54 protein-coding genes and 1 pseudogene (2 of these 55 cut by a window edge) are annotated in these 55,041 nt (G+C 72.6%); 39 read left to right on the forward strand and 16 right to left on the reverse strand.

Annotated features, from left to right (window positions below):
• Positions 1-3,292 carry the 5' portion of a S8 family serine peptidase gene (locus ACFWEE_RS05565; protein WP_386886610.1) on the reverse strand. It extends 494 nt beyond the left edge of the window, so the window shows 3,292 of its 3,786 coding nt (coding positions 1-3,292); its start codon is at positions 3,290-3,292; its stop codon lies beyond the left edge, outside the window.
• Between the two features lie 504 nt (positions 3,293-3,796).
• On the opposite strand from ACFWEE_RS05565, the gene ACFWEE_RS05570 reads away from it, so the two are divergent.
• From ACFWEE_RS05570 to ACFWEE_RS05580, 3 genes are all read left to right on the forward strand, one after another.
• A complete protein-coding gene (locus tag ACFWEE_RS05570; RefSeq protein WP_386886612.1) occupies positions 3,797-4,678 on the forward strand; it encodes an SDR family oxidoreductase in 882 nt (293 codons plus the stop codon).
• Between the two features lie 179 nt (positions 4,679-4,857).
• Entirely contained in the window at positions 4,858-5,040 is a 183-nt protein-coding gene (locus ACFWEE_RS05575) for a DUF6480 family protein (RefSeq protein WP_386886613.1), read from the forward strand.
• Positions 5,041-5,161: 121 nt separating this feature from the next.
• A complete protein-coding gene (locus tag ACFWEE_RS05580) occupies positions 5,162-5,635 on the forward strand; it encodes a hypothetical protein (protein ID WP_386886615.1) in 474 nt (157 codons plus the stop codon).
• A 106-nt stretch (positions 5,636-5,741) separates the two neighbouring features.
• Here the strand turns inward: ACFWEE_RS05580 and ACFWEE_RS05585 are convergent, their stop codons facing one another.
• Positions 5,742-7,421, reverse strand: a complete 1,680-nt coding sequence (locus ACFWEE_RS05585) for an MFS transporter (protein WP_386886616.1) — start codon at positions 7,419-7,421, stop codon at positions 5,742-5,744.
• Positions 7,422-7,642: 221 nt separating this feature from the next.
• On the opposite strand from ACFWEE_RS05585, the gene ACFWEE_RS05590 reads away from it, so the two are divergent.
• The 8 genes from ACFWEE_RS05590 (at position 7,643) to ACFWEE_RS05625 (ending at position 16,491) form a co-directional block, all read left to right on the forward strand.
• Positions 7,643-8,395, forward strand: a complete 753-nt coding sequence (locus ACFWEE_RS05590) for a cupin domain-containing protein (protein WP_386886617.1) — start codon at positions 7,643-7,645, stop codon at positions 8,393-8,395.
• On the forward strand, positions 8,392-9,468 hold the full coding sequence (locus ACFWEE_RS05595; RefSeq protein ID WP_386886619.1) for a hypothetical protein: 1,077 nt from the start codon (positions 8,392-8,394) through the stop codon (positions 9,466-9,468). Before ACFWEE_RS05590 ends, ACFWEE_RS05595 begins: the two co-directional genes overlap by 4 nt.
• A gap of 107 nt (positions 9,469-9,575) precedes the next feature.
• Complete coding sequence (locus ACFWEE_RS05600) at positions 9,576-10,658, forward strand: hypothetical protein (RefSeq protein WP_386886621.1); 1,083 nt, start codon at positions 9,576-9,578, stop codon at positions 10,656-10,658.
• The gene (locus ACFWEE_RS05605; protein ID WP_386886623.1) at positions 10,655-11,581 is read left to right on the forward strand and encodes a hypothetical protein; all 927 of its coding nucleotides are present in this window, start codon (positions 10,655-10,657) and stop codon (positions 11,579-11,581) included. The genes ACFWEE_RS05600 and ACFWEE_RS05605 overlap by 4 nt, the downstream gene beginning before the upstream one ends.
• Before the next feature lie 12 nt (positions 11,582-11,593).
• On the forward strand, positions 11,594-12,139 hold the full coding sequence (locus ACFWEE_RS05610) for a hypothetical protein (protein ID WP_386886625.1): 546 nt from the start codon (positions 11,594-11,596) through the stop codon (positions 12,137-12,139).
• 94 nt (positions 12,140-12,233) lie between these two features.
• Positions 12,234-14,009, forward strand: a complete 1,776-nt coding sequence (locus ACFWEE_RS05615) for an asparagine synthetase B family protein (RefSeq protein ID WP_386886626.1) — start codon at positions 12,234-12,236, stop codon at positions 14,007-14,009.
• A gap of 62 nt (positions 14,010-14,071) precedes the next feature.
• A complete protein-coding gene (locus ACFWEE_RS05620; RefSeq protein ID WP_386886628.1) occupies positions 14,072-15,421 on the forward strand; it encodes an aldehyde dehydrogenase family protein in 1,350 nt (449 codons plus the stop codon).
• 95 nt (positions 15,422-15,516) lie between these two features.
• Entirely contained in the window at positions 15,517-16,491 is a 975-nt protein-coding gene (locus ACFWEE_RS05625) for an acetylxylan esterase (protein ID WP_386886630.1), read from the forward strand.
• Positions 16,492-16,523: 32 nt separating this feature from the next.
• On the opposite strand, the gene arcA is transcribed toward ACFWEE_RS05625, so the two are convergent.
• Both arcA and ACFWEE_RS05635 read right to left on the reverse strand, forming a co-directional pair.
• Positions 16,524-17,783, reverse strand: a complete 1,260-nt coding sequence (gene arcA, locus ACFWEE_RS05630) for an arginine deiminase (RefSeq protein WP_386886631.1) — start codon at positions 17,781-17,783, stop codon at positions 16,524-16,526.
• 47 nt (positions 17,784-17,830) lie between these two features.
• Complete coding sequence (locus tag ACFWEE_RS05635) at positions 17,831-19,288, reverse strand: basic amino acid/polyamine antiporter (RefSeq protein ID WP_386886633.1); 1,458 nt, start codon at positions 19,286-19,288, stop codon at positions 17,831-17,833.
• Positions 19,289-19,588: 300 nt separating this feature from the next.
• On the opposite strand from ACFWEE_RS05635, the gene ACFWEE_RS05640 reads away from it, so the two are divergent.
• From ACFWEE_RS05640 to ACFWEE_RS05695, 12 genes are all read left to right on the forward strand, one after another.
• Positions 19,589-19,909, forward strand: a complete 321-nt coding sequence (locus ACFWEE_RS05640; protein WP_386886635.1) for a gas vesicle protein — start codon at positions 19,589-19,591, stop codon at positions 19,907-19,909.
• A 30-nt stretch (positions 19,910-19,939) separates the two neighbouring features.
• Positions 19,940-20,410: a gas vesicle structural protein GvpA gene (locus ACFWEE_RS05645; RefSeq protein ID WP_386886637.1), complete on the forward strand. Its 471-nt coding sequence runs from the start codon at positions 19,940-19,942 to the stop codon at positions 20,408-20,410.
• A gap of 3 nt (positions 20,411-20,413) precedes the next feature.
• Positions 20,414-21,175 carry a GvpL/GvpF family gas vesicle protein gene (locus ACFWEE_RS05650; protein WP_386886639.1) on the forward strand — a complete coding sequence of 254 codons (762 nt, stop codon included), beginning with the start codon at positions 20,414-20,416 and terminating at the stop codon, positions 21,173-21,175.
• Positions 21,166-21,423, forward strand: a complete 258-nt coding sequence (locus tag ACFWEE_RS05655; protein ID WP_386886640.1) for a gas vesicle protein GvpG — start codon at positions 21,166-21,168, stop codon at positions 21,421-21,423. The genes ACFWEE_RS05650 and ACFWEE_RS05655 overlap by 10 nt, the downstream gene beginning before the upstream one ends.
• 3 nt (positions 21,424-21,426) lie before the next feature.
• Positions 21,427-22,335: a histone protein gene (locus ACFWEE_RS05660; RefSeq protein WP_386886642.1), complete on the forward strand. Its 909-nt coding sequence runs from the start codon at positions 21,427-21,429 to the stop codon at positions 22,333-22,335.
• A 6-nt stretch (positions 22,336-22,341) separates the two neighbouring features.
• Complete coding sequence (locus tag ACFWEE_RS05665) at positions 22,342-23,514, forward strand: SRPBCC family protein (protein WP_386886644.1); 1,173 nt, start codon at positions 22,342-22,344, stop codon at positions 23,512-23,514.
• Complete coding sequence (locus ACFWEE_RS05670) at positions 23,511-23,873, forward strand: gas vesicle protein (RefSeq protein ID WP_386886646.1); 363 nt, start codon at positions 23,511-23,513, stop codon at positions 23,871-23,873. The genes ACFWEE_RS05665 and ACFWEE_RS05670 overlap by 4 nt, the downstream gene beginning before the upstream one ends.
• The gene (locus tag ACFWEE_RS05675; protein WP_386886648.1) at positions 23,870-24,703 is read left to right on the forward strand and encodes a GvpL/GvpF family gas vesicle protein; all 834 of its coding nucleotides are present in this window, start codon (positions 23,870-23,872) and stop codon (positions 24,701-24,703) included. The genes ACFWEE_RS05670 and ACFWEE_RS05675 overlap by 4 nt, the downstream gene beginning before the upstream one ends.
• On the forward strand, positions 24,700-24,927 hold the full coding sequence (locus ACFWEE_RS05680) for a gas vesicle protein (protein WP_386886650.1): 228 nt from the start codon (positions 24,700-24,702) through the stop codon (positions 24,925-24,927). Before ACFWEE_RS05675 ends, ACFWEE_RS05680 begins: the two co-directional genes overlap by 4 nt.
• Positions 24,924-25,202, forward strand: coding sequence for a gas vesicle protein K (locus ACFWEE_RS05685; protein ID WP_327179771.1), 279 nt, complete (start codon positions 24,924-24,926; stop codon positions 25,200-25,202). The genes ACFWEE_RS05680 and ACFWEE_RS05685 overlap by 4 nt, the downstream gene beginning before the upstream one ends.
• Positions 25,203-25,204: 2 nt before the next feature.
• Positions 25,205-26,191: an iron-containing redox enzyme family protein gene (locus ACFWEE_RS05690; RefSeq protein ID WP_386886652.1), complete on the forward strand. Its 987-nt coding sequence runs from the start codon at positions 25,205-25,207 to the stop codon at positions 26,189-26,191.
• Between the two features lie 181 nt (positions 26,192-26,372).
• Entirely contained in the window at positions 26,373-27,077 is a 705-nt protein-coding gene (locus ACFWEE_RS05695) for a HemK2/MTQ2 family protein methyltransferase (RefSeq protein WP_386886654.1), read from the forward strand.
• Positions 27,078-27,173: 96 nt separating this feature from the next.
• On the opposite strand, the gene ACFWEE_RS05700 is transcribed toward ACFWEE_RS05695, so the two are convergent.
• The gene (locus ACFWEE_RS05700; protein ID WP_386886656.1) at positions 27,174-27,947 is read right to left on the reverse strand and encodes an SDR family oxidoreductase; all 774 of its coding nucleotides are present in this window, start codon (positions 27,945-27,947) and stop codon (positions 27,174-27,176) included.
• 85 nt (positions 27,948-28,032) lie between these two features.
• Between ACFWEE_RS05700 and ACFWEE_RS05705 the strand changes: the two genes are divergently transcribed.
• Positions 28,033-28,650 (forward strand): TetR/AcrR family transcriptional regulator, encoded by a 618-nt coding sequence (locus ACFWEE_RS05705; RefSeq protein ID WP_386886657.1) that lies wholly within the window; start codon positions 28,033-28,035, stop codon positions 28,648-28,650.
• Positions 28,651-28,676: 26 nt separating this feature from the next.
• Here ACFWEE_RS05705 and ACFWEE_RS05710 read toward each other — a convergent pair whose 3' ends face one another.
• Both ACFWEE_RS05710 and ACFWEE_RS05715 read right to left on the reverse strand, forming a co-directional pair.
• Positions 28,677-28,916, reverse strand: coding sequence for a CDGSH iron-sulfur domain-containing protein (locus tag ACFWEE_RS05710; RefSeq protein ID WP_386886658.1), 240 nt, complete (start codon positions 28,914-28,916; stop codon positions 28,677-28,679).
• Between the two features lie 116 nt (positions 28,917-29,032).
• The gene (locus tag ACFWEE_RS05715; RefSeq protein WP_386886660.1) at positions 29,033-29,986 is read right to left on the reverse strand and encodes an adenosine kinase; all 954 of its coding nucleotides are present in this window, start codon (positions 29,984-29,986) and stop codon (positions 29,033-29,035) included.
• 285 nt (positions 29,987-30,271) lie between these two features.
• On the opposite strand from ACFWEE_RS05715, the gene ACFWEE_RS05720 reads away from it, so the two are divergent.
• The 5 genes and pseudogenes from ACFWEE_RS05720 to ACFWEE_RS05740 all read left to right on the forward strand — a co-directional run.
• Entirely contained in the window at positions 30,272-31,633 is a 1,362-nt protein-coding gene (locus ACFWEE_RS05720) for an FAD-dependent oxidoreductase (RefSeq protein WP_386886661.1), read from the forward strand.
• A 160-nt stretch (positions 31,634-31,793) separates the two neighbouring features.
• Positions 31,794-32,426, forward strand: coding sequence for a class I SAM-dependent methyltransferase (locus ACFWEE_RS05725; protein WP_386886662.1), 633 nt, complete (start codon positions 31,794-31,796; stop codon positions 32,424-32,426).
• A gap of 78 nt (positions 32,427-32,504) precedes the next feature.
• Entirely contained in the window at positions 32,505-34,157 is a 1,653-nt protein-coding gene (locus tag ACFWEE_RS05730; RefSeq protein WP_386886664.1) for an MFS transporter, read from the forward strand.
• Between the two features lie 88 nt (positions 34,158-34,245).
• Entirely contained in the window at positions 34,246-34,749 is a 504-nt protein-coding gene (locus tag ACFWEE_RS05735; RefSeq protein ID WP_386886666.1) for a DinB family protein, read from the forward strand.
• Positions 34,750-34,772: 23 nt separating this feature from the next.
• Positions 34,773-35,453: pseudogene (locus tag ACFWEE_RS05740) on the forward strand (ABC transporter transmembrane domain-containing protein); the annotation flags it as partial.
• A 103-nt stretch (positions 35,454-35,556) separates the two neighbouring features.
• Here ACFWEE_RS05740 and ACFWEE_RS05745 read toward each other — a convergent pair.
• The 7 genes from ACFWEE_RS05745 to ACFWEE_RS05775 all read right to left on the reverse strand — a co-directional run bounded on the left by ACFWEE_RS05745 (position 35,557) and on the right by ACFWEE_RS05775 (position 41,279).
• Positions 35,557-36,303: a hypothetical protein gene (locus tag ACFWEE_RS05745; protein ID WP_386886668.1), complete on the reverse strand. Its 747-nt coding sequence runs from the start codon at positions 36,301-36,303 to the stop codon at positions 35,557-35,559.
• 172 nt (positions 36,304-36,475) lie between these two features.
• Positions 36,476-36,670 (reverse strand): hypothetical protein, encoded by a 195-nt coding sequence (locus ACFWEE_RS05750; RefSeq protein WP_327179759.1) that lies wholly within the window; start codon positions 36,668-36,670, stop codon positions 36,476-36,478.
• Between the two features lie 178 nt (positions 36,671-36,848).
• Positions 36,849-37,982, reverse strand: coding sequence for an acyl-CoA dehydrogenase family protein (locus ACFWEE_RS05755; RefSeq protein ID WP_386886670.1), 1,134 nt, complete (start codon positions 37,980-37,982; stop codon positions 36,849-36,851).
• Positions 37,979-39,169 (reverse strand): acyl-CoA dehydrogenase family protein, encoded by a 1,191-nt coding sequence (locus ACFWEE_RS05760; protein ID WP_386886672.1) that lies wholly within the window; start codon positions 39,167-39,169, stop codon positions 37,979-37,981. The genes ACFWEE_RS05755 and ACFWEE_RS05760 overlap by 4 nt, the downstream gene beginning before the upstream one ends.
• Complete coding sequence (locus ACFWEE_RS05765) at positions 39,166-40,134, reverse strand: NADPH:quinone oxidoreductase family protein (protein ID WP_386886674.1); 969 nt, start codon at positions 40,132-40,134, stop codon at positions 39,166-39,168. Before ACFWEE_RS05765 ends, ACFWEE_RS05760 begins: the two co-directional genes overlap by 4 nt.
• Positions 40,135-40,268: 134 nt before the next feature.
• The gene (locus tag ACFWEE_RS05770) at positions 40,269-40,868 is read right to left on the reverse strand and encodes a helix-turn-helix domain-containing protein (protein WP_386886676.1); all 600 of its coding nucleotides are present in this window, start codon (positions 40,866-40,868) and stop codon (positions 40,269-40,271) included.
• Between the two features lie 132 nt (positions 40,869-41,000).
• Positions 41,001-41,279 carry a metal-sensitive transcriptional regulator gene (locus tag ACFWEE_RS05775; RefSeq protein ID WP_386886678.1) on the reverse strand — a complete coding sequence of 93 codons (279 nt, stop codon included), beginning with the start codon at positions 41,277-41,279 and terminating at the stop codon, positions 41,001-41,003.
• A 92-nt stretch (positions 41,280-41,371) separates the two neighbouring features.
• On the opposite strand from ACFWEE_RS05775, the gene ACFWEE_RS05780 reads away from it, so the two are divergent.
• On the forward strand, positions 41,372-41,944 hold the full coding sequence (locus ACFWEE_RS05780; protein ID WP_386886785.1) for a rhodanese-like domain-containing protein: 573 nt from the start codon (positions 41,372-41,374) through the stop codon (positions 41,942-41,944).
• Positions 41,945-42,016: 72 nt separating this feature from the next.
• Here ACFWEE_RS05780 and ACFWEE_RS05785 read toward each other — a convergent pair whose 3' ends face one another.
• Entirely contained in the window at positions 42,017-43,312 is a 1,296-nt protein-coding gene (locus ACFWEE_RS05785; protein WP_386886679.1) for an alpha/beta fold hydrolase, read from the reverse strand.
• A gap of 461 nt (positions 43,313-43,773) precedes the next feature.
• Here ACFWEE_RS05785 and ACFWEE_RS05790 point away from each other — a divergent pair, with 461 nt between their 5' ends.
• From ACFWEE_RS05790 to ACFWEE_RS05810, 5 genes are all read left to right on the forward strand, one after another.
• Positions 43,774-44,703: a PmoA family protein gene (locus tag ACFWEE_RS05790; protein ID WP_386886681.1), complete on the forward strand. Its 930-nt coding sequence runs from the start codon at positions 43,774-43,776 to the stop codon at positions 44,701-44,703.
• A 156-nt stretch (positions 44,704-44,859) separates the two neighbouring features.
• Positions 44,860-46,098 (forward strand): aromatic acid exporter family protein, encoded by a 1,239-nt coding sequence (locus ACFWEE_RS05795; protein WP_386886683.1) that lies wholly within the window; start codon positions 44,860-44,862, stop codon positions 46,096-46,098.
• 259 nt (positions 46,099-46,357) lie between these two features.
• Positions 46,358-47,671 carry a pectate lyase gene (locus tag ACFWEE_RS05800; RefSeq protein ID WP_386886685.1) on the forward strand — a complete coding sequence of 438 codons (1,314 nt, stop codon included), beginning with the start codon at positions 46,358-46,360 and terminating at the stop codon, positions 47,669-47,671.
• A gap of 286 nt (positions 47,672-47,957) precedes the next feature.
• Positions 47,958-48,833: a Rossmann-like domain-containing protein gene (locus ACFWEE_RS05805; protein ID WP_386886687.1), complete on the forward strand. Its 876-nt coding sequence runs from the start codon at positions 47,958-47,960 to the stop codon at positions 48,831-48,833.
• Positions 48,830-50,038, forward strand: coding sequence for a PLP-dependent cysteine synthase family protein (locus tag ACFWEE_RS05810; RefSeq protein ID WP_386886689.1), 1,209 nt, complete (start codon positions 48,830-48,832; stop codon positions 50,036-50,038). Before ACFWEE_RS05805 ends, ACFWEE_RS05810 begins: the two co-directional genes overlap by 4 nt.
• Positions 50,039-50,064: 26 nt before the next feature.
• Here the strand turns inward: ACFWEE_RS05810 and ACFWEE_RS05815 are convergent, their stop codons facing one another.
• Positions 50,065-51,024 (reverse strand): LysR family transcriptional regulator, encoded by a 960-nt coding sequence (locus ACFWEE_RS05815; RefSeq protein WP_386886691.1) that lies wholly within the window; start codon positions 51,022-51,024, stop codon positions 50,065-50,067.
• Between the two features lie 264 nt (positions 51,025-51,288).
• Between ACFWEE_RS05815 and ACFWEE_RS05820 the strand changes: the two genes are divergently transcribed.
• The 4 genes from ACFWEE_RS05820 to ACFWEE_RS05835 form a co-directional block, all read left to right on the forward strand.
• Positions 51,289-51,396 (forward strand): putative leader peptide, encoded by a 108-nt coding sequence (locus tag ACFWEE_RS05820; RefSeq protein ID WP_353963496.1) that lies wholly within the window; start codon positions 51,289-51,291, stop codon positions 51,394-51,396.
• A 453-nt stretch (positions 51,397-51,849) separates the two neighbouring features.
• Complete coding sequence (gene ssuE / locus ACFWEE_RS05825) at positions 51,850-52,413, forward strand: NADPH-dependent FMN reductase (RefSeq protein WP_386886694.1); 564 nt, start codon at positions 51,850-51,852, stop codon at positions 52,411-52,413.
• A 148-nt stretch (positions 52,414-52,561) separates the two neighbouring features.
• Positions 52,562-53,791, forward strand: coding sequence for an SfnB family sulfur acquisition oxidoreductase (locus ACFWEE_RS05830; protein WP_386886696.1), 1,230 nt, complete (start codon positions 52,562-52,564; stop codon positions 53,789-53,791).
• 125 nt (positions 53,792-53,916) lie between these two features.
• Positions 53,917-55,041, forward strand: partial view of an LLM class flavin-dependent oxidoreductase gene (locus ACFWEE_RS05835; protein ID WP_386886698.1) — the 5' portion only. 27 nt of this gene lie beyond the right edge of the window; 1,125 of the gene's 1,152 nt are visible here — the first part of the coding sequence; the start codon lies at positions 53,917-53,919; its stop codon lies beyond the right edge, outside the window.

Here is a 55,041-nt window from a genome sequence, read left to right on the forward strand (position 1 = left end):
CGTCGCGGTAGAGCTCCGTGGTCTGGGTGTTGGGTCCGTAGCCGGCGGTCCCCGCGTGGTTCTCGCCCGAGTCGCCCCAGCCGGGCACATAGGCGGCGATCTCGGAGCCGGTACGGGTGGGCAGGTCGATGCTGGTGTTGACCCGGGGGCGCTGGAACGGGCCGAACCAGGTCACCTCGGTGGTGCGTCCGGCCGGGTAGCGGAGCGGGTCCGACGCCTGGAGGGACTGCGGGCCGAGCTTGGGGTCGTACTCGTACACCTCCTCGTACCAGCGGAACGAGCTGTCGGTGGTGAGGTAGTCGGTGCGGTGGGCCCCCGCGGTCGAGCGTGCGGTCACCCCGCTGCGCATCGAGGCGTAGGGCTGGAGGTCGAAGCGGTACTCGTCCACGCCGTGCGCGGGGTCGTTGCGGAAGTCGACCTCGACCTTGGCGAGTTCGCGCTCCTTCGGCGCGTAGGTGACGTCGGCCGGAATCCGGTCCTTCCAGGACTTCACCAGGTCGTAGAGGTAGTCCGTGTCGGGGTGGGAGGCGACGCGCAGGGGCACGCTGCCGGTGGCGCTCGCGCCGATCCGGGCGACGAGTGCGTTGCCGCCGGTGGCGGAGAGGCCCGCGACGGTCAGCCTGGTGCGCTTGATCGCGTCGTACATCCGGCCGTTGCCGTTCTTGACGATGAGGAGGAGCTTGACGCCGGCGTTCTCGGCCTGGGCGATCTGTTCGTCGGCGTCGTCCTCGTCGTCGCTCTGCCGGACGACGACGGCCTTGTCCAGGGTCTTTCCGGTACCGAGGGCGGTGTAGTCGTCGGCGAGTCCGTCACCGGCGAACACCGCGTCGACGGTGCCGACGCCCGCGGGCAGGGAACCCGAACCGGCCTGCACCCAGAGGTCGTCGAAGTCCTGGCTGCCCGACCTCACGCTCAGGACGGGCTGCTTCTCGCGCCAGCGGACGGTGACGAGGGTGCGGCCGTCCGAGACCTTGGGCGCCTGCTGGAGCCAGACGCTGTCGTAGCGGGTGCCGACGGTCAGGCTGGAAAGGACGCCCTCGCCGGTGTCGAACGTACGGACGTAGTCGACGCGCCCCTGGTTGTCGGAGGCGGCCGGCTTGGGAGTGACGGCGCGGGCCTCGTGCAGGGCGGTTCCGCCGAGAACCAGGTCGGTGTCCTGGTGGACCTCGACGGACGGCGCGTTCAGCAGCCCGAGTCCCTCGGACGAGGCGCCGTGGACGCCCTTGACGGTCGCCAGCGACCACACGGCGTACGTACCGGGGGCGACGATGGTGTCGATGACACCGTCGTCCGTCACGGCGTAGCTGTAGGCGTAGTCGCCGCCGCCCTGCCGGAGCAGCTCGACCATGGTGGTTCCCACGACCGGGGAGCCCTGCTGGTCGAGGAGCTTCATCCTCAGGTGGTAGGGCTTCTCCTGGGTGCTGACGCCGACGAGGGTGCGGGTCGCCGCGGTGCCGTCCACGGAGCCGATGACGCGGCTGGTGAAGCGGTGTGCGGCGGGGGCCTCGTCCAGGTGCGTCGTCAGGGTCGCCGACGCGCTGCCGTGCGCCGGTACGGTGAGCCGGTCGGCCGACAGGGTGAAGAGGCCCTCGGGGGCGCCGGACGCCTCCATCGCGAGGTCGACGACGACGGCGGATTCGGCGGTGTTGGTCCACTCGACGGTCTTGGCCACCGTCTCGCCGGGTGCGCCGCCCAGCGAGTGGATGCCCGCGTCCACCGCGGCGGTGGCGAAGAGGGTGGCGTTCGTGGCGGCCACCGCGTCGACCCGGCCGTTGCCCCCGTCGTCGACGCCGATCGCGGGCGTCGCCCTGGAGGTGCTGACCAGGGCGTCCTTCAACTGCGTACCCGTCCAGTCGGGATGCTCCGCTGCCAGCAGGGCGGCGACGCCCGCGACGTGCGGGGTGGCCATCGAGGTGCCGCTCTTCGTCATGTAGTACCCCTCGCCGTCCCAGGAGTGCCGGGAGCGTGCGGCGAGGACGTCGACACCGGGTGCCGTGATCTCGGGTTTGATCCCGTCGTCGGCGAAGCGCGGCCCGCGGCTGGAGAAGTCCGCGATGGCGTCGGCCGAGTCGACCGCGCCGACCGTCAGGGCGGCGTCCGCGGTGCCGGGGGAGCCGATGGTGTGCGCGGCCGGGCCGGTGTTCCCGGCGGCGATGGTGAACAGGGCGCCGGTCTCGGCGCTGAGTTCACCGACCGCCAGGCTGAGCAGGTCGGTGCCGTCGCTCGGCGCGTCGGATCCGAGGCTCATGGAGATGACCTTGGCCTTCACCTCGCGTGCGGCCCATTCCATGCCGGCGAGGATCCAGGAGTCTTGGCCGCTTCCGCTGGTGTCGAGGACCTTGCCGACATGCAGCCGGGCGCCGGGGGCGACGCCCTTCTCCTTGCCTCCGGAGGCCGCGCCACTGCCGGCGATGGTCGAGGCGACGTGCGTGCCGTGTCCGTGGTGGTCGTCGATGTCCTCGCCCGGCACGAAGCTCTCCGAGGAGGCGATGTTCTGGAGGTCGGGGTGCTCGACGTCGTATCCGCTGTCCAGGACGGCGACGTCCACGCCTTCACCGGTGTTGCCGCCCGCCCAGACGTCGGGAGCCCCGATCTGCGCGGCGGTGTCGGCCATCAGCGACTCGGCCTTGCCGTCGAGCCACACCTTGGCGACGCCGCCCGCGAAGCCGCCGGGCGCCGTCTTGCCTGCGTCACGGGCGAACGGGGTGGTGGACGCCGTTCCGGTGAGCGACGTCCAGAAGGCGGCGGCGTCGTCGTGGTCCTCGGTGAGTGCGACTCCGTCGACGCTGCTGAGCAGACGCGCGTCGCCCGGCCCGGCCACGGACCGGAGCAGGCTGGTGCCGGTGCCCGCCGCGCTGCGCGCCGCGGCGGCCGAGGTGTAGGTGACGATGAGCGGCACGTGCGCCATGTGCGCGTCGTCGTAGCCGTCCGAGATCAACCGGGTGACGTTGAAGAGCCGTTGGTCGATCAGCCCGGAGGCCAGGTAGGGACGTACGGCTGCCGGGTAGACGAAGGTGTCGTCGCCGACGCTGGTGATGCTCGCCTCGGCATCCGCACCGTCCGGCCCCACGACCGATATCGACGCGGGAAGGCTTCCCCTGGTGGTCACGGTGACCTTGTCGCCCGTCACCAGGGTGACGGCGGAAGACCTTCCGGGACCGGCCGCGGGGGCGCTCGGGACGGGGCTGGAACCGGTGGACGCGGCACTGGACGCCGACGGGATCGCCACGGCGGCCAGCAGGACTGCTCCGATGACCGGCAGGACGTGTCTGCCGGTGGGTCTGGTGGTCAAAGGGTTTCCTCGACTCGTAAGGATGTACGGCCGAGCGGGAACCTATACGGACGGCCGAGCTGCCGACCAGAGCGCCGCTGACGCGCCGAACTCCCGTTTAACCAGGCGGAAATAAAGTCACCGCTGAGCGGTCACCGGGACAACAAGCGCTTTCTGATTTGTCGCCGTGATCCACAACTGGCCCGGGTGCCGGAGGAGTGGACCCGCCACAGATTTACGTGCGCTTTACAAGCGTTCAAGTACGGCTGCCGACGCCGCTCCGCCTGCCGCCGGACGAGCCGCCACCGGCCCCCGCCACGACTCGAGCGCCCTGCGTGATCAGCCACCCCGCGTACGTGGTGTGGTCACCCGGCCGCGTACCGGCACCGGCCGGCCCCCTGCACGGCCGGCCCTCAGCGCGAGCCCGATCCGGTCCGGCGTGTTTGGGTGGAACGGGCGGCGGACCGCCGCCGGACCGCATACGCCATGGGCACGGTCCTCGCCCGCACAGCCGAGGAGGGCACCATGCGCGACAGGAATCCGCTGGAAGGGCGGCTCGCGGTCGTCACCGGGGCGGCGCGCGGCGTGGGTGCCGGGGTCGCGAGGGAACTGGCGCACCGGGGCGTACGTGTCGCGCTCCTCGGGCGGGAGGGGCAGACGCTGGAGCGGGTCGCGGAGGGCCTGGAGACGGAGGCGCACTGCTTCGAGGTGGACGTCACGGACGACGCGGCCATGGAGCGCGTGGCGGGCGAGATCTCCGCGCGCCTCGGCCCTCCGTCGATCGTGGTGGCCAACGCCGGAGTGGCCGAGGGCGGCCCCTTCGGTACGTCGGATCCCGTGACCTGGCGCCGGGTCGTCGAAGTCAATCTCGTCGGCAGCGCCGTCACCGCGCGCGCGTTCCTGCCCGGGCTGCTCGCGACGCACGGCTACTTCCTCCAGGTGGCCTCGACGGCCTCGTTCGGCGCGGCCCCGATGATGAGCGCCTACTGCGCGTCGAAGGCGGGTGCCGAGTCGCTCGCGCAGTCCCTGCGGGCGGAGCTCGCCCACCGCCGGGTGGGCGTCGGTATCGCCTATCTCAGCTGGGTGAGTACCGACATGATCCGCGACGCGGACCGGTACGACGTGCTGCGGGAGCTGCGCGGGCACATGCCTCCCCCGGCCCGCCGGATTCACCCGGTGGAGCAGGTCGCCGGGTGGCTGGTGCGCGGTATCGAGCGCCGCTCCGCCACGGTGTACGCGCCGCCGTGGCTGCGGCTGGCGCAGCCCGTACGCCCGTTCCTGCCGCCTCTGGTCACCTGGGTGTCCCGGCGGCAGCTGCCGCGCCTGGAGGAACGGGCCAGGTTCGAGGCCACCGGACTGCTGGGCACGGGCGGGCAGGCCGCCCGCTCGGCCGACGGGCGGGAGTGACCGGGACGCCCGGCACGCACCCCCCGCACACCCCGCACCCCACGCACAGCCCGCACGAACCGCACCCCACGCACAGCCCGCGCACACCGCACACCCCGCACGAGCCGCCCCGCACGCTCGGCCCGCGGCCGGCGGTGCCACGGCGTGCGCCGGGGCCCGGGTGGAGAGACGGTTGATGCATGACTACCGCACTGAATCCCCCGGGAGAGACACCGCCGGCCGAAGGCTGCATCGGTGAGGCGCACCAGGAGCGGGCGGACGGAGGCATGTGGGAACACCCGGCCGTCTGGGCGGCCGTCGTCCTGGTGGGCGCGGCGATCTTCGCCGCCTTCTTCCTCGCGCGCATCTTCGGCTTCGGCTGAGCCTTTCCCCGCAGCGCACCCCGACCCGTTCCGCGTACGCCCCGCGCGGCCTCCCCCGGCTCGCGCGGGCCGCACGCGACACCCTGGCGTGGATCACCCCGTCTCCCTACCGTGTTCGAGCATGGAATGGATGACGCTGGTGGCCACGCTTCTCGGTGCGGTGATCGCCATGGGCTCGACGCTGCTGATCGAGAACCGCAAGGACCGACGTGAGGCGGCCGGGGAGTGGCGGCGCGGCAGGCGCGAACTGTACGGGGCCTATCTCGGGACGCTCTCCCAGGTACGCGGCGAGCTGCAACTCCTGATACTCGACCGGACACCGGCCGATGCCGACCGCCAGGTCCGGGCCCGGCAGAGTTTCGCCAAGTGCTACGAACTCCGCTATCAGCTGGAGGTCTTCGCGCCGCGCGCCGTGGTCGAGCCCGCCCTCCGCTACTTCCGGAGCGTGCGCAGGCTGCGGGACGAGGCGGGTGCCGGGGTGGTGGACGGGGACGACCGCTGCGAGCGCGCCTTCGTCGACGTCATGGACGCGCTCGCCGAGGTACGCGACGCCATGCGGCTGGACATGGGGACGGACGCCCTCGCCGCGCGCTGAACTTCCCCGCCTCCGCGCCCTCATGGCCCTGTGAGCCCCTGTGCTGCCCTCCGACCCTGGTCGGCGGGAGGGCGGCACAGGGGCTCGCGGGCCCGGGGAGCGCCGTTCAGCTTGCCGGTGGTCCGGGCCCGTCGTCCGGCGCGCGGTCCCGGACCGCCGAACCGTCCCCGAGCGCCGAACCGTCCGGGCCCGCGGCCGTTCCCGTACTCGTACCGGTCCCCGCCGCGACGTCCGGGTCGTCGTCCGTCGCGGGGGCCGCGCCGCCCTGGAGCCGTTCGCGGTCGGAGGCGCGGACCTGGATCACGAAGAGGGAGATAAGCGCGGCGAGCACGGCGAGCACGGCCGCGACGACGAAGGCGGCGGACACGCCGGACGACAGCACCTCGTTGCCCCAGGGCGGCGGGAGTTCGCCGGTCCTGCGGAACTCCAGTTGCTGTGCGGGGGTCGCCTCCCGCATGAACTTCGGGATCTGGTCGGTGGCCTCGTTGCGGCTCGCGGTGCCGAAGACCGTGACCAGGATGGAGAGTCCGAGCGAACCGCCGACCTGCTGGGTGGCGTTCAGGATGCCGGAGGCCGCTCCCGCTTCCTTGGGGCGGACGCCGGAGACCGCCATGAGGGTCAGCGAGACGAACTGGAGTCCCATGCCGAAGCCGAAGACGAGCACCGGGCCGAGCAGGCTGCCCAGATAGGTGCTGTCGGCATCGGTCAGGGTCAGCCAGCCGAGTCCCGCCGCCGCCAGCACCGCACCCGTCACCATGAACGGCTTCGGCCCCCACCTGGGGAGCAGTTGGGAGGCGAACCCGGCACCGACCGCGATGATGGCGCTCACCGGGAGGAAGGCGAGGCCCGCCCGCAACGGGCTGAAGCCCAGGACGTTCTGCACGAACAGGGTGAGGAAGAAGAACATCCCGAACATCGCGGCGGACAGGGACAGCATGATGCCGTAGGTGCCCGCGCGGTTGCGGTCGCGGAACATCCAGAGCGGGGTGATCGGCTGTTTCGACCGCTGCTCGATGGCGATGAACGCGGCGAGGAGCACCACCGCCGCCGCGAAGGCTCCGAGGGTGACCGTGTCGCTCCAGCCGTCCTCCGAAGCCCGGATGAAGCCGTAGACGAGCATCACCATGCCGAGCGTGGAAGTGAGGGCGCCGAGGACGTCGAAGTGTCCCGGGTGGCGTACGGACTCGGGGATGTAGCGGGGGGTGGCCAGCGCGATCAGCAGGCCGATCGGAACGTTGACGAAGAAGATCCACCGCCAGTCGAGCCACTCCACCAGCAGGCCACCGGCGAGCAGGCCGATCGCGCTGCCGCCCGCGGAGACGGCGGCGAAGACGCCGAACGCCCTGTTCCTCTCGGGTCCTTCACGGAAGGTCGTGGTGATCAGCGACAGCGCCGTGGGGGACGCGATGGCGCCACCGACGCCCTGGAGCGCCCGGGCGGCGAGCAGTTGCCAGGACTCCTGTGACAGACCGCCGAGGAGGGAGGCGAACACGAAGAGCAGGACGCCGAAGATGAAGACCCTGCGGCGTCCGAGGATGTCTCCCAGCCGTCCGCCGAGCAGGAGCAGGCCACCGAACGTCAGGGTGTAGGCGTTGATCACCCACGAGAGGTTCTCGGTGCTGAAGCCCAGAGCGGTCTGGATGTGCGGGAGCGCGATGTTGACGATGGTGATGTCGAGCACGACCATCAGCTGGCACGAGGTGATGACCAGGAGTGCCATGCCCTTGCCGCGGCCCTCGTTGCGGGGCGCGGCCCGATGTGCGACATGCGCGGGAGAGTCCGTCATATCAGTACTCACGTCTGCCGACGGCGGCGTCGACGGCCCGGGCGGGCCGGACGCGTTACCCGTTCGACGGTAGGCCCCGGGCAAGGGTGCCGCCATTCGGGCGCGCGGCGGCCGTCCGCCACGCCGTCCGTACGCCCGCACACCCCCGCGTTCACCGTGACTTCACCGGAGAGACATGTCCGCACCTCCCGCTCGGGGCCCGTCCCGCCCTACGATTCCCCGTGACGCGCGCGCCGCGCGTCACGGGGGCAGGGGGAGGCGCGATGGGCGCGGGCGGGGAGATACCGGACCGGGTACGCGGGGCGCTGCCCCGCGGTGTCCGCCTCTACCATGTGCGGCCGGACGGCTCCGTCCTCGTCGCCGACCGTGAGGACTGCCGCCCGCTGGGTCCCGGCGGCGGGATGATCCCCTTCATCGACGACGGCCAGTTCGCCCACTACCTGGTGGGGGACGCGGCGACGTCCCCGGAGCGGCCGTCCAACGCGACGGTGAAGCTGGGGATGGTCGGTCCCCGCAGCGCGTTCACCCCGCACGCCCACGGAGGCGAGCACTACGTGCTGTCGCTCGGTCACGCGTCGTGCGGTCTGTACGACACCGAGCGCGGCAGGACCGTCGACGTACCACTCGTGCCGGGGATGCTCATCCGCATCCCCGAGATGATGCCCCACTCCTTCGCCAACCGGGGCAGGCGGCCCCTGACCATCGTCACGGCGAACACCGGGTACGGCATCGACCACGAGGACTACGCGATCACCGCCCCGGAGGCGGAGCGCAGGGCCCTCGGCGGGAGCCCGTCGCACCCCCGCGAGGGGGCGCTCGCCGCGGCGGCCACCACCGACTTCCGGGCTCTGGCCTCGGCCCTGCGTTCCGTGGAGGAGCGTCAGAACGTCCACGGCATCGCCCCGGCCACGGTCCGGGAGCGGCTGGCGGGCCGGCTGCGCCGGGTGGCCGCCGCGCTGGAGGCCACCCGGTGATCTGTCCCCACTGCGAGCACAACCTGCTCCGCAAGGAACGCCCCGGCAACAGGTGCGCGTACTGCAAGCGCCTCTACGCGCTGGACCCGAAGACCAACACGCTGGGGCTCAGCGACCTGCGGGTGCGGCGGGTGATGTCCGAGCTGTCGGCCGGCGGTCACGTCGCGGTCTCCCCCGGCCAGCTGTGGTACGCCCTGTCGCGCCGTTCGCTGCGGACCAGCAGGCTCGGCGCGGCATGGAACCCGCTGCTGGCGTTCGGAGGCGCCGCCCTGCTGCTCGCCGGTGTCCTGGTCCCCTTCGTACCGGCCTTCCTCACCGGAGCGGTCTTCCTGCTGGTGTCGCTGACGGTGGTCGTCGCCCGCAAGGCCGGGGTGGGCCGGGGCGTCCCGCCGGTGGACCGCGACGCGTTCCGCTCGGCGGTCCTCGTCCCGTGGCTCAGGGTGTACGGCGAGCTGCCGCCCGGCCTGGTGGACGAGCCCGTGCGGGAACGGGACCCGTACGGTGCCCCGCCCTCTCCGCACGGGCCCGCTCCGGACGTCCGGGCGGCGGGGGTCCTGCTCTGCCCCGATCCGTCGGTCCTCGCGTTCCTCACGGCGGAGGGCGTGGCCGGCCACTACGGCCTGGTCCTCGTCCGGACCCTCGACGAGGCCGTGGGCCTGGCACCGCGGGGGCCGGTGATCGTGCTGCACGACGCGGACGCGCACGGGGTGCTCCTCGTCCGGCGTGCCCGCGACGCGTTTCCGTCCACCAGGGTGGTCGACGCCGGCCTCCCCGTGGGCAAGGTCCACGGCCTGGCCCAAGCGGTACCGGTACGCGACCGGAGGCGCGGCCCGGACGCGGCGGCACGGCGCGAACTCGCCGCTCTCGGCGAGTTCGGCGAGGCGGAGCTGAAGTGGCTGGGGCGGGGCTGGGGGTTCCCCCTCGTCGGGCTGCCCCCGGCCCGGTTGCTGGAGGTCGTCGCCCGGTGCGCCGCCCGGACCACCCGGCGCCCCGATCCCGCGCGCGCCGGGGCGGCCGGTCTGGGCTTCTTGACCTGGCCCTCCCCCGGTACCGGACGGGAGCCCGGCCAGTGATCTGTCCGGGTTGCGAGGCGCGGATCACCCGCAGGGAACGCGTCGGCGGCAGATGCGCGCGCTGCGGGCGGCGCTACGCCCTGGACCCGTGGTCGGACGGTGCGGGGATGCACGACGTCCGCATCAGGCGCCAGGTCGAGCGGGCGACCGGCAACGGCCGGCTGAGGATCACCCTGGCCCAGCTCTGGTACGCGTCCCGGTCGTCCAACCCCTTCTCGGAGGCGTCCCGGCCGCGCGGTGTCCGGGCGTGGGTGCGGTGGGGGGTCGCGCTGCCGCTCTCGGCCGCGCTGGTGGCGGTCGCGGTCGTGGCGCACGGCGGAGTCCGGACGGCCGCCGCGTGGCTCGTCCCGGTGGTGCTGGTCCTGGCGGTCGCGCTGCGCCACCGTCCGGGACGGGGCGCGTTCGCGCTGGTCCAGCCGCCGGAGAGCACGTTCCGGGCGCTGATGCACGGTGCCTGGACGACGACGTACGGCGGGCTGCCCGGCGGGGTGGTGGACGAGCGGCGCGCGGCGGGCACGGCTGCCGCGCGGCGCGCGGCCAAGGCCCGGTCGGGACCGCCCGAAGTGGTGCTCCTCTGCACCGATCCGGTCGTCGCGCGCTTCCTCCGGGAGAACGGGCTCCCGAACCGGCCGCACACCCTCCTGGTGACGGAGGCCGCCGACCGCGTCGGCGGCACGGACGGGCCCCGACGGGTGCGCGAGGCGCTGGAGCTGCTGGCCGGTCACCCGGCCGACGGTCTGCCGGTCGTGGTGGTGCACGACGCGGACGCCGAGGGCGCCCTGCTCGCCCCGGCGCTCCGTGCGGCCCATCCCGGCCGGACCGTCGTGGACGCGGGTCTCCGGCCGGGGGCCGTCGCCCGCAACCCGCGTGCCGTCCGCCGTTTCTCCGGCGCTTCGGGGTGCGACGCCGAACTGCTGCGCACCGTGGCCGGTCTGCCCGGACACGAGGCCGCCCGGCTGGCCGAGGGCTGGTGGTGGCCGGTCGCCGCGGTGCCGCCCCCGGTCCTCGCCGAGGCCGTCACCAGGGCGGTCGAGCACGCCGTGACGGCGCCAGCCCCGCGGCCGGACCGCCCCGGGAGCCCGCTCTCCCAGGGCTTCCTCACCTGGCCCGACCCCACCGGGCAGCCGCAGCCCCGCGGCGCCTCCCGCACCACCGGGCAGCACGACCCGCGCGACAGGAGCACCTCATGACGCCCCGACGCCCTCCCCTCATCAGGGCGCACGCCCTCCCGGACCCGTCCGGCGGTCCCCGTCCCCGCCCGCTCGTCCGCGCGCTGGACGCCGCCCTGCACGCCGCGATCGGCACCGCCGCCGCACGGGCTGCCGAACCGGGCGGACTCCGGTTCACCGAGAGGCAGTTGTACTTCGAGACCTGCCGGGTCCTCGATCCGGCGCTGACCGTGCTGAGCCGGGTTCCGCGCACCGCGCGGCCGTACCTGCGACTGCCGTCGTTCACCCGCGCGCTGGACGCCCGGGGCCGGGACACGGTGCCGGGCCTGCTGCCCTCCCCGCCCGGGGTGGCGCCCGCCCCGGCACGGACGAGCGAACCCGACCTCCACGACTACGGGCTGCCCCGCCTCCTGGTCTGCCAGGACCGCGCGATCGCCCGGATGCTGCTCGCCAACCACGTCCACCTGGAGGCCGCCTGCCCGGTCCTCACGGTGGCCGACGCACTGCCCTTCGACCCGCGGCTTACCACCGCGCTGGAGCGCGCGGGCGGGGCCACGGTGTACGTGCTCCACGACGCGAGCCCCCGGGGGATCGCGCTGCGCGGCCGGGTCCGGGCCGCCCTCGGCCCCGTCCCCGGCGTGCGGGTCTCCTCTCTCGGGCTCGTGCCGCGGCATGCGCAGGCCATGCGCTTGCCGGCCGGGCGCGGTCCGGTCCGGCGGGAGGAACTGGCCGCGCTGCCCGGCACTCTCAGGCCGCAGGAGACGGAGTGGCTGGCGCAGGGCCGTTTCGCCGAGGTCGCCGCCGTGCCCCCCGGCCGGCTGGTCCGCGGGGTGCTGCGTCTCACCCGCGGACCCCGGGTGCCGCGGACCTCGGTGTGGACGGAGCTGCGGGACCTGCGTACCACGGGCTTCTTGAGCTGGCCCGATCCGACCGGAAGAGCCTGAGGACAGCAGACCATGATGAGGCCCAGAGAGATCGGCTACAGCGACGAGCTGCTGGCGGACGGCAGTGTGCACCGCTCCTACCAGGACGGCCGGCAGGAGTGGCGGCGGCGCGATCCGTCGGTGGCGGGGCTGGTGCGCTGGTACGACAACACGGGGGCGTCGGGCACCGACGAACTCCTCGGGGACCGCATCGTCAAACGCGTGTCCAACGGCACCGTCACGTACGGCCGCGACCTCGGGTACGGCCGGACCGTGTGGGGGCGCGGCGACTCCCTCACGGTCAACCGCACGTCCTTCGGCGGCCGGATGGGCCTGCTGCTTGCGGGCATCGGGGTGACGGCTCTGGTCGTCACCGAGGCGCAGTTGCCGCCGCTGAGCCTGAGCCCGGAGGAAGAGGAGGAGCTGCGCCGGCAGGCGGCGCGGGACTCCGGAGGGGACGGCGGCGACGGGGCGGGTTCCGGCGACTCGGACGGACCGGCCGACCCGGCGGACGACGACTGGGACGGCGACTGGGGCGGCGGGGACGACGGCGGCTGGAGCGACGACGACTTCGGCTGAGGCGCCCCGGTGGTGTTCGGCGGATCGGGGCCGGACACCGGCAGAGGGCGCATGAAGAGGACCCGGCGAGGAACAGAGCGGAAAGGAGCCGTCGATGGCGCGCTTCTGTGTGAGTCTTGCCCCCACGACGGACGGGGCCCGCGCCCATGTCCGGGCGATGGGCGCGATCCCCGGCGTCGGGCCGGAGATCACCGTCCCGTGTGCGGACGCGGCACTGCTGCGCGGCGAACCCGGCCCGGCCGAGGGCCCGTTCACCGCGTGCGGTCTCACCGCGACCGGTGAGGTCACCCTGCACAACGTGCCGGTGCTGCGGGACGCGCTGGAGCGGCACGGGACCCCCGCCCCCGCGCGCTGTCCGGACGCCGAACTGCTGCTGCGCTGCTGGGCGTCGCTCGGTGCCGAGGGGGTGGCGCTCGCCGAGGGCATGTTCGTGCTGGCGGTGCTCGACGGCACCGACCTCGTGCTGCTCCGCGACCACGTGGGCGCCCGTACGGTGTTCTACGCGCGGGCGGACGGGGCGTGGGCGGCCTCGTCCTCGCTGCGGGCGCTGCGCCGGTGGCCGGCGCTGGGCACCTCCCTGAACCTGGCCGCCGTCCGCTCGTTCCTGACCTTCGCGTACCTGCCGGGTGAGGAGACGCTGCTGACGGGTGTACGGGAGGTGCTGCCGGGCCGGGTGGTGCGGTTGTCGCCGGACGGTTCGGTGCGCGAGGCCGTCCACTGGGAGCCGGCCGAGCGGCTCGACGCGGACGCGCCCGACGAGCCGCAGGACCATGTCCTCGGGCTGCGGGCCCTGCTGGAGGACGCGGTGGCCTGCCGGCTGCCCGAGGCGGAGCCGGTGGCGGTGCTGCTGTCCGGGGGCATCGACAGTTCGCTGGTCACGGCGCTCGCGGCGAAGCTGCACAGCCGTCCGGTCCGCACGTACTCCATCAGCTTCGGCGACGAACTCCCCAACGAGCTGGGCTACTCGGGCCTCGTCGCCGCGCACTGCGGGACCCGGCACCGCGTCCTGAACGTCTCCGGCACGACGGTCGCGGCGCGGCTCGCGGAGGCCGCGGCCCTGCTGGACAGTCCGGTGGGCGACCCGCTGACGGTGCCCAATCTGCTCCTCGCGGAGGCGGTGGCCGACGAGGGAGCCCCGGTGGTGCTCAACGGCGAGGGCGGCGACCCCGTCTTCGGCGGCCCGAAGAACCTCCCCATGCTGGTGCAGGAGATGCACCGGGAGCCCGGGGCGCCGTGGGACGAGGACCGGGCGACGGCCTATCTGCGGTCGTACCGCAAGTGCTGGACGGACCTTCCGGTGCTGCTGACCCCGCAGGCGCTGGACGCGCTGGTGGACGCGCCCCGTCCGCAGCGCTTCGTCGAGCCGTACCTGCTGCCGGGCCCCGGCAGCCCGTACCGCATGGGCAGCCTGCTCAACCAGCTGCTCCACTGCAATCTGCGGACCAAGGGCGCCCACCACATCCTCACCAAGGTGGAGCGGCTGACCTCGTCCCAGGGCGTCGAGGGCCGCGCGCCGCTCTTCGACCGGCGGGTGGTCGACCACGCCTTCGCCACTCCCCCGGTGTACAAGCTCCGGGGCACGGTGGAGAAGTGGGTCCTCAAGGAGGCGGTGCGCGACCTCCTCCCCGGCACCGTGGTGGACCGCCCGAAGAGCGGGATGCGGGTGCCGGTGCAGCAGTGGCTCACCGGTCCGCTGCGGGACCTGGGCAACGATCTGCTGCTGGGTCGCGGGGCCCGGGAGCGCGGGCTGTTCCGCGAGGACACCGTCCGCACGTGGCTGAAGGGCGGGGGCACGTTGCTGCCGCGCCAGGGAGGGAAGCTCTGGCTCGTCCTCACCCTGGAGCTCTGGCTCCGTTCGTACGACCTCTGACGGGCGGCCCGGACTCCGGGGCGCCCGAGGACACACCACCCGAACTGCCGGAGGAACCACCGATGAAGACCACCCTCACCGACCCCCGCACCGGTCTGGCGCGCGGTACGGCGCCCGTCTCGCGCGAGCGGGAGGTGGCCGGGGCGGTGGCCGCCGCCAGAGCGGCGCTGCCCGGCTGGAGCGCCCTCACCCCCAGGGAGCGGGCCGTACGCCTGGGGCTGCTCGCCGCGACGGTCGAGGCGGAGGCGGCCGAGTACGCCGCGTGCGAGCGGGCGGGGACCGGCAAGCCGGAGCCGGAGACGGCGGGCGAGGTCGCGCAGGTGGCCGACCTCTTCCGGTTCTACGCCACGGCGGCCCGGACCCGGACCGTACCGGCCTCGGGGGCGCTGGTGGCCGGCCACGAGAGCTGGGTGCGGTGGGAGCCGGTCGGCGTGGTCGGGGTGGTGGTGCCCTGGAACTACCCGCTGATGATGGCGGCCTGGCGGTGCGCGCCCGCGCTGGCCGCCGGGAACACCGTCGTGGTCAAACCGGCCGAGACCACCCCGGACTCGCTCGTGCTGCTCGCCTCGCACGCGGCGGCGGTGCTCGGCGAGGGGGTGCTGCAGGTGGTGCCGGGCGACCGGGCGACGGGCCGGCTGCTGGTGGAGTCCGCGGTCGACATGGTCGCGTTCACCGGCAGCCCGGAGGCGGGCCGGGACGTCGCGGCCCGGGCGGGCACCCGCCGGGTCAGCCTCGAACTGGGCGGCAACGCCCCGGCGATCGTCCTCCCCGACGCCCCGCCGCAGACGTGTGCGGCGCTCGCGGAGGCGGCGACGTACAACGCGGGCCAGAGCTGCGCGGCGCCCGCGCGGGTGATCGCCCTGGCGGAGAACTACGACCGGGTGGTCGCGCTGCTCGGCGCGGCGATGACGGAGCGGGTGGCGGGCCGTGACTTCGGGCCGCTGAACAACGCGGACCAGGCGGCCCGTTACGACCGGATCGTCGCCGCCTCGCAGGCGGGGCACTCGGCGACCGGGACCGTCGAGGCGGCGGCGGGCGAGGAGAAGGGCTACTGGCGTCCGGCCAGGGTGCTGGCCGATCTGCCGCCGGCCGACCCCGCGGTCACCGAGGAGGTCTTCGGCCCCCTGCTCACCGTCGAGCGGGCGGCCACCGTCGAGGAGGCCCTGGCCCTGGCCAACAGCGTGCCCCAGGCGCTGGCGTCCAGTGTGTGGACGACCGACCTGGAGCGGGGCATCGACCTGGCGTCCCGGCTCGACGCGGGCGAGGCGTGGGTCAACTGCCATCTGGTGCAGACGGCCGAACTCCCGCACGGCGGACGGGGTTCCTCGGGCCACGGCACCGACCTGAGCGTGCTCGCCCTCGACGAGTACCAGCGCCCGAAGACGGTCACGGTGCGCGTCGGCCGGCCCTGACGCATCTCCGTCCGGGGACGGAACCGGGCTTCTGCGGACCGGGGGATCGCACGTACCGTGTGATCACTCTCATCCGTGCGACGAAAGCGGCCCGCATGTCCCTGTTCGACCTGCCCCTCGAAGAACTCCGTACGTACCGAAGCGCTTCGGCGGAGCCCGCGGACTTCGACGCGTTCTGGTCGAGGACGCTCGAAGAGACCCGCAGCCATCCGCTCGACGCGCGCTTCGAACTCCGCGCGGACACGGGCCTGAAGACCGTGGAGGTGTACGACGCGACCTTCGCCGGTTTCGGCGGCCACCCGGTCAAGGGCTGGCTGGTGCTTCCGGCGGGCACCACCGAACCGGTCCCGGCGGTGGTGCAGTTCATCGGGTACGGCGGTGGGCGGGGCCTGGCCCACACCCATCTGCTCTGGGCGTCGGCCGGGTTCGCGCACTTCGTCATGGACACCCGGGGCCAGGGCAGCGGCTGGGCCGGCGGCGACACCGCCGATCCGGTGGGCAGCGGCCCCGCGTTCCCTGGAGTCATGACCCGGGGCATCGAGGACCCGCACGACTACTACTACCGGCGGCTGTACACCGACGCGGTCCGGGCCGTGGAGGCCGCCCGCTCCCACCCGCTCGTCGACGCGTCGCGCACCGCGGCGGCCGGGATCAGCCAGGGCGGCGGCATCACGCTCGCGGTCGCCGGTCTGGTGCCGGACCTGGTCGCCGTGGCGCCGGACGTCCCGTTCCTCTGCGACTTCCCGCGCGCCCTCACGGTGACCGACCGCAACCCCTATCGCGAGGTGGGCGACTACCTCAAGACGCACCGGGGCCGCACCGATCGGGTCAAGGAGACGCTCGCCTACTTCGACGGGGTGCACTTCGCCGCGCGGGCCACGGCGCCGGCGCTGTTCTCGACGGCGCTGGAGGACCTGACCTGCCCGCCGTCCACGGTGTTCGCCGCGTTCAACGCGTACGCCCACGCCGACAAGTCGATAGAGGTGTACGACTTCAACGACCACGAGGGCGGCGGCCCCCACCAGGAGGCCGCGCAGCTCGCCTGGCTGCCCGGGAAGCTGACGGCCTGACCGACCGGAGGCCCGCACCTGACGGTGGCGGGTCAGAAGGAGACGGGGTCGCGGACGAGCGGGCAGGTCATGCAGTGGCCACCGCCGCGCCCGCGGCCCAGCTCCGCGCCGACGATGGTGATGACCTCCACGCCCGCCTTGCGCAGCAGGGTGTTCGTCTGGGTGTTGCGGTCGTAGGTGAAGACGACGCCGGGTTCCAGCGCCACGGCGTTGTTGCCGCTGTCCCACTGCTGGCGTTCGGAGGCGTACACGTCGCCGCCCGTCTCGATGACCCGCAGCGCGGGCAGTCCGAGCCCTTCGGCGACGACGTCGACGAAGGGGGTGGAGCCCTCGTCCGTGATCTCGACGCCCGGCGCCTTGTCGCTGGGACGGAGGGAGAAGGCGTGGACCGCGTCCATGATTCTCGGATAGAGCGTCACGATGTCGCGGTCGGCGAAGGTGAAGACGGTGTCCAGGTGCATGGCGGAACGCAGCTTGGGCATGCCCGCGACGATGACGCGCTCGGCGGCGCCCTCGCGGAAGAGGGAGGCGGCGACCTGGGTGATGGCCTGACGGGAGGTCCGTTCGCTCATGCCCATGAGGACGACGCCGTTGCCGACGGGCATGATGTCGCCGCCCTCGAAGGTGGCCTGTCCCCAGTCCTGTTCCGGGTCGCCCCACCAGACCTTCGCGCCCCGGTAGTCGGGGTGGAAGGCGTAGATGGCGGCCATCAGGAGAGTCTCGCCGTGGCGGGCGGGCCAGTACAGGGGGTTGAGGGTGACGCCGCCGTAGAGCCAGCAGGTGGTGTCCCGGGTGTACAGGGTGTTCGGCAGCGGCGGCATGAGGTATTCGCGGGCGGCCGTCGACTCGCGGGCCAGTGCCAGGTAGCCGGAGCGGAACTCGTCGGGGAGGTCCGCGGTGGCGAGCCCGCCGATCAGGTAGTCGGCGAGCCGGCGGGGATCCAGCGACTCCAGGAAGGCGCGGGTGTTCTCGATGAGCCCGAGACCGACCTCGTTGGCGGTGATCTTGCGGTCCAGCAGCCAGTCCCGGGCCGCCGGGATCGCCATGGTCTCGGCGAGCAGTTCGTGGAGTTCGACGACGTCGACGTCGGCCTGCCGCAGCTTGTCGACGAAGTCGGCGTGGTCGCGCTGGGCGTTCTCCACCCACATCACGTCGTCGAAGAGCAGGTCGTCCGCGTTGGTGGGGGTGAGCCGCCGGTGGGCCATCCCGGGTGCGCAGACCAGGACCTTGCGCAGCTTGCCGACCTCGGAGTGGACACCGAGGGCGGGGCTCTGGGCGGTCGTGTCAGTCATGGGAAGCCTTTCGCGGTTCACCGGCGGGGCGGCCGGGGTGGGACGGGTCAGAGTTCGATCCAGCCGGCGGCCAGGGCGATCACACCCATGACGGCGCCCGCGATCGAGACGGCGCAGATGACCGCTTCGACCGGGGAGAAGAGGCGGCGGTTCTGCTCCCGCCGGGCCTTGACGAACAGGAAGGTCGCCGGGGCGTAGAGGATGAAGGAGACGAGGACGAACTTCAGCCCCGCCGCGTAGAGCAGGAAGGCCGTGTAGAGGGTCGCGAGCGCGGCGACCACCAACTCCCCCCGGGTGACGCGGCCCTCGGCACGCTCCTTGTCGGGTCTCAGCGCGATCTTGAGGGCGAAGGCGGCGGCCAGCAGGAACGGGATCAGGGTGAGCGCGCTGGTCAGGTCGAGGGCGAAGTTGAAGGCGTCGTCCGAGAAGGCGGTGATGACGAGGACCAGCTGGCTCAGTGCCGTTGTCAGGAGCAGGGCGGGTACGGGCACGTCGGCGGCGGTGGACCGGCCCAGGAAGCGGGGCATGTCGTCGTCCTTGGCGGCGACGAAGAGCACCTCGGCGGCCATCAGTGTCCACGCCAGGTAGGCGCCGAGGACGGAGATGATGAGCCCCACGCTGACGAAGACCTTGCCCCAGGTGCCGACCGCCGCTTCCAGGACCCCGGCCATGGAGGGCTGGCGGAGTTCGGCGATCTCGGCCATCGGCAGGATGCCGTACGAGACGATGGTGACGGAGGCGAAGACGGCGAAGACGCTGAGGAAGCCGAGGATGGTGGCCCGGCCGACGTCCTCGCGCCGCTTGGCGTGGCGGGAGTAGACGCTGGCCCCTTCGACGCCGAGGAAGACGAAGACCGTGGCCAGCATGGTGCCGCGCACCTGGTTGAAGAGCGAGCCCGCGTAGTCGGCTCCGGCGAAGTTGTCGGCGAAGACGGACGTGTCGAGGTAGAAGAGGGCGAGGATCACGAAGACGAGGATCGGGACGACCTTCGCCACGGTCACGATCCGGTTGATCGCCGCCGCTTCCTTCACTCCGCGCCGGATGAGGAAGAAGAACCCCCACAGCCCCACCGACGACAGCACGATGGCGAGCGCCGTGTCGCCGTCTCCGAGGGCCGGGGCGATCGCCCCGACGGTGGACATGATGAGGACCCAGTAGGTCACGTTGCCGACGCAGGCGCTGGCCCAGTAGCCGAAGGCCGAGAAGAAGCCCAGGTACTCGCCGAACCCGGCCTTGGCGTAGGCGTACACGCCCGCGTCGAGATCGGGTCTGCGGACCGCGAGCTTCTGGAAGACGAACGCGAGCATCAGCATGCCGATACCGGCGACCGCCCAGGAGATCAGGGCTCCGGCGACACCGGTCTCCGCGGCGAAGCGCCGGGGCAGCGAGAAGACGCCGGCCCCGACCATGGAGCCGACGACCATCGTCGTGAGGGTGAGCAGGGTCAGTTTGGCCGCCGGCGACGCCTCAGCGGGAGTGTCGGTACCGGCCTCGGCGTTGGTCATGCTTCCCCTCCGCGAGGTGCCTCTCCCGGTCCGCGCGGGGACGATGCGCTCCGGTCGATCTGACACACGTTCATTGCGACGGGAATCTAGTACCGCCTGCCCGCTTTGTCATATTGCGGTCACTTTTGGTCACCGCATCCGCTGCGGACACGCGAGGGCGGGCCCTGCCCCGGAACGGCCGTCCGGAAGCGACCGGGCCACTTCCGCACGGAGTGCCCGCTCTGTGCGCCGGACCAGCGGATACGCACCGATGGGTCCGCCCAAGATGCACCGGGCGCGGTGACGCCCAGACTGGGAACCATGGCAGAGACACGTCGTAAGCGGGCCGCTCACCCCTCGTCCGCCGTACGCAAGGGCTCCTCGGACGGTGGTCCCCAGGGAGCGGCCCGGGCTGCCTGCCAGAGCCTGGAGGGCCTGATCGCGCATCCGCTGGAGGGCGTCTCCGCCGTCCGGCGCGCCGACGACGACGGCTGGTGCGTCGTCGTCGACGTCCTTGAGGTGCCTCGCATTCCTGACACCACGAGCCTGCTCGCCTCCTACGAGGTACGGCTCGACCAGGAGGGCGAACTCGTGGAGTACCGGCGAGTGCGCCGCTACCGACGGGGTTCCGCCGACGAATGACGCGGCGGCCCCAGAACCGGAAGGACCCGCATGGCCACGACCTCCTACTCCGACGAAGTCACCTGCCCGCCGCGTTCCGGCACGCTCTACGACGTACTGGAACTCATCCTCGACCGCGGCATGGTGATCGATGTCTTCATCCGGGTGTCCCTCGTCGGGATCGAGATCCTGAAGATCGACGCCCGCATCGTCGTGGCAAGTGTGGACACCTATCTGCGGTTCGCGGAGGCGTGCAACCGGCTCGACCTGGAGCGTGATTCCGGCAGCACCACGATCCCCGAGCTGCTCGGCGGGACCGCGGCCAAGTCGATCGGCAAGCGCAAGGTGCGCAAGGCGGCGTCGACGGTCGGCGACACCGTACGCAAGGCCGTGGGCGCGGACGACCGCGACGGCGACCCGGAGGACGGGGCCGACGAGGCAGCGGAGCCCGCGCGCCCCAAGAAGCGGCGGGCCCCCGAGCGCTCCGGCGGCGCGCGTCGCCGTCGTCCCGTGGAGGCCTGAGCCATGCCGACACAGGGTGTGTACGTCTACGGCATCGTCCGCCACACCACGGCGGTGCCGACCGGGCTGAGCGGCGTCGGCACTCCTCCCGCGCGCCTCACGGCCATCGGGCGGGGAGCGGTACGTGCCGTGGTCAGCGAGGCGCCCGCCCGGCTGCGTGCCCGGCGACGCGATCTCATGGCACACCAGGAACTGCTGGTCAGGCTCGCGGAGGTCGACTCCGTCCTGCCCATGCGCTTCGGCATGGTGGCGACGGGCGAACAGACCGTGCTCCAGCAGCTGGCCGCCACGGAGAAGGCCTGCCTGGAGGCCCTGGAGCAGCTGGCCGGACGCGTGGAGATCAACGTCAAGGCGTTCCCCGCACAGGACTCGCTCGCCGCGGTGGTCGCCGAGGAGCCACAGGTACGCCGGCTCCGCCAGGACGCCCGCCGGACGCCGGGCTACGAGGCTTCCGTACGACTGGGTGAGGCCGTGGCCAAGGCACTGGCACGCAGGGCGGCCGAGGCCGGGGACCAGATCCTGGCCGAGCTCACGTCGATGGCCCACGCGGTGTCGAGAGGACCCGAGGTGCGCGACTGCGCGCTCAACGTGTCGTTCCTGGTCGACCGGGCCCGGGAGAGCGAGTTCCGTGACGCGGCACGGCGTCTCGGCGACGCGCGCCCCGACCACGTCGACCTCAGGGTCGTGGGCCCACTGCCCTGCTACAGCTTCGTGACCGGCACCACCCCGCTCGCTCCGGCCCGGACGGGTGCGGCATGGGGCTGATCACCGGGATTCTCCTGCTCCCCCTCGCCCCCGTGCGCGGGGTGGTGTGGGTGGCGGACAAGGTGCACGGGGCGGCGGAGCGAGAACTGAACGACCCGACCGTCCTCAGGGCCCAGTTGGCCGCACTCAACGACGAATTGGAGGACGGCCGCATCGGCATCGAAGAGTTCGAGCGTCAAGAGGAACTGCTGCTCGACCGGCTCCACGCCGAAGGCGTGGCGGCGAACCGGACGATCGAAGGTGACTGACCCATGGACGACACGGCCAAGGTGACGCTCGCTGCCGCGGTGGTGGGCGGGTACGTACTGGGGCGGACGAAGAAGGGCAGGCTCGCGATCACGGTCGCGACCTACCTGGCGGGACGGCGGTTCGGCCTCGAACCGAAGCAACTCGCCGCCGAGGGAATGCGGCGGCTGAGCGATGTGCCGCAGATCGCGGAGTTGCAGGAGCAGTTGCGGGGCGAGGTGCTCGAAGCGGGCCGCGAGGCGGTCTCGGCCGCCGCCAACCGCGGGATGGTCTCCCTGGCCGAGGCGATCGGCGAGCGCACGGCCCGGCTCGGCGAACGAGGCCGCCCGGCCGAGGAGATCGAAGGCGAGATCGAAGGCGGCGACGAGGACGGCGCCTACGAGGACGAAGAGGACGAGGGACCCTGGGAGGAAGAGCCCGAGGACGAGGAGGAATACGAAGGGGAGGACGACTACGACGAGGAACCCGAGGACGAAGAGGACGAGGAGGAGTACGAGGAGGACGAGGAGGACGAGGAGCCCGAGGAGGAGCCGGCCCCGCGCCCCCGCTCGCGTGGTGCCGCGAAGAAGGCACCGGCCAAGAAGTCGGCAGCGAAGAAGGCACCGGCCAAGAAGGCCGAGCCCAAGCAGTCGGCGCCCGCCAAGAAGGCGGCGAAGAAGGCTCCCCCGGCCAAGAAGACCGCTCCCGCGAAGAAGGCGGCTAAGAAGGCGGCGCCCGCCAAGAAGGCTGCTCCCGCGAAGAAGAGCGCGGCCAAGAAGGCAACCGCCAAGAAGTCGGCGGGCAAGACGGCCGCGAAGAAGGCACCGGCCAGGAAGAGCGCCGCGAAGAAGGCGCCCGCCAAGAAGAGCGCGGCGGCCAAGAAGACGTCGTCGTCCAAGCGGACGGCTTCCCAGCGCGCGGATCGCCGGAGGTAGCGAGCCATGGCCAGCAGCGAGAAGGACGGTCCCGAGGACCAGGTGTCAGGTGTCGAGCGGCTGCGCGAGGAGCTTTCGGGCTATCTCTCCGGTCAGGTGGAGCGACTGGCCGGGAAGGCCGGGGAGAAGCTCACGGACGTCACCGCTCAGCTGACCGACGTCGCGAACGGCGGGTCGCTGCCCGCCATCGGATCGCGTGTCCTGCAAGGGGAATCACCGCTGAAAGCCTTCGTCTCCGAGAAGGCCAAGGGTGTGAAGGACAACGTCGTGGGCAAGGCGAAGGACGCCTTCGGCGGTGGCGGGGACGGAGGCGGCGGAAAGGGCGGCGGGAAGAGCAAGTCGGGCGGAAAGTCGATGAACATCATCGAAGTCCTCGACGTGGGCGTGCCGTTGCGCGAGGCCTATGACCACTGGACGCAGTACGACCAGTTCAGCAGCTTCACCAAGGGCGTCCAGAGCGTCTCGATGGGCGACGAGGTGGAGAGCGACTGGAAGGTGAAGATCGGCCCTTCCTCCCGCGGCTTCAAGGCCACCGTGCAGGAGCAGATTCCCGACGAACGGATCGTGTGGACGTCCGAGGGAGCCAAGGGCAGCACGCGCGGCGCCGTCAGCTTCCATGAGCTGGCACCCTCGCTGACCAGGATCATCCTCGTCGTGGAGTACTACCCGTCGGGCTTCTTCGAGAAGACGGGCAATCTCTGGCGTGTCCAGGGGCGTCGTATCCGCCTCGACTTCAAGCACTTCCAGCGCTACGTCACCCTCAGCGCCGAACCTCCCGAGGGCTGGCGCGGCGAGATCCGTGACGGAGAGGTCGTCGTCTCCCACGAGGACGCGGTGGCGGAAGAGGAAGCGGAAGAGCAGGAAGGCGACGAGGACGAGGGCGACGAGGAAGAGGACGGCGGCTACGAGGACGAGGACGAGGACGCCGAAGACGAAGAGGACGAGGACGAGGACGAGGACGACGGCGAGTACGAAGACGAGGACGAGGCCGAGGACGACGGCGAGTACGAAGACGAGGACGAGGCCGAGGACGGCGCGTACGAGGACGAAGAGGAAGGCGACGAAGACGACGGCGAGGACGGCGAGGAGGACGACGAGGAAGCGGACGCAGAGGAAGAGGAAGAGGAAGAGGAAGAGGAAGCGCCTCGTCCCCGGAAGCGGAGAGGGGGACGACGGTGACGGACATGACGTACCGGCAGACCGCCGACACCATCCCGGGTCCGCAGACGACCAACCTCGCCGACATCCTGGAGCGCGTCCTCGACAAGGGAATCGTCATCGCGGGAGACATCAAGATCGATCTCCTGGACATCGAACTGCTCACCATCCGGCTCCGGCTCTTCGTGGCCTCGGTGGACACGGCCAAGAAGGCCGGAATCGACTGGTGGGAGACCGATCCCGCACTCAGTTCACGCGCGTCGCGCAGCGCCCTTCAGGAGGAGAACCGCGAACTGCGTGAACGCATCGAGGCGTTGGAGTCCCCCGACGACGCCGAGGCCGACGGACGGAAGAGATCCAGGGAGCGCGCACGCACATGACCCGTACCCTTCACAGCGGCTCCCGTTCCGGCTCCGGGGGCCGCGCCCTGTACGTCTTCGCCGTATGCCGCGACCTCGATCCCGGCATCCCCGGGCGGTCGTCGGGGCTCCCCGGCGGGGAGCCCGTACGCGCGCTGCCCCTCGGAGCACACCTCTCGGCCGTGGTCCAGACCGTGCGGGCGGACGACTTCACCGATGACGTGTGGCAGGAGCGGCTGACCGACCAGGAGGAACTGGAGCGCTACGCGCGGGCGCACCATGCCGTGGTCACCGCCGCGGCCGGGGGTGCGCCCACCGTGCCGCTCCCGATGGCGACGCTCTACCACGGTGACGAAAGCGCGCGGGCGGCGCTCGCGTCGCAGGTGGCGCGGTTCGACCGCGCGCTCGACCGGGTCGCCCACCACGCGGAGTGGGGCGTCAAGGTGTTCCTGTCCCCCTCGGCGGGCCCCGGCGCCGCGAGCCGGGAGGAGACGGCTGCCACGCCACCGGATCGGGCCCGGCCCGCCGCGGGTTCGGGGCTCGCCTATCTGAACCGGCGCCGGAACATCCAGGAGAACCGGCAGCGCCGCCACGTCGAAGCCGGGCTCAGGGCCGACGCGGTGGACGAGGCGTTCCGCCGGGTCGCGACGGAGGCCCGCCGGCTGCGGCTGCGTTCCGCCCCCTCCGGCGACCAGGGCGTACAGGTTCTCAACGCCACCTATCTGGTGGCGGAGGCCAGGTCGGCCGAGTTGCACCGGCTGGCGGAGTCGCTGCGGGAGCCGGGTGACGTCCGGGTCGCCCTGTCGGGTCCCTGGGTGCCGTACTCGTTCGTGGGCGAGGTGGAGGGATGAACCGCGAGGTGGTGCCCTGGGATTCGGCCGAGCCGCTGAGCGGCCCGATCGGTGTGCCGCTGGTCGATCTGCTCGACCGGGTGCTGGCGACCGGGGTGGTCGTCAGCGGGGATCTCGTGATCGCGATCGCGGACGTTCCGCTGGTACGGCTGTCGCTGCACGCGCTGCTGTCCTCGGTCAGCGAACGCGTGCCCGCCCCCTGGGCCGACGGCGGACCGCTGTGACCGGGGCCCGGCTCGACCTCGACCGCGAGCGGATGGGCCGTGACCTCGTCACGCTCGTCCTCACCGTGGTGGAGTTGCTGCGTCAGCTCATGGAACGGCAGGCGATCCGCCGGGTGGACCAGGGCGATCTCACCGACGAGCAGGCAGACGAGATCGGCGCCACCCTGATGATGCTCGACCAGCGGATGACCGAACTCTGCGAACAGCACGGCGTACGCCCCGAGGACCTCAACCTGGACCTGGGGCCCCTCGGGTCCCTGCTCCCCCGGGACTGACGATGGACGGGTACGGCAACGGAGCGCACCGCCCACCAAAACCGCCCCGGGCCCGGGGGCCGTTGTCGGCCGCCGTCCTCGCTCGTCTGCGGGGTGCGGGCGGGCTGCCGCGGCCCGGGGACGCCCGAGCGGCCGATCCGTACGGCGAGGATCTCCACCTGGCGCTGTACGCGTGCTACGAGCTGCACTACCGGGGGTTCGCGGGGGTGGACCCGGATCTGGAGTGGGACCCGGACCTGCTGGCCGTGCGGAGGGGGGCCGAGGAGTCCTTCCTGAGCGCGCTGCGCCGCGACGCCACCGGCGCCGGTTCCCTGGAGGAGGTCCTGGCCGGGCTCCTGGTGGAACCGGTGCACGGTCAGGGGGTGTCGGACTTCCTCAAGGACCGCGGGGAGCTGCGGCACGTCCGCGAGTACGCCGTCCAGCGGTCGCTGTACCACCTGAAGGAGGCCGACCCGCACGCCTGGGTGCTGCCGAGGCTCGGTGGGCGGGCGAAGGCGGGGATGGCGGCGATCGAGTACGACGAGTTCGGAGCCGGTCGCGCGGAGCGCGTCCACGCGCGCCTCTTCGCCGATCTGATGGCGGACCTGGGGCTGGAGACCGCCTACGGCCACTATGTGGACGAGGGCCACGCCGAGATGCTGGCCCTGGTCAATCTGATGTCGCTGTTCGGGCTGCACCGGCGTCTGCGGGGCGCTCTGGTGGGGCATTTCGCGGCGGTGGAGATCACGTCGTCGCCCGCCTCGCGCCGGCTCGCCCGGGCGATGCGGCGCGTCGGGGCGGGCACCGCCGCCGAGTTCTTCTACACCGAGCACGTCGAGGCGGACGCCGTGCACGAGCAGGTGGTCAGACACGAGGTCGTCGCGGGGCTGCTGGCGGACGAGCCGGAGCTGGCGGACGACGTCGCGTTCGGCGTCACCGCCACCGGCTTCCTGGAGGAACGGCTCGGAGAACGGCTGCTGGCCGGCTGGCGCGAGGAGCCGGCCCGCTGAGCGGTCTCCCGCCGGGGAGGCCGCCGCTCGCCGATGACCGGTCTCCTGCCGGGAAAGCGCGCCGCGGAGGGCACGGTGGTGCCGAGTGGGAGACGCTCCGGGGAAGGCGCCGAGTGGTGGCCGGGGCGATTGCGCCCCAGTCTGGGACAGACCGTTCATCCATACGTCCGAGGGAGCCCCGATGGCCACAGATGTGGCGTCGCCCGCCCCGTTCGTCCTCACTCTGCCCGGCGTGTACGCGCCGCAGCACGACACCTGCCTGCTGATGCGGGCGCTCGAACGCGAGGCCCTCGCGCCGGGTGCCAGGGTGCTGGATCTCGGTACCGGGAGCGGTGCGCTGGCGATCCGAGCCGCGCAGCTCGGCGGTTCGGTCACGGCGGTCGACCTGTCGCGCCGGGCCGTGCTGACCGCCCGGGCCAACGCCCGGCTCCACCGCCACCGCATCGACGTGCGGCGCAGTGATCTGACCGCGGCCGTCCGGGGCCGTACCTACGACCTGGTGCTGTGCAATCCGCCCTACGTGCCCTCGCCGGAGCCCGAGCTCCCCGGGCACGGACGTGCGAGGGCCTGGGACGCGGGCCTGGACGGGCGCGTCGTCCTGGACCGCGTCTGCGACGGGGCCCGGGAGGCGCTGCGGACGGGTGGGGTGCTGCTGATGGTGCATTCGGCGCTCTGCGACCCGGGCCTGACCGTGGAGCGCCTGAGAAGGGCGGGGCTCCCCGCCGAGGTGCGCGAACGGGCCCTGGTCCCGCTGGGGCCGGTCCTGCGCTCGCGGCGGGCGTGGCTGCGCGACAGGGGCCTGCTGGGGCGGGGAGCGGACAGCGAGGAGCTGGTGGTCGTACGTGCCGTGCACGCCGGTTCCCCGGCCGCAGATCCTCCCGTGTGAGGTCTGCGGCCGGAACCCCGGCACGTACGGCCCTCGGACGCGTTCCGGTCGCGGCACCTCGGGCGGGACATCACCGCGGGATGCGGCCCGGGGGTGTCACAGCCCGGAGCCGCCCGTCGCGTCGACCACCCGGCCGGTCACCCACCGTGCGTCGTCGGAGGCGAGGAAGGCCACGATGTCGGCCACGTCTTCCGGCCGCCCGATCCGGCCCAGGGCGGCCAGGGACGCCGCGTGGGCCTCGGCCTGCGCATTGCCGCGCAGCCAGCCGGCGTTGACGTCGGTGTCGATGATGCCGGGCGCCACCGAGTTCACCGTGACGCCCCGGGGTCCCAGCTCCTTGGCGAGGGTGAGGGTGAACGTGTCGAGCGCGCCCTTGGTGGCGCCGTAGGCGATGATCTCCGGCATGGCCAGGCGGGCCGCGCCGCTGGAGATGTTGATGATCCGCCCGCCGTCGCGCAGCCGCTCCAGCCCGTGCTGCACGATGAAGAACGGAGCGCGGACGTTGACGGCGAAGACCTCGTCGAAACCGTCTTCGGTGAGCGACGCCAGGTCGGAGCTGCGGCCGATACCGGCGTTGTTCACGATGATGTCGACGCCTCCGCCGGGCGCGAACTCATCGGCCCGCGCGTCGAAAGCGGCCCACAGGCGGGCCGCGTCACCGTGCCGCCCCAGCTCCGCCCGGAGGGCGAAGGCCCGGCCGCCGTCCTTGTGGATGCGCTCGACGACCTCGCTCGCCGCCGCCTCGTCCCGGGCGTAGGCGACCGCGACGGTGGCTCCGTCGCGGCCGAGACGGAGCGCGACAGCTCGCCCGATGCCCCGACTGCCGCCGGTGACCAGTGCGACCTTTCCCTCAAGCACGTTTGCTCCCATGGCCGTTGACCACTCCCATTTATTGGTCGCTCACTCAACAAAGAAGCTAGCACGCCTTGTTGAGTGAGCGCTCTAAAATGGTGAGGTGACTGAGACGCGTGCGAAGCGAGGACGGCCGAGGACCTTCGACCGGGCCGCGGCGCTGGCCGTGGCCGCCCGCCTCTTCTGGGAGCACGGCTATGCGGCCACCTCCGTCGGCGAGCTGACCGAGGCGATGGGCATCAGGCCCGGCAGCCTGTACGCGGCCTTCGGGGACAAGAGGTCCCTGTTCGAGGAGGCGGTGCACAGCTACGGGCGCTCGCCCGTGGGCGCCTTCATGGCTGTCGCGCTCGAAGAGGAACCCACCGCGTACGCCGCGTTCGCCCGCATCCTGCGCGAGGCCGCGGTGATCTATCCCGACCCCGCCCACCCGGCCGGCTGTCTCACGATCTGCGGGGCCACCAACGTCACCGCGCAGGACGCCGGGGTCGGGGCGTTCCTGCGCGACCTGCGCAACCGGAACGTGGACGTCTTCGAAGCCCGGCTGCGCGAGGCGCAGCAGGCGGGCGAACTGTCCGGCACCGCCGATCCCGGTGCGCTGGCGGCGTACTTCACGGCGGTGATCCAGGGTCTGTCGCAGCGCGCCCGCGACGGGGCCACGGCGGCGGAACTGGCCCGGACCGCCGAACTCGCGCTGGCCGCGTGGCCCGCGGCGCGGGACTGATCGCGCGCACCGGCCCGACCGCCCCCTCAGCCCCGGCGGCCCTTTCCCCTTTCGTCCGTACCCTCCTCGCCCTTCACCCGGCGCCGGTGGCTGGTGTCGCACCAGGGGTGGATACGGCTCTTGCGGCACAGGCACAGGGCGACCACGAACCGGTCCGACACCACGGTGGCGCCATCCGGCAGGGTCACCTCGACAGGCCCCTCCAGCAGCAGCGGTCCGTCCTCGGTGAGCGTGACGCGACAGGGGGCACGGGGTGTTTCCGGCACGAGGACCGCCTTCCGGGGTCCGCCGCGCGGGCCTACGGGCGTACGGCCCGGGCGGACACCTGACTCGATGGTGGTCCCCACCCGGACCGCACGCACGCCGAGCGCCGCACCGGGTGTCAGAGCCGCGCCGCCCCCGTCGTGGCGCCCGCCGCCGTCCCGGCGCCCGCCTCCCACTCCGCCACCCGGGCGAGCAGCAGCTCGCGGCCGATGGCGTCGGCCCGGGTCGCCTCCACGGTGCAGGCGTACGCCCCGGCCACCGCGCCGAAGAGGGCGCATCGCGCGGGCTCCTCGCCGGCCAGCCAGCCGAGCAGGAAGCCTGCGGCGAACGCGTCACCGGCGCCGTTGGAGTCGACGACCGGTTCCGGTGGGGCGATCGCGGGAACGTGCGTCAGCTCGCCTTCGACGAGCAGATGGGCACCGGCGGCCCCGTCGGTGGCGACGGCGACGCGGGCCCTGCCGTGCTCGGCGATCCTGCGCAGGGTCGCCGAGGGGTCCGCCAGGGCGGTGGCGGAGAGGAACACGAGGTCCGCCTCGAACGCGAAGGGCTCGTGGTACGGGTTGACGCCGTCCCAGTTGTGCAGGTCGGTGGAGAGCGTCAGGCCCGCCTCGCGCAGCAGCGGGAGGGCGAAGGCGCACGGGTAGGTGATGGAGACGTGCGCGTGGCGGCTCTTCCCGGCCAGCGCCCGCACGGTGGCCTCCGGCAGGCGGTCGCTCTCCGCCGCACGGCTGTCGTCGTACAGGGAGAGCCGCCGGCCGTCCGGGCCGACGAGGTTCACCGCGCGTTTGGTGCCGAGCGGCTGCGGGACCTCGGTGAGGGGGAGGGACCGGTCGCGGTGGAACGCCCGGACCAGGTCGCCCTCGTGGTCGTCGCCGATCAGGTCGATGTGGTGGGTGCGCAGACCGAGGGAGGCGAGCCCGAGGACGACGAAGTCGCCGGTCTGTCCGGCGCGCGCGGTGATGCCGGGGCGGATCATGTGGCTGTCGGCGTACGGGAGCGGCAGCTCGGGGACGTACACGATGGTGTCGACGCCCGCTCCTCCCAGGACCAGTACGTCGTTCTCCTTGCTCATGGGCTCCCCCGGGGTCGCGGCTCGTGCGGGACGGGAGCGAGTCAAGCAGCCGCCCACGATCCCCCGCAATCCCTTGCGGAAAAGTACTGAAAGCATTTTCACGCAAGCCCCGGCGGCCACCCGGCGCGGGCCGTCCATGTCCCCGCCGCACCTCCTGGCGACCCCGGTCACAGGGCCGGGAAGGCGAGGACATAGCGTGTAGGGGGGTGTAGTAAGTCAAGCCTTACCTTGACGGCACCCTGCCCCGCGTTCACCCGCCCCGAGGAACGAAGGAACTACAGCCCCATGACACGCCCCGTCCGCGTCGCCATTGTCGGAGCCGGTCCCGCCGGAATCTATGCGGCCGACGCGCTGCTGAAATCCGAAGCCGCCAAGGACCCGGGTGTCTCGATCGACCTGTTCGAGCGCATGCCCGCACCCTTCGGTCTGATCCGCTACGGCGTGGCTCCCGACCACCCCCGGATCAAGGGCATCGTCACCGCGCTGCACCAGGTGCTGGACAAGCCGCAGATCCGGCTCTTCGGCAACGTCGACTACCCGAACGACATCGGTCTGGACGAGCTCCGCTCCTTCTACGACGCGGTGATCTTCTCGACGGGCGCCGAGGCCGACCGCGCCCTCGACATCCCCGGGATAGAACTCGACGGCTCCTACGGTGCCGCCGACTTCGTCTCCTGGTACGACGGACACCCCGAGGTTCCGCGCACCTGGCCGCTGACGGCCGAGAAGGTCGCCGTGCTCGGCGTGGGCAACGTGGCCCTGGACGTCGCGCGCGTCCTCGCCAAGACCGCCGACGAGCTGCTTCCCACCGAGATCCCGGCCAACGTCTACGAGGGCCTCAAGGCCAACAAGGCGCTGGAGGTGCACGTCTTCGGGCGCCGCGGTCCCGCCCAGGCGAAGTTCAGCCCCATGGAGCTGCGCGAGCTGGACCACTCGCCGAACATCGAGGTCATCGTCAACCCCGAGGACATCGACTACGACGAGGGCTCGATCGAGACCCGCCGGGGCAACAAGCAGGCCAACATGGTCGCCCAGACGCTGGAGAACTGGGCCATCCGCGATGTCGGCGACCGCCCGCACAAGCTGTTCCTGCACTTCTTCGAGTCGCCGGTCGAGGTGCTCGGCGAGGACGGTTCCGTCGTCGGTCTGCGGACCGAGCGCACGGAGCTGGACGGCACGGGCAACGTGCGCGGCACCGGCGCCTTCACCGACTGGGACGTGCAGAGCGTCTACCGCGCGGTCGGCTACTACTCCGACGAGCTCCCGAAGCTCCCGTGGGACCCCGCGTCCGGCACGGTTCCGCACGCCGCCGGGCGCGTGATCGCGGGCTCCGAGCACATGACGTCGGTGTACGTCACCGGCTGGATCAAGCGCGGTCCGATCGGCCTCATCGGCCACACCAAGGGCGACGCCAACGAGACCGTCGAGTGCCTGCTGGAGGACCGGGCCGAGGGCCGTCTGCCCGCCCCGGCGCAGCCCGAGCCCGACGCGGTCGTGGCCCACCTGGAGGGCCGCGGGGTCCGCTACACCACGTGGGAGGGCTGGCACCGCCTGGACGCGCACGAGAAGGCGCTCGGTGCCGAGCAGGGCCGCGAGCGGATCAAGGTGGTGGAGCGTTCGGCGATGCTGGACGCCTCCGGAGCCTGACCCCCGCACGGCGTACGCGTCCCCGGTCCCCGCACGCGCGGGGGCCGGGGACGCGGTCGTCCGTACGGGTGGCCGGCAGCCGCCCGCGCCCCGTTGTGGGCGGGCGGGCCGGCTGGCACGATCCGGGGTGACGTGTCCGGCCCGCGGAAGGAACGCACCCATGGACGACGTGAGCGGCACCTCGGCTGCCGCGGTGTTCGACGCGCTGGGCGCCCGGTACGAGCGGGCCTTCGCCGGGTCACCGGCGCACCGGGACTCCCTGCGGGAGCTGACCGGGCAGCTCGCGCCGGGCAGCCGGGTGCTGGACGTGGGCAGCGGCACCGGCCGCCCGACGGCCGAGACGCTGGTGGCCGCGGGTCACGAGGTGCACGGGGTCGACGTCTCGCCCGTCATGGTGGAGCTGGCCGCCCGGCAGGTCCCCGGGGCGTCCTTCGTCCGCGCCGACATCCGCGAACTCCCGCTGGCGGAGGAGTCCTTCGACGCCGCCTGCGTCTACTTCTCGCTCCTCCAGATGACCCGCGGCGAACAGGCGGCGCTGCTGGCCAAGGTCGCCCTGGCCCTGCGGCCCGGCGGGCTGCTGGCGGTGGCGACGGTCCCGCTGGACGTGGAGGGTGTGGAGGGTCTCTTCATGGGCCGTCCGGTCCGGGTGACCAGCTTCGACGGACCCGCGTTCACCGGGCTGGTGACGGACGCCGGTTTCACGGTCGTCTCCGGCCGCAGCTCGCTGTTCACGCCCGCGCATCCGGAGGCGACGGCGGAACCGCACCTCTTCCTGCTCTGCCGCCGCACCTGAACCGCGTCTCCTCCCGCTCCGCCGCCGCGCCCGACGCCCGGCGTGCGGGCTCGTGCCCCTGAGGTGACCATGGGTCGCATGGGTGACACGACCAGAGGCGCGGAGGATCCAGCGGGGTCGGGCGGGGGCGGCACGTCGGCGAGCGCGCCGCCGAACCAGGCTCTCGCCCTCGCGGCGATGCTGTTCGCCGTGTCGATGACCTTCATCGACCAGACCATCGTGGCCATCGCCGCACCCGACATCGTCCGTGAACTGGGCCTCACCTCCTCGCAGATGCAGTGGGTGGTCAACGCCTACCTGCTGACGCTGGCGGCGTTCTTCGCGCTCGGCGGCAGGCTCTCGGACCTCTACGGCCATCGCCGGGTCATGCTCTGCGGAACGCTGGTCTTCGTCGTCGCCTCCGCCCTGTGCGGCGCGGTGCCCTCCGGCGACTTCGCGCAGGCCTGGCTGATCGGGTTCCGCGCGGTGCAGGGCATCGGCGCGGCGTTCATGTTCCCGGCCGCGCTCGCCGTCGTGATCGCCGTGTTCCCGGTGGAGCGCCGGGGCCGGGCGCTCGCCCTCTTCTTCGGCGTCTCGGGCGCGCTCACCGCGGTCGGGCCGCTGCTGGGCGGCTGGCTGACCGGGTGGACGTGGCGGGCCATCTTCTGGGTGAACGTGCCCGTCGCGGTGATCGCGATCGTCCTGACCCTGCTGGCCCACATCCCGGACCGCTCCCGCCGCGAGCCGCTGGACGTGCCGGGCGCCGTACTGCTGGCCCTCGGCATGGGGCTGACCGTGCTGGGGCTCCAGCAGTCGGCCACCTGGGGCTGGGACTCGCCCGCGACCTGGGCGTGCATCGCGGCCGGGCTGGTGGTGCTGGTCGTCTTCTGCCGCTTCGAGCTCCGTGCCGCGCACCCGCTCGTCAAGCTCCAGGTCTTCCGCGACCGGGCGTTCAGCGTGGACATGGCCGTGCTCTTCTTCGCCATGCTCGCCTTCGTGCCCGTGTTCTTCTTCGCGTCGGTCTACGCCCAAGTGTCCCTGAGCGCGTCCCCGAACCAGGCAGCGCTCTACCTCCTGTACTTCTTCATCGGGTTCGCCCTCGCCTCCCAGTGGGGCGGTCGCATCCTCGACAAACGGGGTGCCCGCCCGGCGATCAGGCTCGGCACCGCCGTCGGCGCCGTCGGCTTCGCCCTCTGGGCCGCCAACCTCACGAAGCTCTCCATGCACGACCAGTGGCTCTACGCCGCCATCGCCGGCGCCGGAATCGGCCTGCTGCTCGCCCCCGCCTCCACCGACGCGGTGAACCGCTCGATCGGAGCCTCGTACGGGGAGGTCACCGGGGTCACGCAGACCATCCGCAACTTCGCGGCGAGCATCGGCCTCGCGGTCTTCGGCACCGTGCTGACGCATGTGACGGTGAGCCGGGTCGGTGAGACCCTGCGCGACGCGGGGGTGCCGAGCGGCACGGCCCACGACGCGGCGCAGAGCATCGCGGAGTCCGTCACCGGGAACTCGGACGCACGGCAGCCCACCGGCGACGGCCGGGCGGCCGAGATCATGCGGGACTCGATGCATGCGATCAGGGTGGACTTCGCGGAGGCCAACCAGTGGGTCTTCTACGGAATGGCCGGGGCGCTCGTGATCGCGTACCTCTGCTCCCGCTTCCACCCGGGGACCCGGGTGACGACGGACGACGCGGACGCGCCGTCACCGGCCTCCTCGCCCGGCGGCGGGCGGGTCGGGAGCCCGTGACTGGGGCGGGGCGCCCCTCCCAAGACCTCACTCGCCCTCGCCGCGGCCCCGTCCGGCTCGTGCACGGCAGTCATGCGATCATCGTCGGATGCCCGATGACCCGCGCACACCGCCGTCCAGGACCGCCGACGACCGTGCTTCCCTGACCGCCTTCCTCGACTACCAGCGCGCCACCCTCGCCATGAAGTGCCGGGGGCTGACGGGTGTTCAGCTGAAGCGGCGCGCGGTGGCTTCCTCGGGCCTGTCCCTCCTGGGCCTCGTACGCCATGCGGCCGAGGTCGAGCGGAGCTGGTTCGGGACGGTGGTGGGCGGAGCGGACCTCAAGCCCCTCTGGCCCCGGGTGGACGACGAGTTCGCGGACTTCCACGTGGAAGACGCCGACGTGGACGAGGCGTTCGCGTTCTGGGGCGAGGCGTGCGCGGCCTCCCGCGCCGCCGCGGATGCCGTGGACTCCCTCGACGCCACGGTGGACTTCCGGGGCGAGGCCATCTCGCTCCGCTACGTCCTCACCCACATGATCGAGGAGTACGCGCGCCACAACGGGCACGCCGACCTGCTGCGCGAGGCGATCGACGGGGAGGTCGGCGAGTAGGCCGGCGCGATCGGCGCCGCCCCGTCGTCCGGCACAGCCCCGAACGGGAGTTGTGGCTCAACGCGGGGGCGCTGCTGTTCGTCCTCGTCCTCAACTACCCCATGCACCTGCTGTACGTACGCTGTCTCAACGGCAGCGTGCGCCGAGTGGGCACCTCCCTGCGGCAGGCGCTCTGCCGGCGCACGCAGCAGCTCTCCATCGGCTATCACGCGCGGACCAGCGCCGGTGTCCTGCAGGCCAAGGTGGTCCGGGACGTCGAACTGGTCGAGCACATGGTCCAGCAGAGCGCGGACATGGGGCTCGCGGGGATCGTCACCCTGATCGGCGGCCTCGCCGTGACAGCCGTCCGGGTGCCGTCGTTCCTCCCGGTGTTCCTCGTGGTCGTGCCGGCCGCCGCGTTCCTCGTCATGAAGCTCCGTACCCGACTGCGCACCCAGAACGAGTCGTTCCGCCAGGAGGTCGAGCAACTCTCGGCCCGGGTCGGCGAGATGACGAGCCTGATCCCCATCACCCGGGCGCACGGCCCGGAGAAGGCCGCGCTCAACCTGCTGATCGGGTTCATCCGGCCGGCCTCCGGGCGGATTCTGCTCGATGGCAGGGACATGACCTCGCTTGACCTGCGTACGTACCGGCGGTTCCTCTCCGTCGTCCCGCAGGAGTCGATCCTGTTCGAGGGCACGGTGGAGGAGAACGCCGAGATCGGCACGCACGAGGAGCTGACGCGCCGGGGCGTCGTGTACGCGGGTCTGCACCCGTCCCGGGCCGCGTAGTCCGTACCCGCCGCCGTCCGGATCGGGCGGCGGCCGGTCAGCCGCGCGGGGCACGCCGGGTGCGCGTGCGGTTCTCCAGCAGGTTGCGCCGGATCTCGGCCGCGGTGTGGCGGGCGTGGTCGGTGGTCGCCCTGCGCTCGGAGACGGACGGCACGAAGCGGTACGTGGGCTGCCGGCAGCGTCCGCAGGGCAGGTCGGTGGTGACGAGGTAGCCGTCCTCGCAGTCGGGGTCGGGGCAGCGGCCCCGCGTCAGCAGGGCTTCCGCGATCTCCTGCGGGGTCCAGCGGCGGCGGCCGTCCTCGTCCTTCTCGTGCAGGGCGTGTGCCCAGCGGAGGTTCCAGCGGCGTTCGATCCGTTCCCGGAGCTGGAAGCCGGTCCGCCCCCGTCCCAGTTCCTGGCGGATCAGGTCGAGGATGTCGGCCGGGAGCCCGCGGCCGAACCCCTGGATGAGCGGTTGCGGCAGGGCGTTCACCACGTAGGCGAAAGGGTCTTTTCCGGCGAAGCGGTGCCATGCCTCACAGTCGCAGGAGCCGTCGGGCCGCTTCGGGTTGTGGCAGCGCCCGCAGAGCCCCCGGCAGTCGGCGCAGAGTCCCTGGTCGAGGCCGTCCAGGTGGGGCGCCGGGGCCCGTCCGCACTCGCGGCAGCAGGAGCTGCAGGGGCCGCAGAGCCGTTCCCCGGCCACGTGCGTCGACCAGGTCCGCGTCTGGCACCGGCAGCACAGGGCACTGTTGCAGTACTCGTGGTGAGCGGCGCCGGAGTGACGGCCGGAGGGCGGGAAGGACATGGCGGAGTGCTCCAGACGCGCGACGCGGAGCGACGTGGACGGTGCTCCGGGTCGCCGGAAATCGGACGGGGACCTGGAGACGACGTTACCGCCCGCCGCGGGTGAACGCGGCGGGCGGTCGGGTGCGCGGGGCAGGTGGGAGGGCCCCGGAGCCCGGCGCGGTGGCCGGGTCTCAGGGTCTGAGCCCGCTCACGATCTCGGCGGTGGAGGCGATGCCGTCGTGGATGGTGGGTGCCATCCGGGTTCCGGCGATGAGGAAGCCGAGCAGGGCGCAGACGATGGCGTGCGAGATTTTCAGCCCGCCGTTGCGCATGAAGATGATCGCGATGATCAACAGGAACACCACGAGTGAGATGGAAATGACCATGCCCCGCCTCCTCCGCCGCGCCCGGTGTGCGGCATGTCGCGGCCAGTGTGGCGGAGCACGAGCGCCGTTCGGCGGACTGGCGTGTCCGCCGAACGGGTGTTGACCGACGGTGACGACCAAGGCTGTGTCCTGCCGACCGGACGGGCCGGATCCGGTCTCCCGCCCCGTCCCGCCGCTCTCAGGGGGCCGGGAGCTCGACCAGTTCGGCCACGGCCTCACGGTGGCGGCCGGCCGTCCCGTAGGCGATCGAGTCGGCCTTCGCGCGCTTCAGGTACAGGTGGGCCGGGTGTTCCCAGGTCATACCGATCCCGGCGTGGAGCTGGACGCACTCCTCGGCCGCGTGCACCGCCACCCCGGAGCAGTACGCCTGGGCGACGGCCACCGCGAGGGGCGCGTCGGCGGCACCGGTGGCCAGCGCGTCGGCGGCGTTGCGGGCGGCGGCACGGGCCGAGACGACCTGGAGCCAGAGCTCGGCCATGCGGTGCTTGAGCGCCTGGAAGGAGCCCACCGGCCGGTTGAACTGGTGGCGTTCCCGTGTGTACCGGACTGTCTCGGCGAGGCACCATTCGGCGACGCCTAGCTGTTCGGAGGCGAGCAGACCGGCACCGGTCAGCAGCCCGTGGCGCACGGCCGCGGCTCCGGCGTCCGGCCCGGCGAGCAGCGTGGCGGCGGCGCCGTCCAGGGTGACCCCGGCGAGGGGCCGGGTGAGGTCGAGCGGTACGAGCTGCTCCAGGACCACTCCTCGGGCGGCGCGCTCGACCGCGTACAGCCCGGTGGCGGCGGGCACCAGCAGCACGTCGGCGAGGGCCGCGTCGGCGACGCCCCGTACGGTGCCGGTCAGCGCGCCGCAGTCGGCGGCCACCTCGGCGGTGTGGTCCGCGCCGGGCGCGGCGGCGAACGGTACGGCGAGCGCGGCGGTGCGCCGTCCCGCCGCGAGGTCGCCGAGCAGCCCGGCCGCGGGCCCGTCCTCCGGGCCGAGGGCGAGCAGGACGGCCGTCGCGACGACGGCGCTGGTCAGGTACGGGGACGGGGTGACGGCCCGGCCGAGTTCCTCCAGGACGACGGCGGCCTCCCGGTGGGTGGCGCCGAGGCCGCCGAGCTTCTCGGGCACCAGCAGTCCGGCGGCGCCGATGTCCGCGGCGAGGGTGGTCCAGAGGTGCTGGTCGTACGGCGTGTCGGACTCGGTGCGGGCGATCACGGACGGCGCGCCGGACCGGTCGGCGAGCAGGGCGCGGACGGCCGACCTGAGGTCCTCCTCCGCCTCCGAGTAGAGGAGGTCGGGGGTGGCGGCGGGCTGGTTCGGGGCGGTCATCGGGCGAGGTCCTTCCAGGCGACGTCCTTGTCGGTGCGCGGTTCGGCGGGCAGGCCGAGGACGCGCTCGGCGACGATGTTCAGCAGCACCTCGCTGGTGCCGCCCTCGATCGAGTTGCCCTTGGAGCGCAGGTAGCGGTAGCCGGCGTCCCGCCCGGTGAAGTCCACCAGCTCGGGGCGGCGCATCGTCCAGTCGCCGTAGAGCAGGCCCTCGTCGGCGAGGAGTTCGACCTCCAGCCCGCTGATCTCCTGGTTGAGCCGAGCGAAGGCGAGCTTCATGCCGGAGCCCTCGGGGCCCGGCTGCCCGGCGACGAGCTGCTGGCGCAGCCGTTCCCCGGTGAGCCGGGCGACCTCGGCCTCCACCCAGAGGGTGAGGAGTTTCTGGTGCAGGTCGGGGGTGCGCAGTCCGGGGCGCTCGCGCCAGGTGCGCGAGACGGGGCCGATCATCCCGCCCTCGCGGGGGAGGCGCATGCCGCCGATGGAGACGCGCTCGTTCATGAGCGTGGTCTGGGCGACCTTCCAGCCCTCCCCGACGGGTCCGAGGCGCCTGCTGTCGGGGATGCGCACACCGGTGAGGAAGACCTCGTTGAACTCGGCCTCGCCGGTGATCTGCCGCAGCGGGCGCACGTCGACGCCCGGGTCGGTCATGTCGCAGATGAAGTAGCTGATGCCCCGGTGCTTGGGCAGGCCGGGGTCGGTACGGGCGATGAGGATGGCCCAGCGGGCGAGGTGGGCGCTGGACGTCCAGACCTTCTGCCCGTCGACGGTCCAGGTGTCGCCGTCGCGGACCGCCCGGGTGGAGAGCGCGGCCAGGTCGGAGCCGGCGCCGGGCTCGCTGAAGAGCTGGCACCACACCTCCTCGCCGATCCACAGCGGGCGCAGGAACCGCTGCTTCTGCTCGTCGGTGCCGAAGCCGAGGATGGTGGGGGCGGCCATGCCGAGGCCGATGCCGATCCGGCGGGGGTCGTTGTCGGGGGCGCCGGCGGCGGCGAGTTCGGCGTCGACGACCGGCTGGAGGGAGCGGGGGGCGTCGAGGCCGCCCAGTCCGGCCGGATAGTGGACCCAGGCGAGCCCCGCGTCGAAGCGGGCGCCCAGGAATTCGGTGCGGCCGGTGGTGGCCGGGGGGTGTGCGGCGAGCAGTTCGCGGGTGCGGCGGAGCAGTTCGGCGGCGTCGACGGCGGTGGTCATCGGGTGCCTCCCGTCGGCAGGACGACGACGCGTCCGGTGGTGGTGCCGTTCGCGACCCGCTGGACGGCGTCCGCCGCGGCGGACATCGGGACACGCTCGCTGACCAGCGGCTTCACGAGCCCTTGGTCGGCGAGCTTGGTCAGCTCGTCGTGGCAGGCGCGGACGGCCGCCGGGTCCTTGGTGTTGTAGAGGCCCCAGTGGAGTCCGAGGACGGAGTAGTTCTTGACGAGGACGTGGTTGAGCGCCGGGGTGGGGATGGTGCCGCCGGCGAAGCCCACGACGACGATCCGGCCCTCGAAGGCGATGCACTTGACGGACTTGGCGTACGCGTCGCCGCCGACCGGGTCGTAGACGACGTCCGCGCCGCGCCCGCCGGTGGCCTCCTTCACCGCGGCGACGATGTCCTCGGTGCGCCGGTCGATGACCAGGTCGCAGCCGAGTGCGCGGGCGACCGCCGCCTTTTCGGGGCCTCCGGCGACGCCGATGACGACGGCGCCCGCGGCCTTGCCGAGCTGGACGGCGGCGCTGCCCACTCCCCCGGCGGCGGCGTGCACGAGCAGGGTCTCGCCGGGCTGGATACGAGCCCGGCGGTGCAGGCCGAACCAGCCGGTCTGGTAGCCGATGTGCAGGGCCGCGGCTTCCGCGTCGTCCAGTGCGTCGGGGGCGGGCAGCAGGGCGGCCTCGTCCACCACGACGTACTCGGCGAGGCCGCCGTTCGGAAGCGCGGGGGTGGCGAGCACCCGGCGCCCGTCCTCGGTCTCGCCGCAGATCTCGACCCCGGGCGTGAAGGGCAGCGGGGGCCTGACCTGGTACTGGCCCCGGCAGAGCAGCGCGTCGGGGAAGTTGATGTTGGCCGCACGCACCGCGAGGAGTGCCTGGCCCTGGCCGGGGACCGGCCGGTCCGTCTCGTCGAGGGTCATCACCTCGCTCGGTTCGCCGTTCCGGTGCACTCGCCATGCCTGCATGAAGGCCTCCACAAACCTGTCGGCGTAACTCCTGCTCCGGCGCATACTAAGCGGTCGCTTGCCTCCTGGGAACACTCCGCGGACCCTGGAAACGAGCGGGCGAGGGCAGCCGGGGCGGGCCGCGCGGGCGGGAGTCAGCCGCCCTTGGGCCGGGCGATGACGTGCATCCGTTCGCCCTGCGGCCCGAAGAGGCTGAGGAACTCCACCGTCTCCTCCCCGGCGGGGCCGAACCAGTGCGGCAGCCGGGTGTCGAACTCGGCGGCTTCGCCGGGGCCCATCACCAGGTCGTGGTCGGCGAGGCACAGGCGCAGTCGCCCGGAGAGGACGTACAGCCATTCGTAGCCCTCGTGGGTGCGCAGGTCGGGACGCTCGCCCGTACCGCCCTGCTGGACGAGTTTGTACGCCTGGAGTCCGCCGGGCCGGGCGGTGAGCGGGAACATGGTGCGGCCGTGGCGGACGACCGGTTCGGCCCGGATCCGGGGGTCGCCCACGGGCGGCGCGCCGATCAGGTCGTCGAGCGGGACCTCGTGGGCGCGCGCGATGGGCAGCAGCAGCTCCAGGCTGGGTCGGCGACCGCCGGACTCCAGCCGGGAGAGGGTACTGACGGAGATGCCGGTGGCCGCCGAGAGGGCGGCGAGGGTCACCTCGCGGTCCTTGCGCAGGCGGCGCAGCCGGGGGCCGACCCCGGAGATCACCGCGTCCACCCCGGGGTCCCGCCACACCTGTTCCTTCATGTCGACCAGTGTGCGGAATCGGCAACGGCGTTTGTCAACCGCGACCCGTTTCCGACGGGTCCCGGCCGAGGACGGCGGAGGGCGCCGCCCTGGCGCCGCAGCGGGCCCGCCTCACGTCGCCCCGGACCCGTCTCAGGCCAGGGAGAGGAAGAGCTTCTCCAGTCGGGCCCGCATCCGCTCCCGGTCCTCCGGTTCCGCCGTACCCTCGGCCAGACAGCGCTGGAGCCCGGTCGCGATGATCGCGAAACCGGCCCGGTCCAGCGCGCGCGAGACGGCCGCCATCTGCGTGACGACGTCCTCGCAGTCGCGGCCCTCCTCGATCATCCGGATGACCGCAGCCAGCTGTCCCTGCGCGCGGCGCAGGCGGTTGAGTACGGCCTTCAGCTCGTCGGCCGCCATGTCGAGTTCCACACACACCCCTCCGAATACCCCCAGGGGTATTTTATCCTCGCCAGGGCAGGAGGAACCCGTTCCGCTTGCCCGACCGAAAGGACACCCTGCTCGTGACCAGCCCGGCAACCCTCTCCCCCGCCCAGGCCGCGTCCCGCCTGGACGAATTCACCGTCGTCGACGTCCGGGGTCCCGGCGAGTACGCCTCGGGGCACGTACCCGGTGCGTACAACGTCCCGCTCGACCGCATGGCCGAGGCCCTTCCGGCGCTGAAGTCCGCCGCCGCGCGCAACTCCCTGCTGCTGGTCTGCGCCTCGGGCGTCCGCTCCACGCGCGCGGCCGAGATACTCGCCGACGCCGACATAGCGTCCACGACCCTGACCGGCGGCACCTCCGCGTGGGAAGGCGCCGGGCACGGCCTGGACCGCCCGGCCGGAGCGAAGGCCGTCTGGCCCATGGAGCGCCAGGTCCGCTTCGCCGCAGGCTCCCTGGTGGTGGCGGGGATCCTGGCAGGCCGCCGGTTCCCCGCAGCCCGCTGGCTTTCGGCCGGTGTGGGTTCGGGCCTCGTCTACTCCGCGGTCAGCAACACCTGCGTCATGGCGGCGGCGCTCTCCAGGCTGCCGCACAACCGCGCCCCGCAGACCGCCCCCGAGCTGAACGAGACGCTGGAAGCCCTCCAGAGCTGAGCCCCGCCCGTCCGCGCGGCCACCCGGTCGGGGACGCCCCGCACGCCCCGTCTCCGCCCGGGCCGGCCCCGCTCAGACGTCGTCGCGGACCATGGCCAGCAGGCGGTCCAGCACGCGCGGTCCGCCCGCGCGCAGGCCGTCGTGTTCGAACTCGTTGGTCACCCAGGTCCGCAGCCCGCGGATGCCCGCCGCGGTGGCGAGTGCGTGGGCCGTGTCCACGTACATGTCGTCGTGGTAGACGGCCGCCGCGACCGGGACCTCGTTGGCGGCGAGCCGTTCCTTGTCGTACAGCTCCGGCCAGTCGGTACGCGCGGCCAGCAGCTCGGCGGTCTCGCGGAGCGGGCGCAGCGCGGGATCCGTCTCGAAGTGCCACGGGTGGATGCTCTCGCCCGTGAAGAGCAGCGGACCGTCCGAGGCGAGTGCCGTCCCGGCGTCGAACTGCGGGAACTCGGCGCGGACGCGTTCGGCGGACCAGCCGGTGGGCCGCTCGCCCTGGCCGTAGATCGCCTCGTGCATCAGGGCGTAGAGCGGGTGCCCGGCGAAGGAGTTCGCCGTGCGGACGGCTTCCTGGAAGGTGTCGGAGAGCGCGGGGCCGTCGGGCGTGGGGACGAAGGCGTTCTCCAGCAGGTAGTGGAGCTGGTGGCTTCCCTGACCGCCGCCGAGCATGATGCCGAGCGACTGGAATCCCTCGGGCGTCAGGAGATGGCCGGCGGACTCGACGCGGTGCGACGCGAGGTACGCGGCGATCGCGCGGGCCCGCGCGACGTCCTGCGGGTAGCGGGCGTAGTGGGCGGCGACCTTCCGCTCGACGCGCGGGTACGCGGCCCGGTAGACCTCGTCCGCGTGGGCGTCGAGCGAGGGCAGCCCGCCCGTGATCAGGACGGCGGTCAGGCCTTCCGGCGCCGCCGACAGATAGCGGACGGCGCAGAACCCGCCGAAGGACTGGCCGAGAACCGTCCAGGGCCGCCCGCCGGTCAGCTGTGCGCGGATCAGTTCGCAGTCCCGCACGATGTTGTCGGACCGGAAATGGCTCAGATACGCGGCCTGTTCGGCAGGGCCGCCGCGCAGCGGCAGGGTCTGCCGGTTCGCCGGGGTCGAGAGTCCGGTACCCCGCTGGTCGAGGAGGAGGACGCGGAAGTCTTCGAGGGCCCGGCCGAGCCACGCCTCCGTACCGACGAAGCGCCGCGCGCCGAACCCCGGGCCTCCTTCGAGGTAGACCAGCCAGGGCAGTTCCTCGCCGGCCTTCGACGGCGCGACCGCCTCCCGGCCGAAGACCTCGATCCGCTCGCCCTCCGGGTCGGCGTGGTCGAGGGGGACGGTGAACCTGCGGTCCGTGAAGACGACACCGGGGTGACGGAAACTGCTCACAGCACTGCTCCTGAATCAGTCGGATTCCGGACAGTTCAGCACACGGCCTCCGGGTGGCTCGTTCCGCCCCGGGTCGTGGGTGGCGATTTCGGGGCCGGTGCCGGGCGGCGGGGCTCCTCCGCCCGCCGGTCGCGCGCCCGTCCCGGGTGCGGGGCAACCGTCCGCACCCACGGCACCGCTTTCGGCCGCGCGACACGTTGTCACGCCGTTCACCAGCGGCGATGCGCCGCCGTGAGCCGCGTATCCGTTCCGGCGGACTCTTCGCCACCTCTCTTGACCGGCTCCCGGCGGGGCGCCTAAGTTCGGATAGAAAGCGCTTACTGCGCCGGTGGGTGCGCCGTCCCGGCACGGCTGGGCCAGCCCCGCCATGAGCACGCCCCGCCGCGCCCGAGCCCGTACCAGGAACACCCGCAGCCCCCAGAACACCACCGGCCCACGAACCCCCTTACGGAGATCACCGCATGACCGCGAAGCCCGCCCTCGTCCACCGGCACGGCGAGGACGTCCGCGTCCTTGTCGCCTCCACCGGGGTGGAGCTGCTGCGGTACGTCTACCGTGCCGAGGCCGCCTGGGAGGCGCCGAAACCCTACATCCACCCGTTGCGCACCCTCGCGGGCCGGACCGTCACCGACTACCGCCCGAACGACCACCGCTGGCACAAGGGTCTGTCGATGACCGCCTCGCACCTGTCGGGGCAGAACCTCTGGGGCGGCAACTCCTACGTGCACGGCGAGGGTTACCGGCCACTGCCCGAACGGGTCGGCTCGATGGCGCACACCGGGTTCGACGAGGTCTCGGCGCGGGAGGACGGCGTCACCCTCACGGAGCGGCTGACCTGGCGTCCGTACACCGGCGAGCACTGGGCCGACGAGCTACGGCGGGTGGAGGTGCACGACATCGACCCGGCGGGCGGGAGCTGGGCCCTGACGTGGTCCAGCGCGGTGACCAACCGGCGGGCGGAACCGCTGCGGTTCGGCAGCCCGGCCACGCACGGGCGTACGGGTGCCGGGTACACCGGGCTGTTCTGGCGGGGCCCCCGTGCCTTCCGGGGCGGCCGGGTGTTCTCCGCCGACGGCGAGGGCCCGGAGCTGAAGGGGCAGCAGTCCGACTGGCTCGCGTACACCGGGGAGCACGACGGCTTCGACGGGCACGCCACGGTCGTCATGGCCCACGCGCCCGAGAACGACCACACCGGCGCGCGCGGAACGCATCCGGCGCACTGGTTCGTGCGCAACGACTCCTACGCGGGCATGGCCCCGTCGTTCGCGTTCCACGAGGAGCTGGTCCTCGATCCCGGCCGGACCCTGGAGCGGCGCTACCGGGTGCTGATCGCGGACGGCGCCTGGGAGCGGGACCGGATCGAGGCCGCTCTGGGCGCGATGGCCTGGTAGGAGGCGCCGCCCGCCACCGGGACGGCACGGCCCGCGTCCGGTGGCGAGCGGCACGGCCCGCGTCCGGTGGCGAGCGGCGCGGGCAGCGTTGCGTCCGTACGGAGGCACCTGGAACCGGGGGTGCTGCGAACGCGATCTTCGGGGCAGTTTGTAGGAATGTCTGGAGTTTCCGCACCCGTACTCGAACTCGTCCGGCGCACCACCGAACCGGCGACCGTGCAGGCCCTGCGTTCCACGGCCGCGGCCGTCATCGCGTTCTCCGTGGCCCAGGCGACGCTGCCTCAACCGGCGCCGCTGACCGCTCCGCTGACGGCGCTGCTGGTCGTGCAGGTCACCCTCTACGCCACCCTGACCACCGGCATCCGCAGGGTCAACTCGGTGGTCGTCGGAGTCCTCATCGCGATCGGTTTCAGCGCACTGGTGGGCCTGAACTGGTGGAGTCTCGGGCTGACGATCTTCACCGCCCTGATGATCGGCCGGGTCGTGCGGGTCAACGAGTTCGTCCCCGAGGTGGCGATCAGCGCGATGCTCGTGCTCGGCGTCTCCCAGGTCGCCGACACCGCCTGGGACCGGATCCTGGAGACCCTGATCGGCGCGGGGGTCGGGCTGCTCTTCAACCTCCTCTTCGCGCCTCCGGTCTGGGTGCAGACGGCGGGCGCCTCCATCGAGGGGCTGGCCAATCGGATGGGCTCGATGCTGCGCGCCATGGGCCAGGAGATCGGTGGCCACATCCCCGTACCGGAGGCCGCCGCCCGGCTGCACGAGGCCCGCCGCCTCGACCACGACATCGTGGAGGTGGACGCCTCGCTGCGGCAGGCCGAGGAGAGCCTCATGCTCAACCCGCGGGTGCGCCAGGGGCTGCTGAACCGCGTCGTGCTGCGTACCGGTCTGGACACGCTGGAGATCTGCGCGGTCGTGCTGCGCGTGCTCACCCGCACCCTGACGGATCTGGCCAAGCAGCGCACCGAGGAGACGATGTTCCCCGCCGACGTGGGCGAGGGGCTGACCGAACTCTTCGACCGGATGGCCGAGGCCATCGAGGCGTTCGCCCGGCTGATCACCACCCCGCTCACGGCGGGCGGCGAGCAGGCCGAGGACCGCCTCGCCGAGGCGCTGGCGCGGGGCCGGGAGACGCGCGACCGGATCGCCGATCTGCTGCTGGAGGACGTGCAGGAGCACCCCAGGCAGTGGCAGTTGCACGGCGCCCTGCTGGCCGAGGTGGACCGGGTCCTCGACGAGCTCGACATCGACAAGCGTACGGAGCGGCTCGGCGAGGAGCTCGACCGCCGGTCGGCCGAGCTGCACGAGCGCCACCCCCGGCTGCGCCGGCTGAGCCGGAGGCTGAGCGGCAACGGCGTGCGGCGGCGCCGGCCGAGGAGTCCCGAGGCCGGCTGACGGGGCCGTCGGGTCCGGTTCCGGCTCGTCCGCCGGGCCGGGCCGACAGCCCGGGGGCCCCTTCGTATCGGTTCGCGCGCAACCCATTGACCGCCGATTCCGGTTGACGTACCGTCACCGGCGTTCGCATACAAGAACTCGGTTCAGAAGAACGAACATCGTTCCTCTCGCTTTTCCCGGCCGAGCGCTTGCCTTTACCACCGCACCAACACTTCCTGGTGCCTGCGGAGGACGCCGCAGGCGGTGAAAGGACCCTCGAATGCGCACGGAGAATCAGCATGCCAGAAGGCGGGGCGGCAGGGCAGCCGCCTCGTTCCTCGCGGTCGCCGCACTGATAGCGGCGACGCTCACCGCCCTCTTCGCCACCGGCTCGGCCTCGGCCGCACCCGCAGCCGGCTCGTACACCCTGAAGAACGCCGGCAGCGGACTGTGTCTGGAAGTCCCGGGCGCCAGCACCTCCGCCGGCACCCAGCTCACCCAGAACACCTGCGCGGGCAGCGCGGCGCAGACCTGGAAGCTCACGGCTTCCGGCAGCGGCTACACCCTGATCGCCTCGCACAGCGGCAAGTGCGCCGGTGTGAAGGACGCCTCCACCAGCGCCGGCAAGGCCGTCGAGCAGCAGACGTGCAGCGGTGCGGCGACCCAGGTGTGGACCCTCACGCAGGTGAGCGGGAGCATCTACCAGGTCGTCAACAGCAACGGCGGCAAGTGCCTCAACACCAAGGACTCCGCCACCAGCGCGGGCACCCTGGTGCAGCAGAACTCCTGCGACTCGGTGACCAGCAAGCGCTGGACGTTCACCGCGGCCGGGTCGACCACGACCCCGACCGACCCGCCCACCACGACCCCGCCCACGACCACGCCGCCCAGCTCGGGGTCGAAGCCCTCCTGGCCGACGGCCACCGGAAGCCAGGCCGTCTCGGCCAGCATCCAGGTGTCCGGCACCTACGACGGCGGCCTGAAGCGCTTCTACGGAACCGGCGACCTGGGCAGCGACGGCCAGGACGAGGACCAGCCGGCGATGTTCGAACTGGCCGCCGGTGCCACCCTGCAGAACGTCATCCTCGGCTCCCCCGCCGCCGACGGCGTCCACTGCGCCGGTGCCTGCACGCTCAAGAACGTCTGGTGGGAGGACGTGGGCGAGGACGCGGCGACCTTCCGCGGCAGCTCCTCCTCGCAGGTCGCCACGGTCGACGGCGGCGGTGCGCGGCTGGCGGACGACAAGGTCTTCCAGCACAACGGCGCCGGTACGGTCGTCATCAAGAACTTCCAGGTCGACGACTTCGGCAAGCTGTACCGCTCCTGCGGCAACTGCTCGACGCAGTACGGCCGCCACGTCGAGATCTCGAACGTCTGGATCACCGCGCCCGGCACGTCCGTGGTGGGCATCAACACCAACTACGGCGACACCGCCAGGATCTCGGGCGTCACGATCTACGACGACGAGGACCGCGACATCGACATCTGCAAGAAGTACAAGGGAACGACGAGCGGAGAGCCGTCCGAGACCGGTTCGGGCGCCGATGGCACGTACTGCATCTACAGCTCGTCCGACATCACCTACGTGGACTGAGCGCGGCCGGCGGACGCCGGAGCACGGCACGAGCACGGCACGACGGAGGGGCAGCGGGCACCGCGCGCTGCCCCTCCGGGCCGTTCGCGGGCGTCCGCCGGAACCCCGGGGAACCGCTGAGGCCGTGCCACCGCGTGCGGCGCGGCCCGACACGGCGACGGTCCCCACAGACGGGCGCGCATGACAATGAAAATGATTGTCGATAACGTGGTCCCTCCGGGTACCCGCCTCCGAGCGCGGGGTTCTGTCGTCGCGCCCGGACATCCCGCCCCGCGAAGGAGACGCCATGACCCCCCTGACGTGCGCGAGTTCGGCCGGGCCGGCCACGCGGGACCCCGGGGCCGACGCGGGCTCGTACCCCGAACTCGTCGAGCGGGTCGCCGCCGGGGCGTTCGGCCCCCTACCGGAGACCCTGCGGATCTCCTCGGCGTTCACCACCCATCAAGCCGTGCGCCACGACGGGCGGCACACCGGATACCGCAACGAGGTGCTGAGCCTGCGGCTGGCCGGGGCGGTGGGCTCGTGTGCGGCGGAGCCGGGATCGCTCCCCGGCGACGTCGTGGCGGAGTGCGCCGGGGCCGACGCCGGGAGCCTGCTCGGGCACCGGCTGCCGCCGGTTCGGGTGGCCGCCCTGGACGCGTACCTGATGCACGTCCGTCCGCACGGAGCCGGGTCCGGGGCGGTGGACCACCCTCTGCCGGGCGGGAGTTCGCTGCTCAGGTCGCGGGCGCGGGCACGGGCCGTCGTGGGTCTGCTGCGACTTCCACCGGGAGGCACGGTGTTGGTGGTAGGGGTCGTCAACTCCCTTCTGGAGGCGCTGCGCACGCGCGGACTCGGCTACGTCCCGTGCGACCTCAAGGGCGGCACGACGGAGTGGGGCGAGCCCGTGACGACCGAAGCGGTCGAGTCCCTGGACCGCTGCGACGCCGTACTCGCGTCCGGAATGACCCTGGGCAACGGCACGTTCGAGGAGCTGCGCATCCGCGCCGCGCGGCAGCAAAAGCCGCTGGTGATGTTCGCCCAGACCGGGAGCGCGATCCTGCCCCGGCTGCTCGGGGCGGGCGTCACGGCGGTGTGTGCCGAGCCGTATCCGTTCTTCTGGCTCGACGGCGGTCCGGGCTCCGTGTACCTCTACGGCGGACCCGCCGGAGGCAGCCAGTGACCACCGCCGTCCGCGCTCCGGCGGAGAACCGCGCGCTGCTCGACCTCGTGGGGCGGACTCCGCTGGCCCGTATCACCACCGATCTCGCCGGACCTCACCCGGGATTCTGGGCGAAGCTCGAAGGGCTCGGCGCCGGGGGAATGAAGGCGCGCCCCGCGGTCTCGATGCTGCTGGGCGCACAAAAGCGCGGCGAACTGCCGCCCGGGGCTCCCGTGGTGGAATCGACCTCCGGCACGCTCGGGATCGGACTGGCCTTCGCCGGACAGGCGCTGGGGCATCCGGTGATCCTGGTGGTGGACGCCGAACTCGAACCATCCATGCGGAAGTTGCTGCGCGCCTACGGAGCCCGGCTGGAGCTCGTGGACCGTCCCGCACACCAGGGCGGCTGGCAGACGGCCCGGCTCCAGCGACTGCGCGAACTGCTGGCTCGGACGCCGGGGGCGTACTGGCCCGACCAGTACGGTAACCCCGACAACGTGGCCGGTTACGCCTCGCTCGCGGCCGAACTCGCGGCGCGGCTCGACAGGATCGACATCCTCGTGTGCAGTGTCGGCACGGGCGGCCACAGCGCCGGCGTCGCCGGATCGCTCCGCCTGCTCCGGCCGGGCCTGCGGCTCATCGGGGTGGACGCGGCGGGATCGACGATCTTCGGCCCACCGGCCCGCCCGCGCCTGATGCGCGGCCTGGGCAGCAGCATCCGTCCGCGCAACGTCGCGTACGAGGCGTTCGACGAGGTCCACTGGATCGGCCCGGCCGAAGCCGTGCACGCCTGCCGCCGACTCGCCTCCGGGAACTTCGTCAGCGGTGGCTGGAGCACCGGGGCCGTCGCCCTCGTCTCCGCCTGGGCGGCCCGCACCCACCCGGACGCGGTCGTCGTCACCGTCTTCCCCGACGGCCCCGAACGGTACCTCGACACCGTGTACGACGAGGGGTTCACCGCCACCCGCGGCCTCGGCGAACCCGTCGGCCACCCGACGGATGTCCCGCACCCGGCGCGGGCGTCGGAGGCGGGGGGCTGGGCGCGCTGCCGGGCCGTCACCGACCCGCGCGTCGCGCGCGTGATGCCGAGACCGATACCGGCGTCCGCGTCCGCTCCGGCTTCGACGTCTGCGTCTGCTTCCGCTTCGGCGTCTGCGGTTGCTTCCGTCGCGGCGGTCGCGCCGTCCGGTTCCGGGGGTGGTGTGCTACTGCCTCTGCGTGCCTGAGGGCGACCGACGCCGTGCTCCCACTGTCACTGGCCGTCCCGCTCCACCACCGGCTGTCCGCCCTCCTCGCCGCCCGCGCGCAGCAGCGCCTGCTGCGCGGCGCGTACGACGAGGGTGGACCGCAACTCGCGGGCCGCGCGCGGGAAGGAGCCGCTGCGGGGGCGCTGGACGACGACCAGGACCCTCGTGGTGTCGTCCGAGAGCGGGCGGGAGACCAGCACCCCGGCCCGCTCCAACGGGTCGCCGAAGACGCTGAAGTCGGGCAGGACGGTGACGCCGAGGCCCTCGGCGACCATCAGCTTGCCGAGCTCGGCACCGTCCGTCGCGTAGCTGAACGAGTGCCCGCGCCCTTCCCCCAGCAGCCGGTGCGTGTAGCGGTGCATGACATAGCCGGGGCGCATGCCGATCAGCGGTTCGGTGAGCAGGTCCTCCGGCGTCACCACCTGCCGGCCGGCGAGCGGGCTGTCCGGCCGCATGCAGACCACGGGCCGGCCCCGCAGCAGCTCAGTGGTCTCCATGTCCGGCGGAGTGTCGTCCCCCAGAAGGTAGTTGACGAGACCGAGGTCGAACGCCCCTTCGCGCAGCCCTCGGTGGATGTCCTCCTGCTGGGTCCCGATCACTTCGACCTGGGTGGCCGGATGGGTGGACCGGAAGTCGCGCATGGCGGGCATCAGCAGGGGCACCGTCGCCGCGTTCACCGTGCCGACCCGCACGGTTCTGCTGCTGTGGTGCTGGTCGTGGGCGGCCCGGCGCAGCCGGTCCACCGACTCCAGTACGTCGACGATGTGCGGCAGAAGCTCTCGGCCCTGTTCACTGATCCGGGCTCCGGAGCGGCGGCGGTCCAGCAGGTCGACGCCGAGCTCGCGCTCCAGGTTGCGTACCGTCTCACTCAACGCGGGCTGGGACAGGTGGAGTTCACCGGCGGCACGGCGCAGAGATCCGGTTCTGGTCACCGCCGCGATGCACTCCAGCTGTTCGATGCGCATGGCTCGTCCTCCGAGAGGGGCACCCCGGCGGAGAGCGGCAACCGCCGCGTCCGGAAGGGCAGGTGAGAGGGAAACCCTATCAACCGTTCGCCGATACCGACTCCCCCGAGCGGCCCGGCTGCCGGTACGCTCCTTGACGGGAACGGACGGCGGGCGGCCAGGAAGGCCGCGCGGACCGCGTTCCCCGGTGGCACGGATTCTCCCGTTCGGCGGGCGGACCGGGCCGGTCGGACAGCTCCACCCCTTCTCAGCGGATCGGTGACCATGGACAAGCGAGTGGACCTCACGCGGCGGCGCCATGTCGACCTCGCGCGTGTCTCCAGCGCCGTCTGTCGCCCCTGCCACGGCTGTCGTCCGGGCCACGGCCGCTGACCCCTCCGCCGTAGCGGGTCCCGGGAGGCCCTCCCGCCCACCCCGTCTTCCTGGCCGCACTCCGCCCGTACGCCCCGACGGCGCCGTTCGCGCGGCGATGCGGACCGGTGGTGCGCGCGGGCCGAGCACGCCCGCCCCGGCCGCCCACGGCGCCCGCGGCGTCCGGTGACGGTTTCGCCGGTGGGGGCCTTCCGGCCGCCGGGTGTACCGCGACGCCTCCCCTCCCTCGCCGTGGACATGCCGTAGGTGCACAGGTTTCCCGATCGCCGCGGCACGGGAACCTCGCCCACCACGGTCCGTCTGCCACGGTCCGTCCGCCACCCCGGGCCGCCTCACATGACGGCACGTCACCCTGCCTGCGCTGCGTGCCTCCTTGATCCCGGCACCCCCGCCCCTCTGTCTGCTTCGCCGCCCGGCCGCTTCCCGCGGCCGGTGCCGACCTCTGGAGTTCCCATGGCCGTCGTCCTTTCCGTGTCCGGCAGTCCTTCCGCCGCCTCCCGCACCTCCCGGCTGCTGCGCCATCTCGACGCCCGTCTGGAGGCGGACCGGCACGAGGTCGTTCCGCTCGATGTCCGCGATCTCCCCGCCGAGGCCCTGTTGGGGGCCGATCCGGGCCATCCGGCCATCGCCCGCGTGGCGGCCCTGATCAGCCGGGCGGACGGACTGGTCATCGGCACGCCCGTCTACAAGGCCGCCTACTCGGGGGTCCTCAAGGCGCTGCTGGACCTGCTCCCTCAGTACGCGCTGGCCGGGAAGACCGTGCTGCCACTGGCCACCGGCGGGTCGGTCGCGCACGTCCTCGCGGTGGACTACGCCCTGCGCCCGGTACTCAACTCCATGGGCGCCGGCCACATCACCCAGGGATGGTTCGTCCTCGACAAGGAGATCGCGGTCTCTCCGGACGGCCAGGTCACGGTGGCCGCCTCGGCCGCCGCGCCGCTGTACGGCGTCGTCGACCAGTTCTCCGCCGCGCTCTCCCCGGCCGCCCAGCGCCCCTCCTTGTACGCCGCCGGGTGACGGCGCACGGGATCGAAGGCCCCCCACCCGCGCGCACCGGCTGCCCGCGCCCTTCCCGCCCTCGCTCCTGCTGCCCTCGCCCTCGCTGCCCGCGCCCCTCGCTCCCGCGCCGCCGACCGTGCGTCCGCGCCCGACTTCCGGAGTACCGATGACCGTTTCCGCCGCCCCACCCGCCCTCTCCGACGAGGGCCCGTCCGCCGCCCACGTGGTCCGCGACGACGCGGAGGCGCTCGCCCTCGCGTCCGAGCTGGCCGCGGAGTTCCGCACCGGCGCCGCCGGGCGGGACGCGGAGCGCCGTCTGCCGCACGCCGAACTCGGCCGTCTCTCCGCCTCCGGTCTCCTCGGCGTCACGGTGCCCGGGGCGTACGGCGGTGCGGGGGTGCGCCACACCACTCTGGCCCGGATCGTGCGGACCCTCGCCTCGGCCGACGCCAGCCTCGCGCAGATCCCGCAGAGCCACTTCGTCTACGTCAACGTGCTGCGCGTCCGGGGCAGCGAGGAACAGCGCCGGTTCTTCTTCGGCGAGGTGCTGGCGGGCCGCCGTTTCGGCAACGCCCAGTCCGAAGCGGGTACGAAGCACGTCCAGGACATCCGGACCCGGCTCACGTCCGCCGAGGACGGCGGCTTTCTGCTGACCGGGGAGAAGCACTACTCGACCGGGGCTCTCTACGCCGACTGGATACCCGTGCTCGCCAGGGGGGACGACGAGGAGTTGTGGGTGGCCTACGTGCCGCGTTCCGCGAGCGGCGTCACCGTGGTGGACGACTGGGACGGGATGGGGCAGCGCACGACTGCGAGCGGGACGGTCCGGCTCGACGGCGTCCGCGTGCCGTCCGACCGGGTGGTTCCTCACCATCTCACCTTCCGGGGACCGCAGTTGCACGGGGCCGTCGCCCAGTTGCTGCACGCCGCCATCGACGCGGGCATCGCAGCGGGGGCCCTGGAGGAGGCCGCCGCCTTCGTCCGTACCAAGAGCCGTCCGTGGTTCGAGAGCGGGGTGGAGAAGGCCTCGGAGGACCCCCTCCTCATCCAGCGGTTCGGTGAACTGTCCCTGCGCGTACGGTCGTCCGACGCGCTGCTGGCCGAGGCGGCGCGCGCGGTCGACCGGGCGGAGGCCGATCTCACCGACGACTCCGCAGCCGAGGCCTCCCTGGCGGTCGCGGCGGCGAAGGTGGTCGCCGCGGAGGCGGCGGTCGAGACCGGCTCGGCGCTCTTCGAGGTGGCGGGCACCCGAGCGGCGCTCGACTCACTGAATCTGCACCGGCATTGGCGTGACGCCCGGACTCACACGCTGCACGACCCGACGCGCTGGAAGGTGCAGCACCTGGGCCGTTGGACGCTCAACGGCACCCGCCCGCCCCGCCACGGGCTCCTCTGACCGGCGCCTGTCCCCCGTTCGCGGGTTTCCCGTTCCGCCGTGTCCCCGTTCCTCGGCCTCGCCACTGTTCCTCCGCGTCACCACTCCGCCGCATCCGGCTCCCCGCACCGAAAGGGTTCCCTCCCATGTCCCTCACGTTCCACTGGTTCCTTCCCACCAACGGCGACAGCCGGCACGTCGTGGGAGGCGGCCACGGCACGCCCGTCACGGCGGCGGGCGGCGACCGCCCCCCGAGCGTCCCGTACCTCACGCAGATCGCGCTCGCGGCCGAGCAGCTGGGCTTCGTCGGCGCGCTCACCCCGACGGGTGCCTGGTGCGAAGACGCCTGGCTCACCACGGCATTGATCAGCCAGCACACCGAGCGCCTGAAGTTCCTGGTGGCGTTCCGGCCCGGATCGGTATCACCGACCCTCGCGGCGCAGATGGCGTCCACCTATCAGCGGCTCACCGGCAACCGGCTGTTGCTGAACATCGTCACCGGTGGCGAGAGCCACGAGCAGCGCGCCTACGGCGACTTCCTCGACAAGGACGGGCGGTACGCGCGCACCGGCGAGTTCCTGCACATCGTGCGGGAGTTGTGGAAGGGCGGGACCGTCGACCACGCGGGCGAGCACCTGCGGGTCGAGGATGCCAAGCTGGCGAGGGTGCCCGACCCCGTCCCCGAGATCTACTTCGGTGGTTCGTCCCCCGCGGCCGGTGTGGTCGCGGCCCGGCACAGCGACGTCTACCTCACCTGGGGCGAGCCTCCCGCGGCCGTCGCAGAGAAGGTCGCCTGGATCAGGAAGCTCGCCGCCGAGGAGGGGCGGACCGTACGTTTCGGCATCCGGCTGCACGTGATCGCCCGGGACACCTCCGAGCAGGCGTGGGCCGAGGCCGGACGGCTGCTGGACGGCTTCGACGAGTCGACCGTCCGGTCCGTGCAGGAGGGCCTCGCGCGCAGCGAGTCGGAGGGGCAGCACCGGATGCTCGCGCTGCACGGCGGGGGCCGGGACGGGCTGGAGATCCATCCGAACCTGTGGGCCGGCATCGGGCTGGTGCGTGGGGGTGCGGGCACGGCCATGGTCGGTTCGCACGAGGAGGTCGCGGACCTCATCGCCGAGTACCAGGCTCTGGGCATCGAGGAGTTCGTCCTGTCGGGATACCCGCACCTGGAGGAGGCGTACTGGTTCGGCGAGGGCGTCCTGCCGGTCCTGGCACGGCGCGGGCTGTGGAAGCACCCCTTCACGAGCGGCGCCGCCGCCCCCTCGGCC

The organism is Streptomyces sp. NPDC060184 (assembly GCF_042728795.1).
In the GTDB taxonomy this organism is placed as follows: Bacteria; Actinomycetota; Actinomycetes; order Streptomycetales; family Streptomycetaceae; genus Streptomyces.

What these genes read in the sequence shown, in the direction of transcription:
- ACFWEE_RS05570 (WP_386886612.1), top strand. Translation starts at nt 3,797, where the DNA reads ATGCGCGACAGGAATCCGCTGGAAGGGCGGCTCGCGGTCGTCACCGGG.
- ACFWEE_RS05575 (WP_386886613.1), top strand. Translation starts at nt 4,858, where the DNA reads ATGACTACCGCACTGAATCCCCCGGGAGAGACACCGCCGGCCGAAGGC.
- ACFWEE_RS05580 (WP_386886615.1), top strand. Translation starts at nt 5,162, where the DNA reads ATGGAATGGATGACGCTGGTGGCCACGCTTCTCGGTGCGGTGATCGCC.
- ACFWEE_RS05585 (WP_386886616.1), bottom strand. Translation starts at nt 7,421, where the DNA reads ATGACGGACTCTCCCGCGCATGTCGCACATCGGGCCGCGCCCCGCAAC.
- ACFWEE_RS05600 (WP_386886621.1), top strand. Translation starts at nt 9,576, where the DNA reads ATGCACGACGTCCGCATCAGGCGCCAGGTCGAGCGGGCGACCGGCAAC.
- ACFWEE_RS05605 (WP_386886623.1), top strand. Translation starts at nt 10,655, where the DNA reads ATGACGCCCCGACGCCCTCCCCTCATCAGGGCGCACGCCCTCCCGGAC.
- ACFWEE_RS05610 (WP_386886625.1), top strand. Translation starts at nt 11,594, where the DNA reads ATGATGAGGCCCAGAGAGATCGGCTACAGCGACGAGCTGCTGGCGGAC.
- ACFWEE_RS05615 (WP_386886626.1), top strand. Translation starts at nt 12,234, where the DNA reads ATGGCGCGCTTCTGTGTGAGTCTTGCCCCCACGACGGACGGGGCCCGC.
- ACFWEE_RS05620 (WP_386886628.1), top strand. Translation starts at nt 14,072, where the DNA reads ATGAAGACCACCCTCACCGACCCCCGCACCGGTCTGGCGCGCGGTACG.
- ACFWEE_RS05625 (WP_386886630.1), top strand. Translation starts at nt 15,517, where the DNA reads ATGTCCCTGTTCGACCTGCCCCTCGAAGAACTCCGTACGTACCGAAGC.
- arcA (WP_386886631.1), bottom strand. Translation starts at nt 17,783, where the DNA reads ATGACTGACACGACCGCCCAGAGCCCCGCCCTCGGTGTCCACTCCGAG.
- ACFWEE_RS05635 (WP_386886633.1), bottom strand. Translation starts at nt 19,288, where the DNA reads ATGACCAACGCCGAGGCCGGTACCGACACTCCCGCTGAGGCGTCGCCG.
- ACFWEE_RS05640 (WP_386886635.1), top strand. Translation starts at nt 19,589, where the DNA reads ATGGCAGAGACACGTCGTAAGCGGGCCGCTCACCCCTCGTCCGCCGTA.
- ACFWEE_RS05645 (WP_386886637.1), top strand. Translation starts at nt 19,940, where the DNA reads ATGGCCACGACCTCCTACTCCGACGAAGTCACCTGCCCGCCGCGTTCC.
- ACFWEE_RS05650 (WP_386886639.1), top strand. Translation starts at nt 20,414, where the DNA reads ATGCCGACACAGGGTGTGTACGTCTACGGCATCGTCCGCCACACCACG.
- ACFWEE_RS05655 (WP_386886640.1), top strand. Translation starts at nt 21,166, where the DNA reads ATGGGGCTGATCACCGGGATTCTCCTGCTCCCCCTCGCCCCCGTGCGC.
- ACFWEE_RS05660 (WP_386886642.1), top strand. Translation starts at nt 21,427, where the DNA reads ATGGACGACACGGCCAAGGTGACGCTCGCTGCCGCGGTGGTGGGCGGG.
- ACFWEE_RS05665 (WP_386886644.1), top strand. Translation starts at nt 22,342, where the DNA reads ATGGCCAGCAGCGAGAAGGACGGTCCCGAGGACCAGGTGTCAGGTGTC.
- ACFWEE_RS05675 (WP_386886648.1), top strand. Translation starts at nt 23,870, where the DNA reads ATGACCCGTACCCTTCACAGCGGCTCCCGTTCCGGCTCCGGGGGCCGC.
- ACFWEE_RS05680 (WP_386886650.1), top strand. Translation starts at nt 24,700, where the DNA reads ATGAACCGCGAGGTGGTGCCCTGGGATTCGGCCGAGCCGCTGAGCGGC.
- ACFWEE_RS05690 (WP_386886652.1), top strand. Translation starts at nt 25,205, where the DNA reads ATGGACGGGTACGGCAACGGAGCGCACCGCCCACCAAAACCGCCCCGG.
- ACFWEE_RS05695 (WP_386886654.1), top strand. Translation starts at nt 26,373, where the DNA reads ATGGCCACAGATGTGGCGTCGCCCGCCCCGTTCGTCCTCACTCTGCCC.
- ACFWEE_RS05700 (WP_386886656.1), bottom strand. Translation starts at nt 27,947, where the DNA reads ATGGGAGCAAACGTGCTTGAGGGAAAGGTCGCACTGGTCACCGGCGGC.
- ACFWEE_RS05715 (WP_386886660.1), bottom strand. Translation starts at nt 29,986, where the DNA reads ATGAGCAAGGAGAACGACGTACTGGTCCTGGGAGGAGCGGGCGTCGAC.
- ACFWEE_RS05720 (WP_386886661.1), top strand. Translation starts at nt 30,272, where the DNA reads ATGACACGCCCCGTCCGCGTCGCCATTGTCGGAGCCGGTCCCGCCGGA.
- ACFWEE_RS05725 (WP_386886662.1), top strand. Translation starts at nt 31,794, where the DNA reads ATGGACGACGTGAGCGGCACCTCGGCTGCCGCGGTGTTCGACGCGCTG.
- ACFWEE_RS05730 (WP_386886664.1), top strand. Translation starts at nt 32,505, where the DNA reads ATGGGTGACACGACCAGAGGCGCGGAGGATCCAGCGGGGTCGGGCGGG.
- ACFWEE_RS05735 (WP_386886666.1), top strand. Translation starts at nt 34,246, where the DNA reads ATGCCCGATGACCCGCGCACACCGCCGTCCAGGACCGCCGACGACCGT.
- ACFWEE_RS05745 (WP_386886668.1), bottom strand. Translation starts at nt 36,303, where the DNA reads ATGTCCTTCCCGCCCTCCGGCCGTCACTCCGGCGCCGCTCACCACGAG.
- ACFWEE_RS05750 (WP_327179759.1), bottom strand. Translation starts at nt 36,670, where the DNA reads ATGGTCATTTCCATCTCACTCGTGGTGTTCCTGTTGATCATCGCGATC.
- ACFWEE_RS05755 (WP_386886670.1), bottom strand. Translation starts at nt 37,982, where the DNA reads ATGACCGCCCCGAACCAGCCCGCCGCCACCCCCGACCTCCTCTACTCG.
- ACFWEE_RS05760 (WP_386886672.1), bottom strand. Translation starts at nt 39,169, where the DNA reads ATGACCACCGCCGTCGACGCCGCCGAACTGCTCCGCCGCACCCGCGAA.
- ACFWEE_RS05765 (WP_386886674.1), bottom strand. Translation starts at nt 40,134, where the DNA reads ATGCAGGCATGGCGAGTGCACCGGAACGGCGAACCGAGCGAGGTGATG.
- ACFWEE_RS05770 (WP_386886676.1), bottom strand. Translation starts at nt 40,868, where the DNA reads ATGAAGGAACAGGTGTGGCGGGACCCCGGGGTGGACGCGGTGATCTCC.
- ACFWEE_RS05790 (WP_386886681.1), top strand. Translation starts at nt 43,774, where the DNA reads ATGACCGCGAAGCCCGCCCTCGTCCACCGGCACGGCGAGGACGTCCGC.
- ACFWEE_RS05795 (WP_386886683.1), top strand. Translation starts at nt 44,860, where the DNA reads ATGTCTGGAGTTTCCGCACCCGTACTCGAACTCGTCCGGCGCACCACC.
- ACFWEE_RS05800 (WP_386886685.1), top strand. Translation starts at nt 46,358, where the DNA reads ATGCGCACGGAGAATCAGCATGCCAGAAGGCGGGGCGGCAGGGCAGCC.
- ACFWEE_RS05805 (WP_386886687.1), top strand. Translation starts at nt 47,958, where the DNA reads ATGACCCCCCTGACGTGCGCGAGTTCGGCCGGGCCGGCCACGCGGGAC.
- ACFWEE_RS05815 (WP_386886691.1), bottom strand. Translation starts at nt 51,024, where the DNA reads ATGCGCATCGAACAGCTGGAGTGCATCGCGGCGGTGACCAGAACCGGA.
- ACFWEE_RS05820 (WP_353963496.1), top strand. Translation starts at nt 51,289, where the DNA reads ATGGACAAGCGAGTGGACCTCACGCGGCGGCGCCATGTCGACCTCGCG.
- ssuE (WP_386886694.1), top strand. Translation starts at nt 51,850, where the DNA reads ATGGCCGTCGTCCTTTCCGTGTCCGGCAGTCCTTCCGCCGCCTCCCGC.
- ACFWEE_RS05830 (WP_386886696.1), top strand. Translation starts at nt 52,562, where the DNA reads ATGACCGTTTCCGCCGCCCCACCCGCCCTCTCCGACGAGGGCCCGTCC.